This window comes from Bacteroides sp. AF34-31BH (genome assembly GCF_003602795.1).
Taxonomy (GTDB): domain Bacteria; phylum Bacteroidota; class Bacteroidia; order Bacteroidales; family Bacteroidaceae; genus Bacteroides; species Bacteroides uniformis.
The window spans coordinates 115,343-172,367 of sequence record NZ_QTLV01000010.1; the positions used below are offsets into that span (position 1 = coordinate 115,343).

General features: G+C 50.6%; 57 protein-coding genes and 2 pseudogenes (2 of these 59 cut by a window edge). 18 read left to right on the plus strand and 41 right to left on the minus strand.

The window, feature by feature from the left end; translation table 11 throughout:
• A protein-coding gene (locus DWZ67_RS14815) for a M23 family metallopeptidase (protein ID WP_005824061.1) crosses the window boundary here: on the minus strand, positions 1–459 show its beginning. Its footprint begins 510 nt before the window's first position; the window shows 459 of its 969 coding nt (coding positions 1–459); it begins with the start codon at positions 457–459; its stop codon lies beyond the left edge, outside the window.
• A gap of 171 nt (positions 460–630) precedes the next feature.
• Between DWZ67_RS14815 and alaS the strand changes: the two genes are divergently transcribed.
• Positions 631–3,249 carry an alanine--tRNA ligase gene (alaS, locus tag DWZ67_RS14820; RefSeq protein ID WP_120139197.1) on the plus strand — a complete coding sequence of 873 codons (2,619 nt, stop codon included), beginning with the start codon at positions 631–633 and terminating at the stop codon, positions 3,247–3,249.
• Between the two features lie 446 nt (positions 3,250–3,695).
• Here alaS and DWZ67_RS14825 read toward each other — a convergent pair whose 3' ends face one another.
• The gene (locus DWZ67_RS14825) at positions 3,696–3,857 is read right to left on the minus strand and encodes a hypothetical protein (RefSeq protein ID WP_165852478.1); all 162 of its coding nucleotides are present in this window, start codon (positions 3,855–3,857) and stop codon (positions 3,696–3,698) included.
• A 454-nt stretch (positions 3,858–4,311) separates the two neighbouring features.
• Between DWZ67_RS14825 and DWZ67_RS14835 the strand changes: the two genes are divergently transcribed.
• The 9 genes from DWZ67_RS14835 to DWZ67_RS14875 all read left to right on the plus strand — a co-directional run bounded on the left by DWZ67_RS14835 (position 4,312) and on the right by DWZ67_RS14875 (position 7,959).
• A complete protein-coding gene (locus tag DWZ67_RS14835) occupies positions 4,312–4,527 on the plus strand; it encodes a hypothetical protein (protein ID WP_120139199.1) in 216 nt (71 codons plus the stop codon).
• A gap of 12 nt (positions 4,528–4,539) precedes the next feature.
• Positions 4,540–4,761: a hypothetical protein gene (locus DWZ67_RS14840; protein WP_120139201.1), complete on the plus strand. Its 222-nt coding sequence runs from the start codon at positions 4,540–4,542 to the stop codon at positions 4,759–4,761.
• A gap of 12 nt (positions 4,762–4,773) precedes the next feature.
• Positions 4,774–5,202, plus strand: a complete 429-nt coding sequence (locus DWZ67_RS14845; RefSeq protein WP_120139203.1) for a PcfK-like family protein — start codon at positions 4,774–4,776, stop codon at positions 5,200–5,202.
• The gene (locus tag DWZ67_RS14850; protein WP_120139205.1) at positions 5,199–6,482 is read left to right on the plus strand and encodes a PcfJ domain-containing protein; all 1,284 of its coding nucleotides are present in this window, start codon (positions 5,199–5,201) and stop codon (positions 6,480–6,482) included. Before DWZ67_RS14845 ends, DWZ67_RS14850 begins: the two co-directional genes overlap by 4 nt.
• Positions 6,483–6,506: 24 nt before the next feature.
• Positions 6,507–6,764, plus strand: coding sequence for a hypothetical protein (locus DWZ67_RS14855; RefSeq protein WP_120139207.1), 258 nt, complete (start codon positions 6,507–6,509; stop codon positions 6,762–6,764).
• 18 nt (positions 6,765–6,782) lie between these two features.
• Positions 6,783–7,013, plus strand: coding sequence for a DUF3873 domain-containing protein (locus DWZ67_RS14860; RefSeq protein WP_023056920.1), 231 nt, complete (start codon positions 6,783–6,785; stop codon positions 7,011–7,013).
• Positions 6,953–7,258, plus strand: a complete 306-nt coding sequence (locus DWZ67_RS14865; protein WP_165852482.1) for a DUF6956 domain-containing protein — start codon at positions 6,953–6,955, stop codon at positions 7,256–7,258. Before DWZ67_RS14860 ends, DWZ67_RS14865 begins: the two co-directional genes overlap by 61 nt.
• Before the next feature lie 53 nt (positions 7,259–7,311).
• Positions 7,312–7,620, plus strand: a complete 309-nt coding sequence (locus DWZ67_RS14870) for a hypothetical protein (protein WP_008645427.1) — start codon at positions 7,312–7,314, stop codon at positions 7,618–7,620.
• A 117-nt stretch (positions 7,621–7,737) separates the two neighbouring features.
• Positions 7,738–7,959 (plus strand): hypothetical protein, encoded by a 222-nt coding sequence (locus DWZ67_RS14875; protein ID WP_120139211.1) that lies wholly within the window; start codon positions 7,738–7,740, stop codon positions 7,957–7,959.
• 43 nt (positions 7,960–8,002) lie between these two features.
• Here the strand turns inward: DWZ67_RS14875 and DWZ67_RS14880 are convergent, their stop codons facing one another.
• From DWZ67_RS14880 to DWZ67_RS14970, 19 genes are all read right to left on the minus strand, one after another.
• Complete coding sequence (locus DWZ67_RS14880; protein WP_120139213.1) at positions 8,003–8,986, minus strand: phage exclusion protein Lit family protein; 984 nt, start codon at positions 8,984–8,986, stop codon at positions 8,003–8,005.
• A gap of 91 nt (positions 8,987–9,077) precedes the next feature.
• Positions 9,078–9,605, minus strand: coding sequence for a glycoside hydrolase family protein (locus tag DWZ67_RS14885; protein ID WP_120139215.1), 528 nt, complete (start codon positions 9,603–9,605; stop codon positions 9,078–9,080).
• The gene (locus tag DWZ67_RS14890; RefSeq protein ID WP_120139217.1) at positions 9,602–10,108 is read right to left on the minus strand and encodes a DUF3872 domain-containing protein; all 507 of its coding nucleotides are present in this window, start codon (positions 10,106–10,108) and stop codon (positions 9,602–9,604) included. The genes DWZ67_RS14885 and DWZ67_RS14890 overlap by 4 nt, the downstream gene beginning before the upstream one ends.
• 18 nt (positions 10,109–10,126) lie before the next feature.
• Complete coding sequence (locus DWZ67_RS14895; RefSeq protein WP_120139219.1) at positions 10,127–11,005, minus strand: toprim domain-containing protein; 879 nt, start codon at positions 11,003–11,005, stop codon at positions 10,127–10,129.
• An 8-nt stretch (positions 11,006–11,013) separates the two neighbouring features.
• A complete protein-coding gene (locus tag DWZ67_RS14900) occupies positions 11,014–11,589 on the minus strand; it encodes a conjugal transfer protein TraO (protein WP_120139221.1) in 576 nt (191 codons plus the stop codon).
• Between the two features lie 2 nt (positions 11,590–11,591).
• A complete protein-coding gene (traN, locus tag DWZ67_RS14905; RefSeq protein WP_120139223.1) occupies positions 11,592–12,650 on the minus strand; it encodes a conjugative transposon protein TraN in 1,059 nt (352 codons plus the stop codon).
• A gap of 70 nt (positions 12,651–12,720) precedes the next feature.
• The gene (traM, locus tag DWZ67_RS14910) at positions 12,721–14,076 is read right to left on the minus strand and encodes a conjugative transposon protein TraM (protein ID WP_120139225.1); all 1,356 of its coding nucleotides are present in this window, start codon (positions 14,074–14,076) and stop codon (positions 12,721–12,723) included.
• Positions 14,057–14,365, minus strand: coding sequence for a TraL conjugative transposon family protein (locus DWZ67_RS14915; RefSeq protein ID WP_120139227.1), 309 nt, complete (start codon positions 14,363–14,365; stop codon positions 14,057–14,059). Before DWZ67_RS14915 ends, traM begins: the two co-directional genes overlap by 20 nt.
• Positions 14,366–14,370: 5 nt before the next feature.
• The gene (gene traK / locus DWZ67_RS14920; protein ID WP_004308925.1) at positions 14,371–14,994 is read right to left on the minus strand and encodes a conjugative transposon protein TraK; all 624 of its coding nucleotides are present in this window, start codon (positions 14,992–14,994) and stop codon (positions 14,371–14,373) included.
• Positions 14,995–15,199: 205 nt separating this feature from the next.
• The gene (gene traJ, locus DWZ67_RS14925; RefSeq protein ID WP_120139229.1) at positions 15,200–16,204 is read right to left on the minus strand and encodes a conjugative transposon protein TraJ; all 1,005 of its coding nucleotides are present in this window, start codon (positions 16,202–16,204) and stop codon (positions 15,200–15,202) included.
• A gap of 3 nt (positions 16,205–16,207) precedes the next feature.
• Positions 16,208–16,837 carry a DUF4141 domain-containing protein gene (locus tag DWZ67_RS14930; protein ID WP_120139231.1) on the minus strand — a complete coding sequence of 210 codons (630 nt, stop codon included), beginning with the start codon at positions 16,835–16,837 and terminating at the stop codon, positions 16,208–16,210.
• 26 nt (positions 16,838–16,863) lie between these two features.
• Positions 16,864–17,247, minus strand: a complete 384-nt coding sequence (locus DWZ67_RS14935) for a DUF3876 domain-containing protein (protein ID WP_187367636.1) — start codon at positions 17,245–17,247, stop codon at positions 16,864–16,866.
• 44 nt (positions 17,248–17,291) lie between these two features.
• Entirely contained in the window at positions 17,292–19,796 is a 2,505-nt protein-coding gene (locus DWZ67_RS14940; RefSeq protein WP_120139234.1) for a TraG family conjugative transposon ATPase, read from the minus strand.
• The gene (locus DWZ67_RS14945; RefSeq protein WP_084824243.1) at positions 19,793–20,125 is read right to left on the minus strand and encodes a DUF4133 domain-containing protein; all 333 of its coding nucleotides are present in this window, start codon (positions 20,123–20,125) and stop codon (positions 19,793–19,795) included. The genes DWZ67_RS14940 and DWZ67_RS14945 overlap by 4 nt, the downstream gene beginning before the upstream one ends.
• Before the next feature lie 10 nt (positions 20,126–20,135).
• Complete coding sequence (locus DWZ67_RS14950; protein ID WP_004311205.1) at positions 20,136–20,447, minus strand: DUF4134 domain-containing protein; 312 nt, start codon at positions 20,445–20,447, stop codon at positions 20,136–20,138.
• A 201-nt stretch (positions 20,448–20,648) separates the two neighbouring features.
• Entirely contained in the window at positions 20,649–21,389 is a 741-nt protein-coding gene (locus DWZ67_RS14955) for a hypothetical protein (RefSeq protein ID WP_005827331.1), read from the minus strand.
• Entirely contained in the window at positions 21,386–21,775 is a 390-nt protein-coding gene (locus DWZ67_RS14960; protein ID WP_287647342.1) for a DUF3408 domain-containing protein, read from the minus strand. Before DWZ67_RS14960 ends, DWZ67_RS14955 begins: the two co-directional genes overlap by 4 nt.
• Complete coding sequence (locus DWZ67_RS14965) at positions 21,772–22,221, minus strand: DUF3408 domain-containing protein (protein ID WP_004311202.1); 450 nt, start codon at positions 22,219–22,221, stop codon at positions 21,772–21,774. The genes DWZ67_RS14960 and DWZ67_RS14965 overlap by 4 nt, the downstream gene beginning before the upstream one ends.
• A 5-nt stretch (positions 22,222–22,226) precedes the next feature.
• Complete coding sequence (locus DWZ67_RS14970; protein WP_005867743.1) at positions 22,227–22,982, minus strand: ParA family protein; 756 nt, start codon at positions 22,980–22,982, stop codon at positions 22,227–22,229.
• Between the two features lie 232 nt (positions 22,983–23,214).
• Between DWZ67_RS14970 and DWZ67_RS20625 the strand changes: the two genes are divergently transcribed.
• Entirely contained in the window at positions 23,215–23,394 is a 180-nt protein-coding gene (locus DWZ67_RS20625; protein WP_074668551.1) for a hypothetical protein, read from the plus strand.
• Between the two features lie 118 nt (positions 23,395–23,512).
• Here DWZ67_RS20625 and DWZ67_RS20595 read toward each other — a convergent pair whose 3' ends face one another.
• A complete protein-coding gene (locus tag DWZ67_RS20595; RefSeq protein WP_259302448.1) occupies positions 23,513–23,644 on the minus strand; it encodes a hypothetical protein in 132 nt (43 codons plus the stop codon).
• A 20-nt stretch (positions 23,645–23,664) separates the two neighbouring features.
• On the opposite strand from DWZ67_RS20595, the gene mobA reads away from it, so the two are divergent.
• Genes mobA through mobC form a run of 3 tightly spaced genes read left to right on the plus strand, consistent with a single transcriptional unit; the run spans position 23,665 to position 27,368 of the window.
• Entirely contained in the window at positions 23,665–24,090 is a 426-nt protein-coding gene (mobA, locus tag DWZ67_RS14985) for a conjugal transfer protein MobA (RefSeq protein ID WP_073342401.1), read from the plus strand.
• A complete protein-coding gene (mobB, locus tag DWZ67_RS14990; protein ID WP_073342398.1) occupies positions 24,069–25,325 on the plus strand; it encodes a conjugal transfer protein MobB in 1,257 nt (418 codons plus the stop codon). The genes mobA and mobB overlap by 22 nt, the downstream gene beginning before the upstream one ends.
• Before the next feature lie 33 nt (positions 25,326–25,358).
• Positions 25,359–27,368, plus strand: coding sequence for a conjugal transfer protein MobC (mobC, locus tag DWZ67_RS14995; protein WP_073342395.1), 2,010 nt, complete (start codon positions 25,359–25,361; stop codon positions 27,366–27,368).
• Between the two features lie 60 nt (positions 27,369–27,428).
• Here mobC and DWZ67_RS15000 read toward each other — a convergent pair whose 3' ends face one another.
• The 15 genes and pseudogenes from DWZ67_RS15000 to DWZ67_RS15080 form a co-directional block, all read right to left on the minus strand.
• On the minus strand, positions 27,429–27,881 hold the full coding sequence (locus DWZ67_RS15000; RefSeq protein WP_073342393.1) for a hypothetical protein: 453 nt from the start codon (positions 27,879–27,881) through the stop codon (positions 27,429–27,431).
• A gap of 5 nt (positions 27,882–27,886) precedes the next feature.
• Positions 27,887–29,026, minus strand: a pseudogene (locus DWZ67_RS15005) (ATP-binding protein); the annotation flags it as partial.
• 39 nt (positions 29,027–29,065) lie between these two features.
• A complete protein-coding gene (erm, locus tag DWZ67_RS15010; protein ID WP_073342390.1) occupies positions 29,066–29,866 on the minus strand; it encodes a 23S ribosomal RNA methyltransferase Erm in 801 nt (266 codons plus the stop codon).
• A gap of 407 nt (positions 29,867–30,273) precedes the next feature.
• Positions 30,274–30,591, minus strand: a pseudogene (locus DWZ67_RS15015) (helix-turn-helix domain-containing protein); the annotation flags it as partial.
• 820 nt (positions 30,592–31,411) lie between these two features.
• Entirely contained in the window at positions 31,412–32,029 is a 618-nt protein-coding gene (locus DWZ67_RS15030; RefSeq protein ID WP_073342387.1) for an RteC domain-containing protein, read from the minus strand.
• A gap of 210 nt (positions 32,030–32,239) precedes the next feature.
• A complete protein-coding gene (locus DWZ67_RS15035; protein WP_073342384.1) occupies positions 32,240–32,653 on the minus strand; it encodes a dihydrofolate reductase family protein in 414 nt (137 codons plus the stop codon).
• Positions 32,654–32,934: 281 nt separating this feature from the next.
• Positions 32,935–34,257 (minus strand): sigma-54-dependent transcriptional regulator, encoded by a 1,323-nt coding sequence (locus DWZ67_RS15040; protein ID WP_073342381.1) that lies wholly within the window; start codon positions 34,255–34,257, stop codon positions 32,935–32,937.
• Complete coding sequence (locus tag DWZ67_RS15045) at positions 34,250–36,568, minus strand: ATP-binding protein (protein WP_073342377.1); 2,319 nt, start codon at positions 36,566–36,568, stop codon at positions 34,250–34,252. The genes DWZ67_RS15040 and DWZ67_RS15045 overlap by 8 nt, the downstream gene beginning before the upstream one ends.
• The gene (gene tet(Q), locus DWZ67_RS15050) at positions 36,568–38,493 is read right to left on the minus strand and encodes a tetracycline resistance ribosomal protection protein Tet(Q) (protein ID WP_073342757.1); all 1,926 of its coding nucleotides are present in this window, start codon (positions 38,491–38,493) and stop codon (positions 36,568–36,570) included. Before tet(Q) ends, DWZ67_RS15045 begins: the two co-directional genes overlap by 1 nt.
• Positions 38,494–39,152: 659 nt before the next feature.
• The gene (locus tag DWZ67_RS15055; RefSeq protein WP_073342373.1) at positions 39,153–44,975 is read right to left on the minus strand and encodes an N-6 DNA methylase; all 5,823 of its coding nucleotides are present in this window, start codon (positions 44,973–44,975) and stop codon (positions 39,153–39,155) included.
• On the minus strand, positions 44,965–45,417 hold the full coding sequence (locus DWZ67_RS15060; protein WP_073342369.1) for a DUF1896 domain-containing protein: 453 nt from the start codon (positions 45,415–45,417) through the stop codon (positions 44,965–44,967). Before DWZ67_RS15060 ends, DWZ67_RS15055 begins: the two co-directional genes overlap by 11 nt.
• A gap of 163 nt (positions 45,418–45,580) precedes the next feature.
• Positions 45,581–47,671 (minus strand): type IA DNA topoisomerase, encoded by a 2,091-nt coding sequence (locus DWZ67_RS15065; protein WP_073342366.1) that lies wholly within the window; start codon positions 47,669–47,671, stop codon positions 45,581–45,583.
• 59 nt (positions 47,672–47,730) lie between these two features.
• Positions 47,731–49,320, minus strand: a complete 1,590-nt coding sequence (locus tag DWZ67_RS15070; protein WP_073342363.1) for a DUF4099 domain-containing protein — start codon at positions 49,318–49,320, stop codon at positions 47,731–47,733.
• 19 nt (positions 49,321–49,339) lie between these two features.
• Positions 49,340–49,690, minus strand: coding sequence for a helix-turn-helix domain-containing protein (locus tag DWZ67_RS15075; protein ID WP_073342361.1), 351 nt, complete (start codon positions 49,688–49,690; stop codon positions 49,340–49,342).
• A gap of 3 nt (positions 49,691–49,693) precedes the next feature.
• Positions 49,694–50,050: a helix-turn-helix domain-containing protein gene (locus DWZ67_RS15080; protein WP_073342358.1), complete on the minus strand. Its 357-nt coding sequence runs from the start codon at positions 50,048–50,050 to the stop codon at positions 49,694–49,696.
• Between the two features lie 208 nt (positions 50,051–50,258).
• On the opposite strand from DWZ67_RS15080, the gene DWZ67_RS15085 reads away from it, so the two are divergent.
• Both DWZ67_RS15085 and DWZ67_RS15090 read left to right on the plus strand, forming a co-directional pair.
• Positions 50,259–50,552 carry a helix-turn-helix domain-containing protein gene (locus tag DWZ67_RS15085; RefSeq protein WP_032535412.1) on the plus strand — a complete coding sequence of 98 codons (294 nt, stop codon included), beginning with the start codon at positions 50,259–50,261 and terminating at the stop codon, positions 50,550–50,552.
• 40 nt (positions 50,553–50,592) lie between these two features.
• Positions 50,593–50,898 (plus strand): helix-turn-helix domain-containing protein, encoded by a 306-nt coding sequence (locus DWZ67_RS15090; protein WP_073342752.1) that lies wholly within the window; start codon positions 50,593–50,595, stop codon positions 50,896–50,898.
• A 76-nt stretch (positions 50,899–50,974) separates the two neighbouring features.
• Here the strand turns inward: DWZ67_RS15090 and DWZ67_RS15095 are convergent, their stop codons facing one another.
• The 4 genes from DWZ67_RS15095 to DWZ67_RS15115 form a co-directional block, all read right to left on the minus strand.
• A complete protein-coding gene (locus DWZ67_RS15095; protein ID WP_073342355.1) occupies positions 50,975–51,337 on the minus strand; it encodes a RhuM protein in 363 nt (120 codons plus the stop codon).
• Between the two features lie 13 nt (positions 51,338–51,350).
• Entirely contained in the window at positions 51,351–52,586 is a 1,236-nt protein-coding gene (locus tag DWZ67_RS15100) for a site-specific integrase (RefSeq protein ID WP_073342353.1), read from the minus strand.
• A gap of 732 nt (positions 52,587–53,318) precedes the next feature.
• Positions 53,319–54,146 (minus strand): hypothetical protein, encoded by an 828-nt coding sequence (locus DWZ67_RS15110; protein ID WP_016274140.1) that lies wholly within the window; start codon positions 54,144–54,146, stop codon positions 53,319–53,321.
• 78 nt (positions 54,147–54,224) lie between these two features.
• Positions 54,225–55,643, minus strand: coding sequence for an ATP-dependent RecD-like DNA helicase (locus DWZ67_RS15115; protein WP_120139235.1), 1,419 nt, complete (start codon positions 55,641–55,643; stop codon positions 54,225–54,227).
• A gap of 95 nt (positions 55,644–55,738) precedes the next feature.
• Between DWZ67_RS15115 and DWZ67_RS15120 the strand changes: the two genes are divergently transcribed.
• A complete protein-coding gene (locus DWZ67_RS15120; RefSeq protein ID WP_005824067.1) occupies positions 55,739–56,425 on the plus strand; it encodes a hypothetical protein in 687 nt (228 codons plus the stop codon).
• An 18-nt stretch (positions 56,426–56,443) separates the two neighbouring features.
• Positions 56,444–57,025, plus strand: the 5' portion of a protein-coding gene (locus tag DWZ67_RS15125) for a DUF3822 family protein (RefSeq protein WP_120130060.1). It continues 198 nt past the right edge of the window; the window shows 582 of its 780 coding nt (coding positions 1–582); it begins with the start codon at positions 56,444–56,446; its stop codon lies beyond the right edge, outside the window.

The window sequence follows — 57,025 nt, forward strand, 5'->3', positions numbered from 1 at the left end:
GTCAAAGGAGCGGGACTGGATATAGAGCTGCTTGCTAATCATGTCCATTTTCTGCGTAGTATTGATAACCAGGTCGGAGTTTGCCATATCCATCAGATGCTCATAGCGGTTGGTGCCGCCATATCCAGCCTGACGGATGGCAGAAGGAATAGGGTCGGCCATGAAAATCACCCGGTACAGATTGTCATCACGCTGCTGTATGTCTTGCAGCACTCCCATAGCCTCGTCCAGCCGGCGGGAGAGGACGTTGTACTGCGCCTGCAGTTTGCTGTTCTCCTTTCGCAACTCCTTCTCCGACGGAGAGCCGAAGATAAGCAGCAATACGATGAAACTGCCCGCACCCAGCCCCATACCGATGAACAAACGGCGGAGAATGCTCAGCGCCCGCTGCCTCACGGTAGGATAAATACGGTCGTACGTCTGCGTCTGGGGATTATAAATGTAGTAAACTTTGCGCATCTTAGGAAATATTTCGCTTGTCAATGCGACAAAAGTAATAAAAACAAGCTATCTTTGCACAGTTTTTTCAAGAATATTAAGACTAAGTAGCAAGTAGTTAGTAGTAAGAAACGGGCAAAAAACGACAAGAGAAGGTAAATCAAATTAGAATCAGATAAATCAATAGAGAGTATGTTGACTGCAAACGAAATCAGAGACTCTTTCAAGAGTTTCTTCGAAAGTAAAGGTCACCAGATAGTGCCTTCGGCCCCGATGGTGATTAAGGATGACCCCACGTTGATGTTCACCAATGCGGGAATGAACCAGTTTAAAGATATCATTTTGGGCAACCACCCAGCGAAATACAAAAGAGTTGCTGACTCGCAGAAATGCCTTCGCGTAAGCGGAAAGCACAACGACCTGGAGGAAGTGGGTCACGATACCTACCACCACACCATGTTCGAGATGCTGGGCAACTGGTCGTTTGGCGACTACTTCAAGAAGGAAGCCATCTCCTGGGCATGGGAGTATCTGGTGGATGTATTGAAACTCGACCCCAAAGACCTCTACGCCACCGTATTCGAAGGTAGCGCCGAAGAAGGACTGGAACGCGACAACGAAGCCGCTTCTTACTGGGAGCAGTTCTTGCCGAAAGACCACATTCTGAATGGCAACAAACACGATAACTTCTGGGAAATGGGTGATACGGGACCGTGCGGTCCGTGTTCGGAAATCCATGTGGACTCCCGTTCGGAAGAAGAGAAGGCCAAAGTACCCGGCAGCCAGCTGGTGAACAAAGACCACCCGCAGGTGATTGAAATCTGGAACCTCGTGTTCATGCAGTTCAACCGCAAGGCGGACGGCAGCCTGGAAGGACTTCCCGCCAAGGTCATCGACACCGGCATGGGCTTCGAGCGACTGGTGCGCACACTGCAAGGAAAGACCTCCAACTACGACACCGACGTATTCCAACCGATACTGAAAGCCATCGGAGACATGGCAGGCAAGAAGTATGGCGAAGATGAGAAGTCGGACATCGCCATGCGTGTAATTGCCGACCACATCCGCACCATCGCCTTCTCCATCACCGACGGACAGCTTCCGAGCAATGCCAAGGCAGGTTACGTCATCCGTCGTATCCTCCGCCGTGCCGTGCGCTACGGTTACACGTTCCTCGGACAGAAGCAGGCATTCATGTACAAGCTCCTCCCCGTACTCATCGAGAACATGGGCGCCGCTTATCCCGAACTGGATGCACAGAAGGAACTGATCGCCAAAGTTATCAAGGAAGAAGAAGACTCCTTCCTCCGCACCCTGGAAACGGGTATCCGCCTGCTGGAAAAGACCATGGCAGACGCCAAATCCACCGGCAAGAACGAAATCAGCGGAAAGGATGCCTTTACCTTATATGATACCTTCGGTTTCCCGCTCGACTTGACGGAACTGATTCTCCGCGAAAACGGCATGACTGCCGACATCAAGGAGTTTGACGCCGAAATGCAGCAGCAGAAACAGCGTGCCCGCAATGCCGCCGCCATAGAGACCGGTGACTGGATTACGCTAAAGGAGGGTACTACCGAATTCGTAGGATATGACTATACGGAATACGAAACATCCATTCTGCGCTACCGCCAAGTGAAGCAGAAGAACCAAACCTTGTATCAGATTGTACTGGACAAGACTCCGTTCTATGCCGAAAGCGGCGGTCAGGTAGGTGACACCGGTGTATTGGTGAACGAGTTTGAAACCATCGAAGTGGTAGACACCAAGAAGGAGAACAACCTGCCTATCCACATCACCAAGAAGCTGCCCGAACACATGGAAGCTCCGATGATGGCATGCGTGGATACCGACAAGCGTGCCGCTTGTGCCGCCAACCACTCTGCCACCCACTTGCTGGATGCCGCGCTGCGCGAAGTATTGGGCGAGCACGTAGAGCAGAAGGGTTCTTTGGTTACGCCCGACTCCCTGCGTTTCGACTTCTCACACTTCCAGAAGGTGACGGACGAGGAAATCCGCCAGGTGGAACACATCGTTAATGCAAAGATTCGCGCCAACATACCTTTGAAGGAATACCGCAACATTCCTATCGAAGAAGCCAAGGAACTGGGCGCCATCGCTCTGTTCGGCGAGAAGTACGGCGACCATGTACGCGTTATCCAGTTCGGTTCTTCCGTAGAGTTCTGTGGAGGTACGCACGTGGCCGCTACCGGAAACATCGGTATGGTGAAGATTATCTCCGAAAGTTCCGTGGCTGCCGGTGTGCGCCGTATCGAAGCCTACACGGGTGCACGCGTGGAGGAACTGATGAACACCATCGAAGACACGCTGCGCGACTTGAAGGCACTCTTCAACAACGCACCCGACCTTGCCGGAACCATCCGTAAGTATATTGACGAAAACACCGGACTGAAGAAGCAGGTAGAGGACTTCATGAAAGAGAAAGAAGCACAGCTGAAGGAAAGACTGCTGAAGAACGTGCAGGAAGTCAATGGCGTCAAAGTCATCAAGTTCTGTGCTCCCCTGCCGGCAGAAACAGTGAAGAACATCGCCTTCCAGCTGCGTGGCCAGATTACGGAAAACCTGTTCTTCGTGGCAGGAACTGAAGCCGAAGGCAAGCCTATGCTGACCGTCATGCTGAGCGACAACCTCGTGGCAGGCGGACTGAAAGCCGGAAACCTGGTGAAAGAGGCCGCCAAGCTTATCCAAGGCGGTGGCGGTGGCCAGCCCCACTTTGCAACTGCCGGCGGCAAGAATGCTGACGGACTGAACGCTGCCATTGACAAAGTTTTGGAGTTGGCTGGACTGTAATCGAAAATAATCGGCGAAACACTTGACATCGCCTCTGCGATGTTGTATATTTGTCCATAGAAGTTACGAAAAGAGTGTAATTTATTGGAAATGAGCTTAGGTTAATTGCTCATAATAGTAATAGGTTACGATTTAGTTAGTTATCTGCTGCATTATTCTTCTGCGCGTTGCGTAACCTTCAAAGAACTCTTCGTATGCAAAAGTAACAATAAAACGGGAGATTTTGAAATGAATCTCCCTGATTTTTTCTTTATCATATACGTTTTTCCGTAAAAGCGATTTTATCCGTCGGCACACCATCGTCCAAAAGAATGTTGAACGAACGTGTGCCGACTACCGCATAAGCTGAGAAAAGGGCTTTGCCTCACGCCTAAACAACAGTTTAGACTGATGAGGCAAGGCCCATTTCTTTTATGCTTATGCCAAAGAGGAGCTTTTACGGTTTTTCAGATGATTTTTCTTTTTCGCTGTTCCTTTGAGCCGGAAGCGGAAAGCCGTGTATGACCGCTTGTCCATAAATGGAACAAGCCGTCACCCACAGCAGGCAAACCGGGAAGAATGATTTTATCTGCCCGCCCCGACACGTCTGACCGGACAGATAGAACCATACTTCCTTGCAGGTGGTTTGCCCGGTTTCACGCTACCGGCTATGTCCTTTTTTGGGGGGAGACCTCCTTTTTTCACGGATTTCTCTTTTGAAGTTTTCTGTCTAATCTGCCTCTACTTCCGTTTACCTCCATTTTCGCGCCTTTCAGTGGGTCGCATCAGGCAGTCATTTCCGTTCTGGGCGCAAAGGTAACTCCGGGATTTGACGGGAAAGCAAGGTCAAGCCTCCTGTTTTCGGGAAAAATCTCCAGCCCTGTGGGTAGTATTTTTCCCGAAAAACCTTGCATTCCCTAATCCCTACCTTTTTAAGCACCCGAAACGAAAACGACCGATGCGACAGAAAGACGCATTAAAAAAAATGTCGGATAAACGAGAGGCAGATAAGATAGTTTGAAACTCAACTCCCTCAGCTCTTGAATCCGCATTAAAAAACAAAAAATCAAAAACAGCAAAGATATGACAGCAACGGCAGATTTCAGACAAATGGCGCAATACATTGGACTTGCGATGTGCAGCTTAATCATGCGCACCGCCTTTTGGGTGTTCGGCATCATTTGGGGCATCGTCAGAGAGATAGTAAACGGAGTGTTCCGAGTGGCGATAGGTGTAATAGTGGCTATCCTTTCCACAATCGTCTTTTTCGGCTTCATCCTTTGGTTATTCACCCTTTAATCCTTAATCGACATGGCAAAGAGAAGAAGCAAGACAGTAGAGCAACAATGCAGATACTATGAGGTGGACAACATATTCGAGTACATGGTGGAAACATACATCAACGGCAATATATCCATGTTCCGTGAACTCTACCACGAACTGAACAAGGACGCACGGAAGGACTTTACAGACTTCCTTTTGAGCGAGGTTGAGCCGACATATTGGAGAGAGATACTGAAACAGACAATCTAAAGCGACAGCGATATGAAAACGACAGACCATTTCAAGAGAACGATACAGATGTATTTGGAGCAACGTGCAGCGGAAGATGCGCTCTTTGCGAAGAACTACCGCAACCCTGCCAAGAACATAGACGATTGTGTGACCTACATTCTGAACTATGTGCAGAAAAGCGGTTGCAACGGCTTCACGGACGGGGAGATATACGGACAAGCCGTACACTACTATGACGAGAACGAGATAGAGGTGGGCAAGCCTATCCAATGCCACATAGCCGTGAACCATGTGGTGGAACTCACCGCAGAGGAAAAGGCGGAAGCACGTCAGAAGGCTATCCGACAATACCAAGACGAGGAAGTCCGCAAGTTGCAGAACCGCAACAAGCCGAGAACCGCCACCAAAGTGACCATCCAAGAAATACAACAACCCTCATTATTTGATTTAGGCTTATGAAACCGAGAACACGCATACAGCAGGGAGTCGCACATCTGAGCAAGCGACTACCGAGATTGACTGCCACACAGAAGGCATACGCTTTCCGTCATTGCTTCAAGCATTATGCAATCAAGAGAGCGGACGGCACGAACATCTGTACCGAGTGCGGACATTCGTGGAAGAGCGACCACGACCTTGCAGACACCCTTTGCGGATGCACCTGCCCACATTGCGGTATGCAGTTGGAAGCGTTGCGCACCCGAAAGAGTGTTTTCAGCGAGAATGAATACTTCTCCATTGTCACCACCAGCAAGCAGTATCAAGTGATACGCTTCTTCTTCGTCAAGTCCCGATACAAGGCAGGGCAAGCAGCCGAGTATTCCATTTATGAAGTGGTGCAGAGGTGGATTTCGCCCAAAGGCACAACCACCACCGTTGCCCGACTTCGTGGTATGTCAATGTTGTATTACGACCAATGGGCGGAATACAGCGACATGGAGGTGCGCAAGAACAACGGACTTCACGCATACGATATAGCACCTATGTGTACCTATCCCCGACAGCGTTTCATCCCCGAACTGAAACGCAACGGCTTCAACGGGGACTATCATAACATCCTGCCGTATGACCTTTTCACGGCAATCCTTTCCGACAGCCGAGCAGAAACGCTCTTGAAGGCAGGGCAATACGCCATGTTGCGTCATTATATCCGCAGTTCCTTTGACATGGAGCTGTATTGGGCATCCGTCAAGATTTGCATCCGCAACGGCTACACCATTTCGGACGGCTCAATGTGGCGTGACACCATAGACCTGCTCCGTCATTTCGGCAAGGATACGAACAGCCCGAAGTACGTCTGCCCTACTGACCTCAAAGCGGAACACGACAAGTTGGTGGCAAAACGCAACCTGCAAAGGGAGCGTGAGCGGACGGAACAGCAACGGCGAAAGGCGATTGAGGACGAGAAGAACTATCTAAAAGCCAAAGGCATCTTCTTCGGACTTGTGTTCTCCGACAGCCTTATCTGCATCAAGGTCATAGAGAGCGTGGAAGAAATGGAAGAGGAAGGGCGGATAATGCACCATTGTGTGGGCGGTTATCACAACAAGGCAAACTCCCTTATCCTATCCGCTACCATTGACGGCAAACGGATTGAAACGATAGAAGTGTCACTGAAAACGCTGAAAGTGGTACAAAGCAGAGGGGTATGCAATTCCAATACCGAGTACCACGACCGCATCATCCGGCTTGTGGAGGACAATACCGAACTTATCCGTCAGCGGATGAACGCAGCATAATATCAACCTATAATAAAGAATAATATGGAAGTAAGATTTGAAAGCATGGTTTGCTTGTGGGACGATAAAATCCCCACGATGTTCCTTGAGTTTATGAACCTCCTCACTTTTTGTCAGAGTGAGGAGCAGTTAAGGGCAAGCGTAAAGGACTTTGCCGAGAAGCACGAACTTGACAAGTTCTTCCTTTACGGCTTCGGCTCACACCATTTCTACCTGCACCAACGCTATACGAGTAACCCCGAAATGGTGATGCAGAACAGAGTTTTGTCAGTACATTTCTAACCATCAAAAGCAACGATTATGGCAACACGAATGACCATCAACGGAGTAAGCACCTGCACGAAAGCAGGGACAGAGAAATACGAGAAGTTCCAAACGGGTATCGGCAGACGCAAGCGGACACTTGTGCAATACGACTACCGCCACACGGACGGGGAATTATTCTCTTGTGTGAAACCCACGTTGGACGAGTGCCGAACCGCACGGGACAAGTGGCTGACGGCAAAAAGAGGAAAGGAGGACAAGCGATGAACGAATCAGGTTACCAAACGCTGATAGTCAAGTTCAGCAAGCCCATCACGGAATTGGACGGCATCTTTGACGATGCCGAAGCGTGGGGAGTTGAAACCCTTAAAGGATGGGTAGAGGACTATGAGAGCAGTCGGTTTACCGCTATTGACACCCACACGGCAGTCATAACGAGCGAGTACAATATGGAGTGTGTGAAAACATGGTTGGAAAGGAACACCTCCATAGCCGAGAAAACAGAATTTTGAACATTCGGGCGGTGTCCGCACCGCCCGAACATAACACCCAAAGAAGAATGAATATGATAGCAAAGACAATTTTGGAGCAGATAGGTGGCAGACGCTTTGCCGCCATGACGGGAAGCAAAGACTTCATAGACATGGGCAACGGCTTACGCATGAGCCTTGCGAGGAACAAAACGAGTGCCAACCGCCTTGACATCATCTATGATGCAGGGGCAGACCTCTACAATATGCGCTTCTACCGCAGGACGTTCAGCAAAAAGACATTCGAGTGCAAGACGAAAGACATCGAAACGCACGAGGGGATATATTGCGATATGCTGGAGGAAATGTTCACGATGGTGACGGGGCTTTACACCCGTTTTTGAGAGGTGGGCGGCGAAAGCCGCCTACTTTCTTTCAGTGAGCATGATGGCGGACAAAGAAAGTAGCAAAGAAACCTTTGTCCCAATCTTCGATAGTATTCACAAAAACAAGTTTTAATCATGGAAACAATCAGACAAAACGGAAAAATCATCTTGCACAGCAATGACGAAACAAGCATAAAGATGATTTTCAAAAACCTCACGGGCAGAAATTTTCAAGGTCAGGAATATGTGGAGTATATCCGGCATATCGCAATCGGGGACAAGGGATTTTCTCCCGGCATTATCGAGCATTGCAAGGATGATGAGGTAATCGGTAAAGGAACAATCCCGAATGTATGAAAGTGGAAACTCCGATGAAGTTGCGGTTTCATCGGAGTTTTAGCTATATATCCCAATCCGGTTTTACAATTTTTGGATAACGTTGTTGTCTAACAGTCTTCAACTTTGCCATATAAAATAAATAAATCTCCTTATATGAGCCAAATCCGGGCTGTTGCATATCCTCTTTGATGGATAAACCACCAAATACAAGTAACCATAATTTTACAGCAACTCCTAAGTATCCCCAAAGTGGATCCATTTCATGTAAATCCAGTTTAGCGACTAAATTTTCTATTCGGACATCCATATCTGGATGAGTTCCACCACCAGAAATAGAATCTTCACCCATCAATAAAAGGGCTGCTAATACAGTTGCAACTCCCGCCTTATATGTATTTCCCCACGCAGAATCATATTCAGTTTGAATAAAACTAATTGCTGTATCATCAGCGTCAATTTCATCATCTACAGTATGGGAAAGTGTCTGCTGTATTTGTGTATGACCTAAATAATTATGTGAAAATTCGTGGGCATATATAAATGCTATTGCAGCGCAATATACGCCATTCGCATGATTTATAATATTTTCAAATTGTTGGGGATTACAGATATTGGGAGTAACCCAATACACATCCCTATTGAAGTTATGCAATAATTGACGTCCCCTAAAAAAGCAATCATTGGCATACTCTACATCAACCATATTGGGTTTATATCTATTTTTGTTTATGCCAACTGCGTTCATCATTGGAATATGTATGACATTCTCAAAATAAGCAGTAAGATAGATACAAACCGACCATAAATATTGGCAAAAGTTTTCGTTGATATATATATGGTTTAATCCATCACTATCTTTTTTAATTTCCGCAACGTCACTAATAGCTTTTCCTTCTCTTATAAAAGTAAATCGGCGGGAAAAGTTATTGATATTGCAATCATCTTTTATAGCATCTAATAACTCAAAAACTTTTTCAATACATTGAATAGCATCATCAGATAACTGTTCAACAGGTAAAAAATAGATTTCTTTCGGTTCTTTCATTTTACGGAATTTAGTATGCAAAGGTAATGTGTTTATTTGGACTGGATGCAAAAATTCCTTGCGATATTGTTTGTCGCAAGGAATTTCAGTATTATGGAATATACAGCAGCGCAAACTCAGCCTTTCTCCGTTTAAGCAGCATGGCGTGCCGTTTTCCCTTGTAGTTGCAGAAAGCGATATACTCCCGATAAATATTTCTGTCGCCCGCCTCCAACTTTCGGATCAGCGTGCTTTTGGGTATCTTCCCGCTTCCCAACAGACGGTACGGACCGACATTGTAGGCAAGCGTGGCAAGCAGGAGTGAATCCTTCCCGAACTGCCGAAACATCGCGCAGAACTTCCGCAGGTCTTTACGAAGAAGCGCGTCCGCCTGCCGCTTCGTCATGGTACGTGCCGAATACCTTTCGCCCGGTTGCAACCGATGTCCATACCCTACATACGGGTGATGTTTTTCCGAGTGCCAGCCTTCAAAATACTTCGTGCATCGCACAGCCCTCTCAAATGGCGGCAACCGATAGATAGCAGCCTGCCCGTCCGTTCCCTCATGGCGGCTGTCCCGTGCGGACACGGAACAGACCGCCAGAAGCGAACAGAGGATAGCCATGAATACACGCATCATCGTGTAAGGGGCTTGAAGTTGCCGATGGGGACAACAGAGATAGTCCCGTCATCCTTCACGTTTCGGTTGTTGAAGTCAAATTCCAACTCGTAGGAGTTGCTGAAATTGTCCTCCACCACCACGATGAAGTTGTGCGCCTCGTCACCTTGCGCCGTGTAGTACAGCCGGAACTTCTCGTTTTCGAGCAGGTAGCGGTCGTTGGGCAGGAACGTGATGCCGTTGTCCATTTTCAACGTGCCTTCTCCCTCGAACTGGAAATATCGGATGGTATAGAGGGTGTTGGCGTAATCGCCCGTCTTTTTCAACTCACAGCGGATTTCAACCGTCTGTCCCTTCGTAACCTTGTTAGGCACGGGCATGGTTTCCACCGTGAAGGGATAGGATTGCTGGATGTCCATGTCATCGTCACACGACACGAGCGTGAGTGATACAGCGGCGAACAGGCAGAGTGCCAACGCCTTGAAGATTGATGTTCTCTTGTTCTTGTTGTTCAGTATGTTCATTGTCTTTTGATTTTTAAGTTATTGTTCTTTTTTCGTTGCCAGTTGCAGATACTCGTTCAAGTCCTTGCAACCGTCATAGAGGGCGGAACGGTCGCAGACACGTCCGCCATAACGTTCTTTCAGCGTTTCTAATGTCCGCCCTCCGGCTGCGTCATGGTCGAGATAACAGTCTATGCACCCGTAGCCGTCCAGATACCTCATTGCCTTTTCCACGTTGGCAACAGAGTTCAATACGAGGCAGTCACCCTTTTCCAATCCGAGCGTGGCAGCAGAAAGAAAGTCCATGAAGCCTTCAAAAACGCTGCACACGTCAGCCGGAGAGCCTTCCGCCTTGACCAGCGACACATCTTTCGGAGGCACGCATCCTTTGAAGAAACGGCTGCGGATTTCATATCCGCCTGCCACGTTCGGAAAACCGACTGCAAAATATCGTTTGCCACGCACTCCGTAATTCAGTCGGCAGCAGTAGCGTGATGCGACAACGTAAGGAATGCCCCGTTCCGCCAGATAGTCTGTCAGTGGAGAACGAAGCAGTGGGACGGCTTCCACTCCTTCAAAGGCAGGTTCGGATGGTTTAGGCAGGAAAGTCGGTTTACTCACTTCGGGAACAGGCATAGGCATATTGGCGGTTTCCGCTATGAACTTCACTTGTTCCATGAAGTCGTTGCTTCCGATAAACTCTCCGGCAAGCGTAAAGATGTCGCCACCTTTGCCCAGACCGAAGTCGTACCAGAGCTGTTTCGCCACGTTCACACGGAAAGAGGGCGTGCGCTCATTGCGATATGGCGCACGATACCACAATTCGTTGCCGCTTCTTCGGACAGGCTCATGTCCCAGCCGTGCGAGGAAGTCCACAAGGGGTATCTGCCGCATGGCGTCGATTTCCGTCCGTTCCATGCGGTGCGTTAGTTAATGATGAACTTGATGCCCACGCCCCACTGCGTATGAAACTTCCTCGTGTCGCCACCCCACAGGCAACGCTCCCGGAGGTTGGCGAGCAGGGCGATACGGTCTGCCACGTAAAACTCCACATCGAGCGTCAGCGCACCGCCGTAGATGAAGGCGTCCCGGTCATGGAGCGTGGAGCCGTCATGCAACACCTTTTCGCCCCAGTTCACCGATTCATATCCGGCAAGAGCCGAAGCACCTGCATAGACAAACACGATTTTACGGGCATCGGAGAGTATTTTGAAGTAGTAGCCGCCCTCCGCCGTGAACTGTGCCACGGGTATCTTTCCATCCTTGTAAGGGTTGTTCTTCAACAGGTATTCGCCGCCGAACACCCATTTGTTCCCCTTTTTCGTGTAGGTGGAGAGAGCCGCCCCGAAACTGTACCCGCCGTCGTTGCCGCCGGGATTGAAGCAGTCCGCCATGTTCGCCCTAATCTCGATGCCCTGCATCTTCGGCAGGCATCGCTGGGCGTGCGCCTGCCCCGTAAACAGGGCAAGCGACGCGATGATTATTGCGATGTACTTTCTCATGGTCAGCGCACTTGAAGTTCGTTGATGGTATTGGCACGTACCAAGTCCTCGTTCTCAATCACGAAAGACTGGTGACGACCCCCGTTCTTCTCGTTGAGTTCCACCACGAGGCATTTATCGTCGGGGATAGTGAACTTCGCCATCGTGAATACTGTGCGCTCGCTCTTCTTGCCTGGCACGAGTGTGGCGTAATTCTGCGCACGGAGCGGCAGGATGATCTGCTCCTGTACGGCGGTACGCTTCGCTACCTTCTTGTCCACGATTTTCCATGTGATGTAGTCCACGTCGAAAGGCACGTTGCTTTGGTTCTTTATCTCCGTGTGGAAATAGAGCAAACCATTATGCGTGTAGATACCTTTCAGCAGATACTGGATGCCGAATCGCTTGCAGCCGATGTGCTTCACCTCGCGCTTGTTCTGCTTGTGGATGGACTTCATGATAAGGCGTACCAGCATCGGGCTTTCGCTGCCCAGTTCCTTCAGATAGATTTCCTGCGCATTATTCGGGCGGTTCACCTTCTCGCCGTCATGGATGAAGTCGCACATCTCCACATTGAGCAGCAACGGTTCGGAGGCATATTTCACGTTGAAGGTATAGAAACTCCCGTCCTCCGTTATCACGGACATATTGGTTTCGTTCGGGAAGTTCCTCACGGTCGCCTTCACGCGGATGACGTTCTCCGCTCCATCGGCTTTGCCCGCAATCAGGTCGGGCGAACCTAAATCGACGTAACGAACCTCCGAGGGAAAAATGACGTGGACGGTCTTGTCGTAGGTCACTTCCAAGCCGTGCGGAGGGACCATGCGGTCAAAGGTCAGCTTCTTTGTCAGCCCGTGATACAGGTCGCCGTCCGCCTCCTTCTGCGGATAGACCTCCTTTGTCAAGGTCGGTTGTTGGCTTTGCCTTCCTCCTCCTTGCGAGGCATAGTCAAGCGAGCTTGCCTCTGCTCTCGCTTCGTTCGTCGGTTCACTTCCGTTGTCCGCTCCAACGGTTACGTTCTCCTGCGCGTTGGCAGTTACGATGCCCATAGCGAGGGCAAACATGATGATTACTTTTTTCATTCTACTTTGGATTTTAGTGGTAAATAAAATTTGGTTGTTGTTTCTGTGAGTCGTTGATTGTTATTGTTTTTCAATCTCTATCCTGATAAAGCATGACCTTATATCCGGCTTTCAGATGCACCTTGACGGTACGCATCTTCTTGGCGATATACTGGCTCGTGCCTTGTATCAGCCCCTTGCCCAAATCGGAGGCGAGCTGCGCCCCGGCGTTGGTGGATATATTGATGCTGCTGCCCAGCGAGCCGCCCATGTTGGCGGCAACCTCCCTGACGGCATTCATCTCCATCGAGTTGGGAATGAAGATGCCGCGTTGTCCATCCGTGTCATACACCGCCAGTTCCACCGGTATGATCGTACCTGCGTACTCCAGCGAAGTAATTTCAATATCGAGCCGTTCGCCCTGAATCTTTGCCATGCCTACCACCACCGCATTACGGGGGATAATTTTGTCCGCCACCGCCATTGGCTCCAGCAGCCGGAGTTTGACAGCTTGCCCGTCCGTCACACTCTGCGCCCCATAGATGCATGCCGAAATGGTATTTTTGTCTGATACGGTCGTGACCCCCACCGCCGTATTGAAACTGCGGTTACGCTCCTGCGAGAAGGAGGCGACAAACTCGGCGTTGCTCATCGGCTGTGAGAGCGAGGATACAACCTGATGCGTCACCTGCCTGACAGGTGCAGCGGTGTTCTTTCCGGCTTTCTGCACAGGGTAAGGCTCTGCCGCCTGTCCAACAGGTGGCTGTGTGCCGTTCTGCCCGCCCATGTACTTCGCCGCCAGCTCGTAGGACTTCTCCATGAGTGCCACTTGGTCATCCATAGCGGACGCCTTGCCCTTCTCGCTTTCCAATTCCGATTCCAGCGAGGCGATGCGCTCCAACAGTTCGTCCATTTCCGCGTTGTCGTTCTTCGGCTGCTCGTAGAAGTTGCCGAGCGTGGCATTGAGGTCGCGGTAGGCGGCTGCGGAGGATTGGATGGTTTTCGGAGCGGATGATGTTGCTGTTGCATCTTCCGCATTTCCGGGATTGGCAAGGTCGAAGTCCCTGCCGCCGTCCGCTTCCGCCACCTCGCGGTCGAACATATCGCCCAGCTCCTGCATGGCGCGGCTGCGGTTTTCCTGCCGTTCCTCCATCGCCCCCTGTTCGTAGGCTTTCGCCTTGTCGCCGATGATCTGGCGGTTCGCCTTGTCGGCATCGGGCATTTCGATGTTGTAACCACCCGTTCCCGGTTGCTGCTCCTTGTCGGAAGACGGGGCGAATATCAGCCACATCACCCCGATAAATACCAGCACCATAGCGGGCAGTACTATCATTTTCTGACGTTTCAGCCTTTGGGCTTCGGTCAGCGGCTTGCGCTCCTTCTTCGGTTTCCCGTTGTCGGGAGCCGCCGTGTTCTCGTTTTTAGGTTCATTCTTCGTCTGCTCCATATAAATAAGGTATTACATTATGATTGTTTTCCGGCTTTACGGATAGTTCCACCTGTCCGGCATGGTCTGTTACTATCCGGCTGCCGTCATTCCTGCCGATGTCATAGACGGCTTTGCCGAAGGTGTAGAGGGCAAGCATCGCGAAGGCGGCGAGCATCGCCAGCACGATGCGTTTGCGTGTCTTCGGGGGCAAACCGTCCAGATAGCCTTTGAGCCTTGCCACCAGCATTTTCTTTTTGTCGTGGAGCTTCCAGTACGCATGCCAAAATGATTTCCTGATTTTCTTCATGTCCGTTACCTTTTGATGGTTTGTAAATCCTTGTTCTCGATGATGGTGAATCCCTCGATGGTGAAACCGTTGGGATTGTCGTCCGAACGGGACGAGTTCAAGAGGCGGCACGTGGTCACGAGGCTGCGCTCGGTGACGTTGCTTTGCCGGATGATTTTCTGCGTGGCGTAGGTCACGGCACGGTAGGGATAGCCGTTGAAGTCGCACACCACGCTGTCCACTTTCAGCACTTGATTGATGTTCCCGGCGATGATGCGGTTGTAGTACCCCTTCTCGGCGAAGTCCGAATAGTAGTTGTACACGCTTTTGTCCGCTAATAGCAGGGCACGTTTCACGTTATGCTCTATCGCGCTCTTTTCGGGTGAGAGTGTGAAGAAAAGCTCGTGGAAGCGGCGCACGTGTTCCCTTGCCTCCGCCGGACGGTTCTGCGACAAGTCCTGTGAGAGAGCCAGCATCAGCGACTTGCCGTTGTCCAGCACGTAAATCTTTTCCCGTTGCCGCTCCGCAAAGCGGTAGGAACTCCACACGCTCCATACCGTTATCACGGCGCACAGCGAGAGGAAGACGATACCGAACAGGCGTATCTGCCTGAACGATGATTCGATGTTTTTGAGTGACTTAAATTCCATTGTTTGATTTTATTTTTCGGTTCTTAATCGTTTTGTCAATCGGATTAGTATGCGACCACTTGCTACATACGTATGTAATGGATTGCTGCATACGTATGTGATGAGCTGCTACATACGTATGTAATAGGCTACTGCATACGTATGTCGTGATGGGTTACATACGTATGTTGCTTTCAGGCGAATACCAATCTCGTAATCCATACCTTTATTTCAGCAGTTTCCCGGCACGTCCGACCATGTTGCCTGCGGCTGCACCCGCCACGCTGCCCGCCATGCTTCCGGCTCGTCCTGCCGTCTGGTTCACGTTGCGGCCGTAGCTTCCTATGCCGCCGGCTTGGATAATCCAGCCTGCCACCGTTGGGATGGTGAAGTAGCCGATGATGCCGATTATCATGAAGACGATGTACACCCCGTCGCTCGAATCCAGCGAGAAGTTCGGGTCAGCCTGCATCCGTTCGATGTCGCTTTGCAGCATCAGTACCTGTATCTTCGCCAGTATGGTGCTGAACATATCCGACACGGGCAGCCACAGATAAACCTGTATGTAACGGCATATCCATTGCGTGAGCGTGCTTTGGAAGCCGTCCCACACCGATATGGCGAAGGCTATCGGACCGAGTATCGCCAGCACCACGAGGAAGAACGTACGGATGGTATCTATCACGAGGGCGGCGGCTTGGAACATCAGTTCCAGTATCTCGCGGAAGAAGTCGCGGATGCCCTTCTTCATGTTGTACATCCCGCGCTCGATGTACATCCCCGCCATCGTCACCATGTCGCCGGGCGACCAGCCCAGTTCCTCCAGTTGCTTGTCAAACTCCTCGTTCGACACGAGGTAGGCGGTTTCGGGGTTGCGCATCATCGCCTCGTATTCCAGTTTGTCCTTCTGCTCACGGTATCGGTTCATGTCCAGCGTTTCCGCCTCCAGCATCTTTGCCGTACCCTGCACGACGGGCGACATGATGCTGTTTATCGTACCCAGTACCACCGTCGGAAAGAACATGATGCACAAGCCTATCGCAAACGGGCGGAGCATGGGGAACACGTCTATCGGTTCGGCTCTCGCCAGCGACTGCCACACCCGGTAGGCGACGTAGAACAGCGCACCCAGCCCGGCGATGCCTTTCGCCACGCCCGCCATGTCCCCGCATAGCGGCATCATCTGCTCGTAGAGCGAGCGCAGAATCTGGTGAAGGTTGTCAAAATTCATAGGCTACCAGTATCTTTCGTTCATGTTCCCGTACAGCCCCATGATGCGGTCGAGGTCGTTCTTCTTCTTTGCACGCAGGTAGCTCACGCTGATGTTCTTGTTGGTGTAGTAGCTCACGAGGTTGCGGTAACGCTTCATCTTGGAGTAGCAGCGTTCCACCACATCCATGCGCTCCTTGTCCGTCATGGAGAGCGTGGTGATGTTCACCACGTTCTTCAGTTCCGTCAGCACATCATTGGATTCCTCCAACAGCTTGGTGTAGCCGAAGGCGATGGCTCCCAGTTCCTCCACCGTGAAGTTGTCGTCACGCATCATCTTCTGGAAGCTGGTCACATAGGTGTCGGTAATGTCGCCCACCATCAGGATGGTCTGCTGCACCTTCCGGGCGTCCTTGACCAGATTGTTCACGGATTTGAGTGCATCGTAATACTTCTTGCCCTGCTCGTAAATCTTTACCGTCTCTTGAAAATTTTTTATCATATTCTGGGCGGTCGTGGAAGTGTGTACCACGTTCTTGGAGGTATTCACGATGCTCTGCGCGATGTTGGACGGGTCTATCACCGCCCACTGTGCGCTTGCCCTGCCCGCGAGGAACAGGCACAGGCAGATAATAAGTGTTATTCTTGTTCTCATGTTACTTTGGATTTTAGTGGTTATCGTTATTGTTCGCTTATCGGATGGTCTGGTTTCGGGTTCACGCGCACATAGTCCCCGTTCGGCGAGAAGGTCAGGATGTCCGTCGCCTCGTTGTAGGACACGTCGATACGGAATCCGGTGTTTATGAACAGGTTGCCGTTCTCCTCCTGCAAGAGATAGGTTTCCGGTTTCAGCTTACGGCGCAGACCGCTCCGCTTGAATACCGTCACCTTATAGGCTTCGCCCTCCTTGTAGATAAGCACGTCGGGCTTGCCCTCTACGCTTTCCCAGTTCCCGCAAAGCAGGTCACGGCGGTTGTCCGCTACATCGCAGGATTGCAGCACCATGACCGCCAGCCCGATTAAACACTTGCTGACTTGCAGCATTTTCGTTCTTGATATACTCATACGCATTTTCTTTTTTAGTTGATGAATCTGTTTTTACTTATTGCCTATTCCTTGTTTCTCCGTCTTTCGGCAAGCTGCCGGATGGCGGCTTCGATGTCACCGCCCAGCTGTTCCGCCAGACGGTACACCTCTACTTTTTCCGTTTCTTCGGTGGTGTACGCCAGATACTCTTCAGCACTAACTTCGGTGGCATAGACCGCCGACTGCGTGCCGCCCAGTCCGATCCAGACTTCCTTGTAGAGCCTTGACGGGTTGTTCGCCATGTTGATGGAGAGTATCTGCGACTTCTCCTTCTCCGTCAGCCCCAACAGGGACTGTATGGCATCAAACTTGTTCATGTACTTCCGCTGGTCGAGGAGTATCTTGCAGTCGGAATTGTTGATGATGCTCTCCTTGACCACGGGCGAGGAGATGATGTCGTCCACCTCCTGCGTCACCACGATTGCCTCCCCGTAATACTTGCGCACGGTCTTGTACATATAGCGCAGGTACTCAGCCATGTTCGCCGAAGATAGAGCCTTCCAAGCCTCTTCCACTATCAGCTGTTTCCTTACGCCTTTCAGACGGTGCATCTTGTTGATGAAGGCTTCCATGATGATGATGGTCACGACCGGGAAAAGTTCGCGATTTTCTTTTATACTGTCAATCTCGAAGACGATGAACCGCTTGCCGAGCAGGTCTATGTTCTCCGTGGAGTTGAGCAGGAAGTCGTAGCGTCCGCCCCGGTAATACTGCCGCATGGTGGTGAGCATATTGTCGATGTTGAAATCGGACTTCTCCACCTTTATCTCACGTTCCGCCAGTTCGCGGCGGTAGTCGTCACGCATATACTCGTAGAAGGTGTTGAACGAGGGGACGATGCTCCGGTCGGCCCTGATACGCTCGATATAGGCGTTCACCGCACTGCCCAGTTCGCCGCTTTCCGTCTTCGTCACTTTGTCGTCCTCCGACTTCCAGAGCGTCAGCAGCAATGTCTTGATGCTGTCCTTCTTCTCCACGTCGAACACGTAATCATCGGTGTAGAACGGGTTGAATGAAATCGGTTTCTCCTCCGTGTAGGTGAAGTACACGCCGTCCGCCCCGTTTGTCTTGCGCCGGATCATCTCGCACAAGCCCTGATAGGAGTTTCCCGTGTCCACCAATACCACGTGCGTACCCTGTTCGTAGTATTGCCTCACGAGGTGGTTCATGAAAAACGACTTGCCACTGCCCGAAGGACCCAACACGAACTTGTTGCGGTTGGTGGTGATGCCCCGCTTCATCGGCAGGTCGCTGATGTCGAGGTGCAACGGTTTTCCCGTGAGCCTGTCCACCATCTTGATGCCGAAGGGCGAGAGCGAATTGCGGTAGTTGGTTTCCTCCGTGAAGAGGCACACCGCCTGCTCGATGAAGGTGTGGAAACTCTCTTCCGCCGGGAAGTCCGCCGCGTTGCCGGGCATTGCCGCCCAGTAGAGTGTCGGGCAGTCGACGGTGTTGTGGCGGGGTACGCACTCCATGCTGGCGAGCTGGCTGCCTACATCGTTCTTGATATGCTTCAGCTCCTCCGCGTCATCGCTCCATGCCATGACGTTGAAATGCGCCCGTACCGAGGTCAGCCCGTAGGAATGGGCTTCGTTCAGGTACTGGTCTATCCACTCGCGGTTGATGCTGTTGCTCCTTGAATAGCGGGATAGCGACTGCATATTCCTCGCAGACTTCTCGAATTTTTGAAGGTTCTCTTCACTGTTGTCGATAATCACATACTGGTTGTAGATGTGGTTGCAGGAGAGCAGCAGCCCCACGGGGGAGGCGAAGGATAGGCGGCAGTCGCTTCGATCCGTAGAGAGTTTCTCGTAGCGGATGTCAGTCGCCACCTTTCCGGGCATATCCTCAGCATCGGAGAGGGTGTGCAGGCACAGGCGGTTGTCGCCGATGCGCATTTCTTTTGCCGAGAGGTCGATGTCCTGTAAGGTCGTGTCGCCTTCGGGCATGAGCGAGAAGTAACGCTCTATCAGTCCGGCGGACTTCTCCGTCCCGACAAGCTCGTCGGAGGAGAGGCGGCGCAGCCTGACAAAGCCGCTGTCGTTCATGATGCGCTCGAACTGTTCGGCAGCTTCCATGAACTTCCCGGCGGTTTCCTTGTCCAGCTCCTTCGGGATGATATGCCCACGGCACAGCGTGCTGAAGTTGCTCTGCATCCGGTTACGCTCCTTCGTCGTCTTGGTCAGGTAGAGATAGCAGGAATGTTTCAGGTACGGACGCTCGTTGAAGTGGCGTTCAAAGGAGCGGCTCAGAAAACTCATGTCGTCCTTCTGTAATTCCGGCTTGTAGCGTTCCTTGATGAACCAGTCCTGCTTATGTACGACGCAGAAGTCCGGCAGCACCTTGATTGCCTTGCACCAGCAGCCGTGTATCGCCTCATACTCCGCGCCCGTCACGGTGTAAAGCTCCGGCAGTTCCACCTCAAAAGCCACCGTGATGTCGGCGTCTTTGGAAATGATGCAGCCATGCTCCACCGCCAGCAGGGGGAACTTGTTTTCCAGTGTTGTCATTTTGGATGTATTTCTCATGTCGTTTCTTCCTTTCGTTGCCGTTTGAATAATCGGGTGATCCGCCGCCGGTTGATAAGGTATCGGGGATGGCTCCTTACCGCTCCCAACTTCATCAGCCCGTGTTCGCCGTACCGGGCGTTCAGCGCGAAGGTCTGCCATACGAGGACGGAAGACGATGCCGCGCCGAAGCCGATACATATCCACTGGTCGATGCCGACCATGTAGAGGATGACGAACAGGACGAAGAGAGCCAGCAGACCTCCGCAGAATATGAAGAGGTACTGAGCCTTCAAACCCTTGAACTCGACCGGACGACCGATACCCTTGTTTATCGGGTATTCAGCCATACATTGTTTATTAAAGGAAGAATGAGCGCAGGATAGTGGCGGCGACAATCAAGAAGATACAAGCCCCGAACCACGAGGCGGCGGTCTTCGAGGTGTCCGGGTCTCCGGACGAGAATTTTCCGTACACTTTCACGCCACCGATAAGCCCGACTACCGCGCCGATGGCGTAGATTAATTTCGTGCCGGGGTCGAAATACGAACTCACCATAGAGGTGGCTTCGTTGATGCCAGCCAGACCGTTTCCCTGTGCGAAAGCGGAGGCGGTTGCGGCAATCATAAGTGCCGCAGCGATGATTAACTTTTGTCTGATGTTCTTGTTCATAAACTGTTCTTTTTTGTGCCGTCCAAAGGGTGGATAGTCCTTTTTCGGGCGGTTGATACTTGATTACTTTACTTTGGTTTTAGTGGTTGCCCGTTTGTTTCTACGGACTTGGGGCTGTCCGTTGCGGGTTCGCTGTACCTTGTACCGCCGTGCGCGTGGGTGTCGTCATTTTACGTTTTCATTTCCATTCTTTTTTAGTTGTTATACATAGTTTCGGAAGTCGAACTCCTCGATGTTGTCGGGAATCACGAACACCTTTTCCTTTTGTTGTGTCACGGTCATGTTCACCGTGTCCACGAAAACTGCCATCGCCTTTGCAAGCCTCTCGCTCATTGCTTCATCGGTCAGGCGTTCCGTTATTCTTGTGAAAAGCTCTGTCCCGTCCAGTTCCGTCATGACCTTTCCGGCGTGTCGCATTTCCTCATCGGATGGTGATTCCTTCCGTATGGTGTGTACTGCCATGTCAATATCCTCGAAGCTACTTCCCGAAGCCTGCTTTTTGTCTGGTTCTTCATCCTCCGGTTCATCTTCTCCGTACTCCAGTTCCGAGGGCGGGATGCTCGTGAAGGTTTCATCGAGTTTGTCCTCCGGTACTTGTGTCGGGCGTGAGACGGTTTCCGTGTTTCCGTCGTCAAAAGTAGCCTCTTCCTCCGACAGCTCAATGCCTTTTTCCGAAGTGGCGGCTTCTTGCGTCGGTATGGCAGCGGTTGTCCGGGTCGATGCCATCTTGAAACGGCTCTTGCCAATGATGTCCGAGGTGTCTGCGTGAGGTATTTCCTTATCCTTTCCTTGCTCTGCCACCGTACTGTCCAATGACCGCCACAGCCCGGCAATATGTCTGAAGAAACGGATGAGCTTCGTGTCCATGATGCGGTCATAGAACAGCAGAAACAGAAACCACACGTTGCAAGCAACCGATACGATTAAAAACGCCTTTGTCATAATCTTACTTTTTGGGCGTTTTCAATCTGTTCCATGTACTGCTGCCCGTATTGTCGGAAATGGTCGCGGAGGATGTTATCCACAAACTTGCCGATGCTCAAACCGTTTCCCATCCGACTGGTAACGATAGCGACTTTCTCATGAATTTCTCGGCTGATGTATATACATTGCCGCGTTTTGATTTCCGATGCTTGCAGGAAAGTCGAGAGCGGTTTGTCTCTGCCTTTATCCTTGCGGAAGTCAACGTCGGTATTTTCCTGCCCGTAGTCGGTTACACACTTTGCTGCACGGACAGCGGTTCTTTCACTCTTTCCTGTTTGCAGATACTCAGCCTGACGGTTCTTATTTGTTCTTTTCATACTTCTTTGTTGTTTTTGAGTGTTTATAAATTATAGGATTCCATGTGCCGTTTGAACGATTCGGCTATCTCGTCTTGGAACAGCGTGAAATGGTGTGTCAGCACGTTGTCAAGAAATGCCGCGATAGTCACTTCGTTGCCTCCGATTACATGAAGCATCTTCTGTATGCGGTCGTGGTACTCCTTGCGGATATAGACCTGCTTGCCGAGCCTTGCCGTGATATTGGAACCGCATATGAATACTGTGTCATAATCCAATTTTTCCGGCTTGCTGTTCCTGCGCCTGCGTTCCGGCTCCTCTTTGGAGTGCGAGGCGGGTGGAGAAACGGCTTCTTGTATCGCTTCTTTCGGAGGTGGGACAGGAGCGTTCCCGTCCGTGCTTCTCGCTTCCGGCGGAATGCTTGTATCGTCCAGTCGAAATGAGTTGATTACGGCTTCGCTGTCGATGTCCTCGATTCTTGTTTTCTTTGCCATGCCGTTCAGTTTTTGATGATGCCGAGAATCTCATCGACGAGTTTGTCGAGGTTGCTGCCGCGTACCAGTATTTTGTCCGCCGGAAACGCCGTGGAGCGGAATACCGCCTTGCGTTCTGCCGCCGTCTCCTTGCGGAAACGCTTGCTGTCCGGCAGATGTGTTTCCAGAATGGGCAGGGCGAACTCGGCACAGACCTTGTCGTATGCCTTGTAAAGCTCCGTCTTTTCGCGCCCGTCCACCATGTTCCACACGAGGTAAATCCCTTTGATGCCGGACTTACCCGTGCTTATCATCTGTTCGTTGATAACGGTGGCGAACTTGATGGAACTCTCCATCACCACACGGTCGGCGATGATGGGCGTGAAGATGTAGTCCATTTTGGAAATGGTCTGCACCACATCGGCATTGTTGATGGTTCCCGGCAGGTCGAAGAACACGAAATCAAGGTCGGGCTGCGCTGCCACCAGATTTTCGGCGGTCTTTACCGCATCTTCCGCACGGCTGCATCTGATGGTGTACGGGTTCTTCTTCAGCCGTTTGAGCTGCTCATACGCCATCACCTTGTAATGCCCGTCCTCCATGACGGCTTTCATGTCGCGCTTGCGCATATCATGGATACTGTACTGCGGAAAATCGCAGTCCACCACGGCTACGTTGTAGCCTTTCACATAGTGCAGGTAGCTTGCTACAAGCACCGTCAGGGTTGTCTTACCCGCTCCACCTTTCTGCGTGGAGATTGCCACATAAGTTGCTTCTTTCATTTGTCTGATAATTTATTTGGTTATACATCTGTCCGGTGGCGGTAGCGTATTGCCATTAGTACGTACGCACGCGCTCCCATTCATTTATTTATTCACTCCTTAATCCGGCTGTGCCTGCGGGTATTCATCGGTTTGTCCAACCGTCCATGCTTTTATCCGTCCGCACGGACGTGTGCTTGGAAAACTATCTGAATACATACACCTGTTTTCAACCGTTTGGATTGATGCCCGGATTGCTGTCCGAACATCTGGCGGAAGGAGTGTATTTTCAGTCCCACATCCGAATCACACTGCAAATAAACAAGGATATTTTGGAACTTGTATCACTTCTCCGGCAAGTGGCAGCACGTTGCGCCGGTTGGCACTGATTGTCCGGGTCAAGCCTCTGTCGGACATCGCCTTAAGGGCGTAACTTTGCACCCGAACGGCAGGGTACGCCGCAGGTGGCGCAGCCCGGAGTTTGAAAGGAATCATCCCCAATCCGTCCCCGACGGATTTTTATGTTCACCTGAACATAGCAAGATGTCTTTTCAGCCGCTCAAAACGTTTTGAGCAGCCACGAAAAGCACTTGCCCTTGCAGGGGGCGGGCTTCCTCTCCGAAGTCGGGAAGCCTTTCAAACCTGCGGTGTCTGTACCCCAAGCGGCGGCTTATGCCGTCCATCCGCTAAATCCAAAGTTTATATGAAAGAGAAAAGAAACAAGACCGGGAGAAATCCCAAACTTGATCCGGCGGTGTTCCGTTACACCGTCCGTTTCAACGAGGAGGAACACAACCGTTTCCTCGCCATGTTCGAGAAGTCGGGCGTTTACGCCAAGTCGGTTTTCATCAAGGCGCACTTCTTCGGGCAGCCGTTCAGGGTGCTGAAAGTGGACAGGACGCTGGTGGATTATTACACCAGACTGTCCGATTTCCATGTGCAGTTCCGCGCGGTAGGCACGAACTACAACCAAGTCGTGAAGGAACTCAGGCTGCATTTTTCCGAGAAAAAGGCGATGGCGTTGCTCTACAAGCTGGAGCAGCAGACCGTCGAACTCGTGAAACTGAGCCGTCAGATTGTGGAATTGTCGAGAGAAATGGAGGCGAAATGGTCGCAAAAATCAGTGTAGGAAAGTCGCTGTACGGCGCGCTTGCCTACAACGGGGAAAAGATCAACGAGGCGAAAGGGCGGCTGCTCACCACCAACCGCATCTACAATGACGGCACGGGGACGGTGGACATACGCAAGGCGATGGAGGGCTTTCTCGCCTGTATGCCGGAGCATACGAGGGTGGAGAAACCGGTACTCCATATCTCGCTCAACCCGCATCCCGACGACGTGCTGACCGATACGGAATTGCAGGACATCGCACGCGAGTATCTGGAGAAACTCGGCTACGGGAACCAGCCGTACCTTGTTGTCAAGCACGAGGACATAGACCGCCACCACCTGCACATCGTGACAATCAATGTGGACGAGAAAGGCAGGCGGCTCAATCAGGATTTCCTTTTCCGCCGCAGTGACCGCATCCGCAGGGAACTGGAACGGAAGTACGGGCTGCACCCGGCGGAGCGTAAGAACCTACGGCTGGAAAATCCGCTGCGCAAGGTGGACGCTTCGGCGGGCGACGTGAAAAGGCAGGTCGGGAATACCCTCAAAGCGTTGAACGGACAGTACCGTTTCCAGACGATGGGCGAATACCGCGCCCTCCTTTCCTTATATAATATGACGGTGGAGGAAGCGCAGGGCAACGTGCGCGGACGGGAGTATCACGGGCTGGTCTATTCCGTCACCGATGATGCCGGAAACAAGACGGGCAACCCGTTCAAATCCTCGCTTTTTGGGAAGTCCGCAGGCTATGATGCCGTGCAGAAGAAATTTGCCCGTTCCAAGCAGGAGATTAAGGACCGGAAACTCGCTGACATGACGAAACGCATCGTCCTTTCCGTGCTTGAAGGCACGTATGACAAGGAGAAGTTCGTTTCGCGGCTCAAGGAGAAGGGTATCGACACCGTGCTGCGCTACACGGAGGAAGGACGCATCTACGGAGCCACGTTCATCGACCACCGCACGGGCTGCGTGCTGAACGGCTCGCGCATGGGCAAGGAACTTTCCGCCAACGCCTTGCAGGAACACTTCACGCTGCCTTACGCCGGACAGCCGCCTATTCCGCTTTCCGTTCCGGTGGAAACAGGAGAGGATATGCGCGGACAGACCGCATCCGACCACGAGTACACGGCGGGCGGTATCGGTCTGCTCACTCCCGAAGGTCCGGCTGTGGATGCCGAGGAGGAAGCCTTTATCCGGGCGATGCTGCGCAAGAGGAAAAAGAAGAAGCGCAAGGGCAAGGGCTTGGGAATGTAACCGGAAGTATCAACAATCAAAATTTTTCAATCTATGTCACAACAAGAAGACGATTTGAGGGCATTGGCGAAAATCATGGATTTTCTGCGTGCCGTGAGTATTATTTTAGTGGTCATGAACGTGTACTGGTTCTGCTATGAAGCCATACGGCTCTGGAGCGTGGACATCGGCGTGGTGGACAGAATCCTGATGAATTTCAACCACACGGCGGGGCTGTTCCGTTCCATCCTCTACACGAAACTGTTCGCCGTCCTCCTCCTTGCCCTGTCCTGTCTGGGGACGAAGGGTGTCAAGGGAGAGAAAATCACTTGGGGAAGGATCTGGACGGCACTTGCCACAGGGTTCGTGCTGTTCTTCCTCAACTGGTGGATACTGGCATTGCCGCTGCCGGTTGAAGCGGTGACGGGGCTTTACGCGCTGACCGTAGGCACAGGCTATGTATGCCTGCTGATGGGCGGTCTGTGGATGAGCCGCCTGTTGAAACACAACCTCATGGATGACGTGTTCAACAACGAGAACGAGAGCTTCATGCAGGAAACACGGCTTATCGAAAGCGAGTATTCGGTAAACCTGCCCACACGCTTTTATTACAGGAAACGTTGGAACAACGGCTGGATCAATGTCGTGAATCCGTTCCGTGCCTCCATCGTTTTGGGTACGCCGGGCAGCGGAAAGTCATACGCGGTGGTAAACAGTTTCATCAAACAACAGATTGAGAAGGGCTTCTCGATGTATGTCTATGATTTCAAATTCAGTGACTTGTCCACGATAGCCTATAATCATCTGCTCAACCACCCGGAGGGATACAAGGTGAAGCCGAAGTTCTACGTGATAAACTTCGACGACCCGCGACGCAGCCACCGTTGCAACCCCATTCACCCGGATTTCATGGAGGATATTACGGACGCTTACGAGAGCGCGTACACCATCATGCTCAACTTAAACAAGAGTTGGGTGCAGAAACAGGGCGACTTTTTTGTGGAATCGCCCATCATCCTTTTCGCGGCTATCATCTGGTATCTCAAAATTTTTCAGAACGGCAAGTATTGCACGTTCCCCCATGCCATCGAGTTCCTGAACCGCCGTTACGAGGATATTTTTCCGATACTGACCTCTTACCCGGAACTGGAGAACTATCTTTCTCCTTTTATGGATGCATGGCTCGGAGGGGCTGCCGAGCAGTTGATGGGGCAGATTGCATCGGCGAAAATTCCGCTGTCGAGGATGATTTCCCCGCAGCTCTATTGGGTGATGTCGGACAGCGAGTTCACGCTGGACATCAACAATCCCGAAGAGCCGAAAATCCTCTGTGTGGGCAACAATCCGGACCGTCAGAACATTTACGGGGCGGCTCTCGGTCTGTATAATTCCCGTATCGTGAAGCTCATCAACAAGAAAGGGATGTTGAAGTCGTCGGTCATCATCGACGAGCTTCCGACGATATACTTCAAGGGGTTGGACAACCTTATCGCCACCGCGCGAAGCAACAAGGTTGCCGTGTGTCTGGGTTTTCAGGATTTCAGCCAGTTGGTGCGCGACTATGGCGATAAAGAAGCCAAAGTCGTGATGAATACAGTCGGCAATATCTTCTCCGGTCAGGTGGTGGGCGAAACCGCCAAGACGCTATCCGAACGGTTCGGAAAGGTGTTGCAGAAACGGCAGTCCATTTCCATCAACCGGCAGGATGTTTCCACCTCCATCAACACGCAGATGGACGCGCTTATCCCGCCGAGCAAGATTTCCGGGCTTACGCAGGGCATGTTTGTCGGTTCGGTATCAGACAATTTCAACGAGCGTATAGAGCAGAAGATTTTCCACTGTGAGATTGTCGTGGATGCCGAGAAGGTCAAGCGCGAGGAGAAAGCCTACAAGCCGATACCTGTCATTACCGACTTCACGGATGAGGACGGCAACGACTGTATGAAGGAAACAGTGCAGGCGAATTACAGGCGTATCAAGGAGGAGGTGAAACAGATTGTTCAGGAGGAGTTGGAACGCATCGCTAATGACGAAAATCTGAAACATCTGTTGCAGCAGAAATAGCCGGCAGGCGGCAACGAAAACGGGCGGGACAAGTTTGATACCTTGTTCCGCCCGTTATCTTTACCTGAAGTTTTCCGGATTTTCCTCTTTCAGCAATTTGTTTATGGTCGTTATCGTATGCGTCTGAAAGTAGGTCTTCAGTTCTGCGTCATCTTTCAGGAGTATGCCGCATTCCTCATCATAAGTTCCGATGATATATTTTTTAAGTTCGGAGAAACTTTCCGCAAACGGTATCTGCCTGTTTTCCTGCCAGTATTCGGTTACGGATTCAGTGATAAACGCCTTTAACACGGCTTTTCCCTCTTTGTCCAGTTTCTTGAAGCGTGTCGTTTCACGGCTCACGGGTAACGGCTCCGGCAGAATATCCTCCGGATTCTTGCCGCTGCGCATGGCGGACATGCAACTCTTGCAGATATGTTGTGCGTGACCTTTGCCGCTGAACTTCTCGTTCGCCTTGTAGTCACCGCAGATACGGCAATAGTGTCCCTGCTGTTTCTTCTTCTTTTTCGCCATGCCTATTACTGTTTCAACAATTCCAAGCCTTTCTCTGTAAGGCGGTATTTCTGTCGTGGGTGTTTAGGCTTTTCCGGGTAAATCGGCTCCACCAAATCCAGCCTTATTGCAGGATATAGGTAGAGTTCCAAGAAATTGCTTTTGTCTTTCAATCCGATTATACCCATAATCTCTTTTGTCGAGAGCGTCTGTTTCTCGATTGCGGACAACACTTTTCCCACTTGTGGGGTGGTTGCGGGGTAACTGTCGGGCGACTGTGGGGTGACTGTCGGGTTGTACCCCACAGCTTTCCGGACATAGCGGAAAATAACCCATACGCTGTTTCCGTCCGTATGGAATTCCGGATCAGGAATGCCTACACGCTGGCACTCGCTTATAATAAGCCCGATGCCCCTTCCCCAGCTTTCCAAGACCTCGCTTTTATACAATACATTCGCTATGATCAGGTTTTGCGGTTCTGAATTATGACCGCTTAACAGCTTTTCCATTGTCATGTCAGGTGGAAATGTTCCGCTGTTCTCTATTTCCACACGGTCGTCATAGATGGCTATCCCAACCGAGCTTCCGGGACGGTGGTACGAGCGGTGGCACAAGGCGTTTGTGCAGCACTCCCTCAAAGCCTTGTAAGGTATTTCCAGTTCCTCCTCACGGTATAGCCCCTCTATCTTTCCGGAAAGGGAGAGATGCTTGAAAAAAAACGCCATTGCCGCATCCAGCAGTGCGTAGATATTCCCGGTGACACGTTGATTGTCTATAAACTCGTCTTTCGTCGTGCCTTTGAAACGCGCCAGACGGAGCAGGCATTGGGGATAATAATAAAAATCACGACCGAGCAGCACTGCTGAAGCATTGTTAAGTTTCCCGTCATGCAACAGACTGAATTTTTCGAGAATGGTCGGCAGGTCTTCCCTTATGGTTGCTTCAGGTAAACGACCGCTTCTGATTCCCCCGCGTACAGCACTAATGACGGCATGTTCGTCAAGGTCAGATATTTTAAGGTCAGGATTTGTTATTGCTTCCCAAGCGTATTTCCCGCCCCGCTGTATCAGATATTGGTTATACATCTCCTGCGGCATGGTGGATGTCGCGCTTTCCACTCGCTGGTAAGCCCGTCCTTTGTAAGAGAACGGACGCATATATCTTTGTTATGCACAAGCATGCAACCGCCCCGGGTCAACAAACAATTATGTGGGATGATACTTTTCTGGAACTTTATCCAACATTTCCATAAAACAACATTTCCACTGATTTGCAGACAGACTTACAATTTGACAATTAAGATTTATTCCGTACTTTTCACTAATTCCTCTGACTTGATTTTTTCTGAATAGTGTCTTCAAGACTGTTCTGACTGGCAAATCGGGTTTATGTAACAAGCAAGTGATAAATTTCAGATATTTTCCTTTCAATTCATAACCTATATGCATTTTTCTTCTTTCAATCCTTAAAAGTGCTGACTTGACTTTTGGTGGTGGCAAAAAACTTTCTTGAGATATTTCATACATAAGTTTTAAATCAAAAAAAGTATGATAAAATACAATATATGGGTTGAATACTTTTTCTGAAAATAACTTTTCGGCAGGTTCAAGTTGCATTATCAACGAACCACCCATAAAATGCTCAACACAATCAAACATCAAGGATTTTAAAATATCAGAAGTTATTCTGAAAGGTATGTTAGACACAACTTTAAAATTTCTTTTTGGTATAGTGTAACCCCTAAAATCACAATCAATAATCTTGACATTGTAATTGTTGGCAAACTTATTTTTTAAAATGCACAATAGAGATTTATCATTTTCTATTGCAATCACGTTTATACATTGACGAACTAAATGAACAGTTATAAAGCCTTTTCCTGCCCCAATGTCGAGAACAGTATCGGTTTCATTTATTTTAGCAATTTTAATTGCATCAGCAATCAGCACTTTATCAATAGTAAAATGTTGCCCCGTGAATCTAACGGGCAGTTTATTTTTTATCATTACTTATTTCTTGAAAATGAATACTTGGGTTCAAATCACAAGGAAGTGATAAGACAGTATTCAATCCACAGAAATAAAGTTTTGATACAAATCTTTATAACATAGATAAATAACCTATGACTGTATTGCTATAAAAGATAACAACACACCATTCGATAATATTAATGGATGGACTGTCTATCACTTAGATAGTAGCCTAAGGTCTGAAGTAGAATGCAAATGAAACAGAATACATAAGTATTAATTATTAAATTTGTGCAAAGATAATAAAAAAAATGCCTGTGCATAACATGCGGTCATAAAACATTTGGGGTGAAGTGGTTATTCGAGCATACTGCCACGCATCAACTTTCGGTGTCGGTTGATAGGAACACAGCCCGCTCTCCCAAACGTTTCATACCGCAAAACCGTTCTTCCGCAGACAGTGCGATGACGCTTTTGCCGGTGTCTGGTATTTCAGTATAAGAAACTTCAACTGTGGCAAAAGGCTCGATACGCCAGACTGCGTCCGCTATATCCCGCTTGGTTTTGTCGCTCACGTCCTGTCCGATGATTTTTCCCTTGTCGGTGACACCGAACAATACCGTGCCGCCTTCTCCGTTAAGGAAAGCACAAAGCGTTTCCATGCCGCGCTCCAACTGTCCGGTGGTTTCCTTGAACTCCACCCGTCCGCATTCTTTTTCGGCTATCAGCCGTTTTACTATGTCGAGGTTGTCTATGCTCATATACAATTCTGTAATGTGGGTACAAAGATAGTGCTTTTCGCTGGTTTTCGGGCGAATAGATAACGAAATGTATCTGCACGGCAGGTACAAAACCTAATTGGGTAGGAGGTAAATGTTATTCATAAAAGGCATTTACCTCCTACTTTCACATTTACCGACCTCCCACACCACCGTACGTGCCGTTCGGCATACGGCGGTTTCGTGCTTTTACACCTCACGGCGTGTGACAAGTTGTTTTCAGCCATCCCTTCGAGATACGTCACTTCTATTCTATTGTCGGATTCCGTCCTATCGTGTGAATAGAGAGTTCCTTTTCGGACATCTGACTACAAAAGACTCTCAAGGTAGCAGTCATTTACTATTGTACTGCACGATTCAGTCCTTCCCTTTAGGCAACCCGTGCCTTGGGTACTATGACCTCTGCTGACTTCTCACGACAAGCTTTACTCCGTCATGGTACATCGAATACATCATCTTCACCATGCGTCCGCAAGACCTCCTCGGATAAGGGCATTGTCTTTCCATCTTATACCTACTTCATTTACACCAACCGTTCCGAATAGCTATGGGACTTTGATTTGTTTGGCAATCTTATCCACGGTCATATGCCTTATATGAAGTTTCTGTTCGTTAGGTCAGATGTTTGTCTTGGGCTTCCTTCAGATTCCACCTTGCGATGGACACCCTTGCCTTTGACTATGCAATTCCCGCTATTAGGGCTTGCTCGGGACTTTCACCCGTTAGACAATGCTCATGCCGAGCGTACCAAAAAATCAGAGAGTGGCATAACGTCACCCCCTGATTCATCATTGGTACAGGATTATTTTCTCAAACGTTCCATTTCCTCGTCGCGGAGCATCCTCTCGTTCAGTTTCTCCTGCATCCTGTCAAGGAAATAGGTGCGGCTTTCGTTCTTCCGGCGTTTGATGTCGATATAGAAGCGGTAGCAGTCCTTTGATTCGACCCCGAAAATCTTGTAGAGGAGCGGGGCGAGCTGTTTAAGCGGCATGTTGCCGTTGTTGATGCAGCCCATCTCGTTGATGCCGTAGATAAGTTCCACGAGGTCGATGGCGTTGCCCGTCCATTGCAGGGGTGGAGCGGGACTTTCGGTTGTGTTGTCGGAGGATGTACGGATGGGGATTAGTGGTGGCACTTGGGGAGCGGCAAGGAACTTCTGCATCTTCCTAACGAAAGAGAGTGCCTTGCTGATGTAGGCTGCAACCTCCCTCTTTTCTTCGGGAAGATTGCGCACGGGATGGTGCTGCAACTCGATTTCAATGTAAGCCAGCGCGATGATGGTGCGGTTGGTGTCCACATTGCCGTTGCATAGTTCGATCACTTGCGTGGCGAAAGCCGTGTATGCCGTTTCCATATTGCAGTCCCCGGCTTCGTTTATACGACGGAAGAACTCGGTTTCCGTCAATAAGAAATAATTCATGTCCTGTCAATTTTGAAATTTTACACTCTGTTTTTCGGTATGCGCACATGAATATGATTGGCAAAAAGCGTGTCCATAAAATAAAAAATCCGGCACGCTCTCTGCAAGGTGCTGGATTTCAGAGTGATAATTTCGCGATTTATTTATCTGAAAGGAATTGTATTCAGCTTAAAGTGTTCATTTGCTGAACATTCGTCCATTTTATGGACATCAAACGCACGCTTTATAGATATGGCGGACCACTCCGTTGCGGTACACCTTCTGTGAGGTCAGCGTCCATTGTTCCTGCGGCAAGGCGGATTGGAAGAAACGCTTTCCCGTTCCGGCAATGAAAGGAATCGTGTAAAGTATGATTTCATCCACCACACGCATACGCAGCAGCCCGTTGATGTAGTCCGCTTTTTCAGGAGTGACTTCCGCCAGATAGCAGATGTCTGTTGTGGATTTCCGCCATTCGTCAAGCATGGAGATGGAATAATCCGGTGTGATATGATAAAGGGCGTTTTCCCTTATCTCATTGATACCGCAATCTTCAAGGCGCAGTTCCTTATACGCTTTGCAACATAACTCGGAGCTTTGACAACCGTCCATCGTGAGGACGGCAAGAATCTGTACTTTACCCATTATCGTTTCCTTTCGTTGGGCAAGGGCAAAAAAGTAGCGTGCAAATCACACTACTTTCAAGCGACGGCTCTGGTAAAGCCTTTTACGGAGAGTACGTGAATGCACGCTATGCGTAGGCATAGCATAAGCATCACGCAATCGTCTCCGTAGTGTCAATTTACCAGATTTTCGCTCGAAACGCCTTGCGGTCTTATGTTATATATAGGCGGCAAAAGGCTCTGCCAATCGCCGTTACCTTCTAATATGTCATGCAAAGATAGCCATTTTCAGCGAATTGCGGGCTATGATTGCTCAAATTTATACTTCAATCCATATTCTTCCAGCTTGTTATAGAGTGTTGTTCTGCCTATTCCAAGCAGTTCGGCGGCGACCTTCCGGTTCCCGTCAGCCTGCTTCAAAGCGCGTATAATCCGCTCTTTATCTTCCTCGTCGTTGCGTAGGGAGAAGCCGGTAACAGAGGTTGTTTCGGTTATCCCAAGCTCCAGATACTCTTTTGTGACAAGTCCCGTCTGAGCCTGCAACACCGCACCCATGATTTTCTGCCGAAGCTCGCGCACGTTGCCCGGCCATGAATTGGTCAGCAACGCTTTCCGTGCTTCGGAGCTGAATCCGCTAACCTTGCACTCCAATTCATTGTTGGCAATCTCGCGGAAGAACTCCGCCAGCGGCATGATGTCCTCCTGACAGTCACGCAATGGCGGTACGGTTATCTCGAAGTCGTGCAGACGGTACAGTAAGTCCTGACGGAAACGCTTTTCATTGACCGCCTTTTCCAGATTCTCGTTGGTGGCTGCGATGATACGGACGTTGAAACTTCTATCCGTTTTATCACCAACGGGACGGTATCGCCGCTCTTGTATGGCACGCAGAAGCATCTGCTGGGTTTCCAGTGCAAGGTTGCCCACCTCGTCCAAAAACAGCGTGCCGCCTTCGGCTTCATGGAAATATCCTTTCTTGGCACTGTCCGCACCGGTGAATGCGCCTTTGACGTGTCCGAAAAATGCCGATGGAGCAAGCTCTTTGTTTAACGATCCGCAGTCCACAGGCACAAACGGTTTGCCAGAACGCTTGCTTTTGTCATGCAGATGGTGGGCGATATGCTCCTTGCCCGTGCCGTTCTCACCGAATATCAGTACGCTCATGTCAGTTGGTGCTACCAGCCTTATCCGGTGCATGATTTTCCGGAAGGCTGAACCGTCACGAGCAAACACGGGCATACGGCTCCGTCCGACATTGCGTTCTTTCAATATGGTGCGGAGTAATGGGACAAGTTTGTCCTCCACAAGCTGTTTGGGTATATAATCCAGCGAGCCGAGTTTCATACTTTCCACAGCCGTATGCACTTCGGCATAGTCGGTCATAATGATGAACGGCTGCGTCATGCCTTCCTTGCGCATCCAACGAAGCAGGTCGATACCGTTGCCGTCAGGTAAGCGAAGGTCTGAAACCACTATGTCACCGTCAGCGGCTTGTTGCAGATGTTTCTTCGCTGTCAAGAGGTGGAAAGCCTGCACTGTACGGAATTTCTCACGTGCCAGCAGGTTGCAGACAAATTCGCAATACACGATATTATCTTCCACCACGATGATTTTTGTTTTAACCATTGTTGTATTTTCTCCTTTCTTCTTTTGCCTGTTGGATTATCTCCGAACCCTTATCCAATACGGCAGTCACGGCTTTGTTCAATGCTTCATAGTCGGGAGCGGCACTTCCATGAAGCTGTTTATAAAGTTCCCTTAACGGCTGGTCGGCACGGAGTATCTCCCACGAGCTGCGCAGGTGGTGTGTAAGGGCGTCCAGCTCCTGAAGGTCTTTCCGTTGTTTCGCCTCCCGAACCGCCTGCATTTCCTTCTCGGTTTCCGTAATCAGTTTCTCCAGCATGACGGATTCATTGCCGTAGGATAGCAGGGATGTGAAATCCGGCTTTTCATTTTGTGCCGCATTCATGGCACATTTATTTGAAATCTCCATCAGTTCAGATATGGAGAACGGCTTGAACAGGCATTCTGTGAATCCATGTTCTATAAGTTCCTCTTTGCCGCAACTGCCCGAAGCTGTTATCACGACTACCGGGATATCCCTTGAATTGCCAACGTTGGAAGTGCGCAACAGTTCCAGCAACTCGAAACCGTTTATATCCGGCATATTCAGATCCGTCAGCAGCAGACTATATTCGTTCCGACGTATCATTTCCATCAGCTCCGCAGCATCGGTGCAGGTATAGCAGTGTATTCCCTCCTGTGCATACATTTCTTTCAGCATCAGAAGCAGCACTTCGTCATTGTCGATGGCAATAACATTATGGAATGTACGGATATGATGAATCTGTGTTCTATTTATCTGTTCCGGCAGTTCCTCAGCTGTCTGCATGGGTATTTCCACTGTGAAACGGCTACCTTTACCTTTTTCGCTCTCCAGCCGTACTGTACCGCCGAGCATTGCCACGATACGCTGCACGATGGACAATCCCAGTCCGAAGCCGTCTTTTGTGGCGGCGTTTGACAGACGTTCAAACGCACCGAATATACGTTGTTGCTCCTCTTCGGTCATGCCCGTTCCTGTATCTTTGACGATTAGCTTCAGCAAACCGTTATCATACCCCATTGTCAGAGAAACGCCACCGTTCTCAGTGAACTTGATGGCATTTGACAGCAGGTTATTTCCAATTTGTAGAATACGTTCCTTATCGGTCAAGACAACAGCATCCGTGTGATTCGTCACAGTAAGAGCAAGTCCCTTGTTTATGGCAATTGGCATAAACTCTGATTCGAGCGTATGCGCTATTGATGAAATCCTACACGTGTAGAAATTAGGCTGTTCCTTGCCGTTGTCCAGCCGGAAGAAACTCAGAAGAGTATTAAGCATTTCACGCATACGGTCGGAGGATTGCTGAATATTTCGGATATACATCCCGGTTTTATCCGTATCGAAGTTTTTTGGTATCAGTCCGGCATAGCCCGTTATTGTAGTCAGCGGTGTGCGTAATTCATGGGTAATGGTATGTACGGCTTTCTTGCGAGAGGCTATCAGTGCCTCGTTTCGCTTTGCCATTTGTTGCAGTCGCTCGATTAAATCTGCGGTTTCCTGTTTATATCGCTTGATGCGGTTGGCATTTCGGTGTATGATGATATATGATATGACCAGTAGCAGTATAACGAACCCTGTCAAGCCCCCAATCTGAATGAACGACCGTTCCCGCATGGCTGTTATCTCGGCTTCCCGCTTTTGTAGGTCAGTTTGTACTTTCCCGTCTATTTGAACAACCAGTCCTTGCAGTTGCCTGTTAAGTTCCGCATTTCGTGCGGCAAGGCTATCGGCATGAACCGATAAGCGACGGCTTTGCGCCTGTTGTTCGGTTCTCATATTCCGGTTAAAGGAACGGTACATCGTGGTAGTCACAGTTGGTTTCGCTTCTTCCTTTTTGCCGAAGATGCCCAAGAATCCTTTTCGTTTAGGTTTCTTGGGTTGTTCTTGCACACTTTTCTGCGCGATTACGGGTACTTGACGGGTTATCTTATCGTTGATGGCTTGTTGCTGTTCAAGTATCTGCACGATTTGGCACATCTGCCGTTCCTTATCTTCGAGAAGATGGCGTACGCTGTCTATACGCTCTGCCGGATAGGTAGCTTTGAAACGGCAGAGCATACTGTCCATTGCCATACGCTGTGCATGGTAATGTTCGATATCTTTATCGTTCCATTCCAGTATTGTTTCACCAAATAGAGAGAATTTTATCATTTGAATATTGATATTGTTTATCTCTTTTCGGAACTCGTCTATTTTTTTATTGTCAAGTTCTAATGCTTCTATCTCCTGCCATTCATAGAAGCTATTATATGCTATACATCCGATAAGAACGGAGATAAGTATATACCCCAACCGTATTGTCTTATAGAAATTCCTGGATCGTTCCATTATTTTGATGATACTGATTTTTCAAACATGAATAAAAGTTTATCCTTTTCTTCCATACGGGTATTATCAGAATAACCACCTTTTGTTATTTGATACCCACACGGCTTAACCATAAAAGTGCCTAAGCCTTTAGTGTATGAACTTACTTCTGAGGCATAGTCTTTACTTGTATTTAATGGAACTTTCCCTTCAATAAGACACCACTCATTATTACAACTGATACCTTTAATCTCAGACATCATTTTTTGCAAATCTGTAATAGCTTTGGAACTTGCCGCTTGGGGTATCTGCAACTCAAAATAGAGCATCGGTTCGAGAATGTCCACACCTGACTGTTGCAAGGCCAGCCTGAAGACATAAGGGGTCAGCTGTCTGAAATCAGCAGGTGTACTTACCGGGCTATAATACTCGGCTTGAGTAAAAGTTACTTTCAGATCAGTCACTTCCCATCCATGTAAACCAGATTGGCAAGACATACGAATCCCTTCAAAAACGGCATTTTGAAAAGAATGGTTCAGATAACCATAGGAGATGTCACTTTCGATTTGCAACCCTGTCCCTAACGGCAAGGGTTCAAGCGTCAGCCCTATTGTGGCCCAGTAAGGGTTGGGTGGCACTTCGATCTGAATAATCTTATTGACCTTTTTTACAGGTCGTTCTTTGTAGATAGTCTTGATCTCATCAAAATGGACCTTTACGGAAAATCGTTCTTCCAGCAATGTCTGTATGATTTCCTTTTGTGTCAAACCATATAACGAGATTTCCAATTCATCACTATATGAGTTTATGGAAAAGGACAAAGACGGGTCTTCAATCCACAATGTATTCAGAGCGGATATCACCTTGCTTCTCTCTTCGGACCTGTCTGGCCGGACGGAGGATTTGAGAGCGGGATGCTGATGAGATAACCCTTGAATCAAACAAGGTTTAGTACCTAAATAATCTCCGATTCGAAAATCTTCCATATCTTCTACAATCGCGATATCATTGGCCCCCACTTCATCAACATTTATCTCTCTGCCCTGATAAATAGTCTTTAGATTTTTAATCTTGATGAATTTTTCCGAATCGTTGATTCTTACAATGTCTCGAAGTCTCAGACTTCCGTCAATTATTTTTAGAAAACTTCTTTTATGTCCTTTGGGGTCATGCTCTATCTTATAGAGATAAGCTGAAAGTCTGTTTGAGACTGATTCTGGAGGAAGTATAAAAGAAGAGATGGCGTCCAACAACTCATTGATACCGATATTGAACATTGCTGATCCATGTAGTACCGGATAGACTTTGGCTTTTGCCACAAGATCGATTATCGTATTCCAATAATCAGCCGGTGAAATTTCGCTATCCGCCAAATATCGTTCTAATATATTGTCGTCATGGTTGCATACAAATTCTTTGTATTCTTCCTTTATATATGTTTGGGAGCAAATCGGATAAACCAATCCATCGACAACAGTTTGCATAAACAGGACATCTTGAGACAGATTTGTTTTTATATCCAGATACAAACGCTCTAAATTCACACCGTCACGGTCAATTTTATTGATAAATATAATTGTCGGGATTTGCAGTTTTTGTAAAGTATTGAACAGCAACTTTGTTTGCGCTTGTATGCCTTCCTTTGCGGATAAGATGAGGACTGCTCCATCAAGCATTTTGAATGTCCGCTCCACTTCCGCAATAAAATCCATGTGTCCCGGAGTGTCAATGATATTGCATTTCACTCCATTCCAGATAATAGATGTCGTAGAAGCCCGAACAGTAATTCCTCTACGTTTCTCTATATCCATAGAGTCTGTTATGGTGTCACCATTATCCACACGGCCGCACTTTTCCGTTGCTCCACTGGCAAACAGCAGATTCTCGGTTACGGAAGTTTTTCCTGCATCAATGTGAGCAAGAATTCCTAAATTTATAATATTCATTTGGATTAAGCAATAATATACTACAATAGATGCATTGTCGAAACGCACCTTTTAATACCTCCTCGTAGCATGTGAGAACTACAGGATTACTAACTCGTATTAATATGTATATTATTACTGCCGCATAACGATTACAAAATTACACAAAAAAATATATCTAACAAAAGTGGGAGGATTTTTTAACTTTTTACCATAGACATTTTATTAGGGAAGCGTAGGTTCAACTGGTAAGTACAAATAAGTAGAAATGTTTGAACAACAACGTTTTAGGAAGTTGAAAAAAATCAAGTTTCTCTCTCGGTATAACGTTTATTTTGGCCAATATCTTCTTTAGTTTGGCATTTGAGTATTTCCCATTCGTGTTCTATTTAGCTCCTTATTATGAGTATGTAGCAAGTTGCTTATCAAATTCAGCCTCTTTGAGGGTCAAATATGGTTTTGCAAATGGTGACTGACAAGACATAAACAAGGTCAGCAGGATTTTTTACATAAATGGACATGAATGTATATAACCTAAAATAAGAATAAATTTTAATAAGGGCTGCCCAAAAAGAAAAAAAATGCAGTTGCCATCCTACAGATACTTGCAGAAAGGATAAAATTTACTTTTAGACCTTTTGGGATAGCCCTTATTAATACTTCAGATAAAATTCCTAAGGTTATATTTTCAATCCTTTGGACCGGGTTTCCTCCTTGGCATACAGCCCCGGATGCCCAGTTATGGTGTGATTGGCGATAATACTTTCCGATGGATTGCGTATTTGCGGTGATGTATCTTCGGGATATTGCCTGATACCGTTTCGCACACCTTTCGCTTCCGGTTTGACCTGTTGCCCTTCATGCTCCTTTTCGGTGATTTCGGGTGTAGGCGGCGCAAGTTCCAGCTGTATCTTGCGGTCAAGGGCGGCAAGTTCGGACTTCAACTGTTTCAGTTCTTCCTCCTTCTTCCACACCTTGCCTGCTATCTCCTGCAACTGCGGTATCTCACGTTCCAAGACCTCATTCTTCGCTTTATACTGGTCGATGATGGAGGGGATTCTCTCAATCGCGTTGAGGAAGTTGCGGGCGGCGGCCAACGGGTCAGCCAGCGCCAGATGCCCGTTGTTGTAGGTGTACTTGTAGTTCCCCTCGACCACGAAGCGGTTGTCGGTAAACTCCAATCCCTCTTTGAGTATCCTTTCGCTGACCACCTTTATCGGGAAACCGTAAAACTCTCCAACCTGCGTGTACAACCCTCCGGTCGTGGCATTCTTGGCTATCTCCTGCAAACGCTTTCCGATGACTTTCTCATCGGCGGAATCCACTCCGTCCACCTTTATTATATTAAGGTGATTGCCCTCCTTGTCGGTCTGCACCACAGAGAGGAAGCGGTTCCAGTCCTCCGTCATGGCATCTATGAAAGCTGTGTTGTTGCCCAGCTCGCGGGTCTTCGATTCCAGCTTGAACTCCGAATCACGCTTGCCCTTGTTGAACGACTTGCGTTCCCCTTCGAGCGAGGCGATACGTTTTTCCAGTTTCGCCTTGTCCAAAAGGTCGGTATTGCCGGATAGTAACGCCATGTACTCCGAAAAGTTCATGCCCGATTTCTCGTCCATAGCACCCTCGTCGATGGTACGCGCGCCCATCGCCCCGCTTTTGAGCTGCGAGATGAACGTCTGCTTGCAGTGCAGCAGGTTGAACTTGTAGCTGTCCAGTGACTTTTCCACCGCATAGATGATGACATCCACGTTGTTCCCGGCAAAATGCTTGGCAATCTCGTTGCCTGCTCTAACTCCCCGTCCGTCACGCTGTTGCAGGTCGGACGGTCGCCAAGGCGTATCCAAATGATGGATGGCGACACACCTTTTTTGTGCGTTCACACCCGTTCCGAGCATGGAGGTGGAGCCGAACAGCACACGCACCGTCCCGGCGTTCATGGCATCTATCACCGCCTTCCGAGCCTTGTCGGTCTTGCACTCCTGAATGAAGCGCACCTCGCTTGGCGGTATGCCGTAGTCCTCCGTCAGTTTGCGCTTGATTTCCGAATAGACGTTCCACCCATCGCCCGGCTGGTAAGTCCCCAAGTCAGAGAAAACGAACTGCGTGCCTTTCTGCGCGTCGTATTTTTGATAATACTCCGCGATTATTTTGGCACAGTGGCTCGCCTTGTTGTCGGGGTGGTCTTCGTAATGCGGGTCTATCATGCGCATGTCGAGTGCCATCTTCCGGGCATAGTCCGTGGCGATAAGCATCTTCGCCTTTTCCTCCGTTTCCGAAAGCGGCAGTCTGCCCAACAGGGTGGCGTCGCCCGTCTTGGCGAATTGCATCAGCTTCTGTATGAAGTCCTCCTGCTCCGGCGTGGGCGGTATGTGGTGCAGTATCTCGTTTTTGTTGGGACGGTCCACGCCCACATCCTCCGCCGTGCGGTAGTCCGTGATTTCATTATAGAAGGCGGCAAGCTCCGGCACTTTGATGAAGTAGCGGAAACGCTCCTTCTGCACCACGTTGTTCGTCACGTTGAACTCAAAATCCGTTGTCTTCTTGGCAAATATCGCCGACCACGCATCAAAACATCGAATGTCCTGCCGTTCCAGCTCCTTCGGGCGCAGGTACTTGAACAGCAGGTACAGCTCAGTCAGCGAGTTGCTGATAGTCGTGCCGGAGAGGAAGGTCGCCCCCAAGTCCTTGCCCGTGCGCTCCTGTATGGTGCGGATAGCAAAGAGCATGTTCAGTGCCTTCTGGCTTCCCTCGCTGTTCCCCAATCCCGCCACACGGTCGTGGCGCGTGTTGAAAGTCAGATTCTTGAACTGGTGCGATTCATCAATGAAAATGTGGTCGATGCCCATCTGCTTGAAGTCCACCACGTCGTCCGTGCGTGACTTTATGGCGTGTTCCACCTTCTCCAATTTCGCTTCAAGGTTATGCTTGCGCTTCTCCAGACCTTTCAGCATCGCCCGCGATACGTTCTTTCCCTGCTGGCGCAGCACTTCGAGGTTTTCCTCCACCGTGTCAAGCTCCGCTTGCAGGATGCGCTGCTGCAACTCCGGCGACTGCGGTATCTTGCCGAACTGGTCGTGCGACATAATGACACAATCGTAGTCGTTGTTCTTGATGTTGTTGAAGAAACGCACGCGGTTGGCGGTCGAAAAGTCTTTCTCCGAAGCGTACAGAATCCTCGCGTTGGGATATGCCGCTTGATAGGTGGCGGCAATCTCCGCAACATTGGCTTTCAGCCCGATAATCATCGGCTTGTGCGCCAAGTTCAGACGCTTCATTTCATGCGCGGCGATGCACATTATCAGCGTCTTGCCGGTTCCAACCTCGTGGTCACAAATTCCGCCGCCGTTCTGTTTCAGCATCCAGACGCAATCCATCTGCGAGGGATAGACGCTCCTGATGCCCCGGCTTGCCAGCCCTTTCAGATTGAGGTCGGGAAAAGTCTGATGCGAGCCGTCATACTTCGGGCGCACGAAACAGTTGAACTTGCGGTTATACATCGTCGTCAGCCGCTCCTTGAACTGTGGCGACTGCTCTTCGAGCCATTCGGAGAAGCCGTTTCGTATCTCGTCAATCTTGGCGTTGGCGAGCTGTATTCCCTCGCTGTCGCGCACCTTGATGTCGTTGCCATGCTCGTCCCTGCCGATGGACTTCATCATGTCGGGACAGGTGTTGTGCAGGGCGTGTTTCAGAAGGTGCATGCCGTCATAGTTCCGGTAATAGCCCTTCACTAAAAACTCGTCCGTGATTTTCATGGTGCGGTAGCCGCACGCCACCGAAAACTCGTCCATGCTTGCGGAGTAGGCGATTTTCACGTCCGTGTCGAAAAGGTGGCTCATATAAGCAGCGTACACGCCCGTCGGAATCCAGCGTTCCCCGAAGTTGAAGTCAAGGTCCTCAAAGGAGATGCGTTGCGGCTCGGCTTCTTTCAGAGCCTCCAACGCCTGCTTCACTTCCGGCATACGTCCGTTTTCAGGGTTGTCGCCCATCCATGCCTTGATGCGCTCCGCCTTCTCTATCACGTTCCCGGCGATGAACCTGTCCTTTATCTCGTAACCGGTTACGAGCGGGTTGTAGAAGATGCGTCCTTTGAGGGCGTCAAGCAATCCCTCCTCCGTGCTGTCGGTTATCTCCCGCATATAATCAAGATTGACCGTGCCGAACTTGTTGAGCGATGCGGATAACGCCTCTTCGGGAGAGCTGACGTTGGCATGGCTCTCCACCGAGAAAGAAACGGGACGCTCGAAAATATCCGCCTTGACGAACCTGCCGTCCTCCGCCCGTTCCAGCGAAAGGATGTCGCGTCCTCCTGCATCCATCATCACCAGTTTCACGTTCTGCTTGGCGTTGAGGTTGCCGTAGCGCATGACAAACTCATCGTAGCAGGTGTTCAACGCTCCGCGTTGCGCAGACCCTTCATCGTGGTACTCCGCCTCGTAGCGGTAAAGCCGCTCGTATGAATCACGGAGTGACACATACAACATCGCTTTCTCCTTCTGGTAGCCGGTCAGGTCAAGCGGTTGGAATGTCGCGCCGTAAAGCGTGAGGTCTTTCAAATAGCCGAGATTGCGTGACGCATCCAGTACCATAGAGCCGTCACGGTAGTGCGGCTCCAGCAGACCGTTGAACGGACGGGGAGAAAGGTAGAGAGGTTCCTCCTTCGGTTTTTCCGCTTCCATTTCGGGGAAAAGGGAGGTTGCAGCCGTTTCCGTTGCGGGAGCGGCAGGATTGGCGGCAATTTCCGGCTGTGTTTTGGGTCGCCGTGTTTCCTGCTCCGGTGCGGCTTTCACGCCCGTGACATGCTGCCGTTTCTCCTGATGCTGTGCCGCCAGCCTGCGAAGCTCCTTGCGTCGCTCCGGCGTGAGGTCCATCATCATTTCATAGAAGCCGTTGATGGGCGGGTTGGTATCCCAATCCAAAGTGGCGTAAATATCATCCGGATCGGCTTTGGCTGCGACACTCACCGACTTTGTTTCATGGCTGTCCCTGTTCTCCGTCAGCAGTGCGGCAGACGGCGGCGGTGCGGTCGTAACCTTCGGCGTAACCTGCGCCTGCGGTTTGGGGGACATACGCCTTGCCGTGCTTTCCTTTCTCGCTGTCTTTTTCTTCTTGGCGGGTGCTTCCTGCTTGCGGACTTCCTCGGTCATGCCCCAAAGGTCGAGCAGGGAGAGCTGCACGCCTGCTGAATAATCGGGGCGGCGCGGCTCTATCTCCGGCTTTTCTTCCTCCGGCTGCGGTGTTACCGCTTCGGGCTTCACTGCCATTTCTGTAAGAGGCTGTATTTCAGGAGTGACAACCGGTGTGAAAATGGGTTCCGTCACTGTGTTTTTTACCTGTGCCGGATGCAGGTTGTGCATTTCATATAGTTCTATGTCTAACTGGGGTAACTCAATATTCAGATGTTCCCGCAAGTCATCCGCCATTTGTCCGATGCCGCCCCGGTGTATAAGTTGATAGGCAGGTTTGCCATAAGGGTCTGTGCCTCTGATTAAATCTGTATTGGAAAGAGAACTGATGCTCCATACATACCCGTTTACAGAAGTGCCGATAGGGGTCTGTTCGGTCTGCATGAAAAGTTTCTCGTTATAATACAGCTCCCCATTCTTGCCGCTGTTCTTTTGAAGGATAATAAGGTCGCTGCCCACTTCCGTACCCGCGTTGTCCGTGAAAAGGTTGTTCGGCAGGCGTGCGACACCCACCAGATTGGCATTACGCATCATATACTCGCGTATGGGTGCGTTGGACGGTGCGTCCAGCACCCCCTGCGAGGTGATGAACGCCACGATGCCGCCCTCACGCACCGCGTCAAGGCTTTTCAGGAAGAAATAGTTGTGTATTGCCTTCGGTGCGGAACGCCTTGCGGGGTCTTGGCTTCCCGTAAACTCCGGGTCGAACACAGCCACGTCACCGAACGGGATGTTCGATATTGCCAGATCGAAATAGTCCGTGAAGGGCTTCTCTATCTTCTCGAATCCCTGCACCCTTACCTTTTGGTCGGGATGCAGGTGTCCCAATATCTTGCCCGTCATCAGGTCTTTCTCGAAAGCCATGATGTCCGCGTCCGGCTTGTTTTCCAGCACGGCATCCACGAATGCGCCCACACCCGCCGACGGCTCCAGCACACGGTCGGGACGTATGCCGTGTTCATGCAGTACATCCGCGATAGTGCCGGTTATCTCCGGCGGGGTGTAGAAAGCGGTCAGCACGGACTGCTTCATGGCATCCACGTACCGCTTGTACTCCGTTTCGTCCTTGCTGTGTTCACGCACCAGCCTGTACAGCTCCACCGTCGGGGCGAACAGTTCGAGGTCAGATTTCGCCCAATGCACGGCATCCGTCAGTTCCTTTGCCGGGTTCAGTATGCACTTCAACCCGCCGAAACCGCAATACTTCCGAAGTATGGCTTGTTCCTCGGCGGTTGCCGTCCTCCGTTCCCTCTCAAGGATGAATGCCGTCCGTATCGCCTCGATGTTGTCCCGCAGCCGTTGTTTGCGGTTAAACGCCATACTCGTCGATATAAAGGACGACGGCTCCCGTCAGCTCCGTATAGAGCAGGTCGTATTCGGGCGACAGGGCGAAGTTGTCGTCCGAAAGGTCATAGACGGAGAATACATTACCGACAGGCGGCAGCAGTTTTCGGATGAAGGCTTCGCGTTTCTTTTCCGGCACTTCACCGGCAAACTCGTTTTCCACGACTTCGCGGAGGATGGCGTACTTGGAATAGCGAAGCCCCCGCAGGAGCGTGTCCATCGCCAACTCCTGCGCCCCTTCGGGCGGATAGCCTTCGAGCCGCGAACGCTCATACGTTTCGGCGGCACGGTCGGCACGCTCCCGGATGAAGGCATCGTCGGAAGCCTGTTCAAACTTGTTTGTGCGGAGGTAGTCCAGCAGGTACAGACCGTAATAGGAAAAGTCGGTCTGACCCTCGTTTTTCTTCTTGTTGTTCATTACTTTGGAATTTAGTGGATTGGTAATGACGGGGATAATCGTCTGGAAAGGAGAAAGAAAAGGCACTCGGTATCCCTCCGAGTGCCACCACTAAATCCAAAGTATGAGTGTAATCCGATATCGAAGAACAATTCATTACTCTGAACCAGTGGCAAAGTTAATACTATTTCTTCCGTCCTGAAAATTTCCTGCTCGTTTTCCTTTCGGGGAACACGAAAGTCGTGTTATAGTCCCCGTCAAAGGCGACTATGGCGTCGAAGCTCTTGCCCTGCTTGCTCTTGAAGCCTTTGAGCAGCTTCGTATGCCCGTCGGTGAGCAGTTCTTTGATCTCGTCGTCGGAAAGGGTGCGGTTCGCTTTTAGGCGGAACACGGGCAGCCCACACTCCGCGTTGTCGCAGCGTACCACCTTGCCGTAGAACTGCATGTTGCCCGTCCCACACTTGGGACACTTGCAGCCGGAATCCCTGCGGGAGAACAGTTTGTCGCACGAGAGCAGTTCGGAGGTGATTTCGCGTGTGTACGCCTCTATCTCCCTGCGGAAGGTGTCGGCTGGCAGCTCCCCGCGCTCGATGCGTGCCAGATTCTTCTCCCATTCGCCCGTCATGGCTACGTCGGCGATGCGCATCGTCTTCACGACCGAGTAGAGGGCAAGCCCTTTTTCAGTCGGCACAAGCGACTTCTTGCAGCGTTCCATGTATCCGCGCTTGAAGAGCGTTTCGATAATCGCCGCACGGGTGGCGGGCGTGCCGATGCCGCAGTCCTTCAACGCCTGACGGAGTGCGTCGTCCTCTATGTCCTTGCCCGCCGTTTCCATAGCGGACAACAATGTCGCTTCGGTATGCAGCGGCTTGGGTTTGGTCTTGCCTTCCGTGATGGAGCAGCCTTTCAGCGTCAGCGTGTCGCCTTCCTCCCAACCGGGGATGGCGGTTTCCTCCTTGTCCTCCTCGCCATAGACGGCACGCCATCCGGCTTGCCTGATGACGCTACCTTTCACCGTGAACTCCACTCCGGCACACTCTGCCGTGACGGTGGCGGTATCCTTGACGCATTTCTCGGAAAACGCCTCGATCATGCGTCCGGCAACCATCTGATAGACGGTGCTGTCCTCTTTGGAGAGGAACAGCGGCTTCTCGCCCGTGACGAGCAGGGCGTGGTGGTCTGTCACCTTGCTACCGTCCACGCTTCTGCGTGTCGGTACGGCTTTCGGCTGCACCTTGCCTTTCCATTCGGGCAAAGCCCCGATGAAGGCGAGCAGCTTGGGGATTTCGGCGAACACGTCTTCGGGAATGTAGCGGCTTCCGGTTCTCGGATAGGTGATGAGCTTCTTCTCGTAGAGCTTCTGCGCGATTTCAAGCGTCTGTTCCGCCGTGAAGCCGTGCTTGGCGTTGGCTTCCTTCTGGAGCGTGGTCAAGTCGTACAGGAGCGGTGTTTCCTCCGTCTTCTCCTTGCGTTCGGCTTTCGTGACAGTGGCTGTGCCTGCCGACTTCACCTTATTATACAGTTCCGTCGCGGGCTCTTTCTCTTTCCATTTTTCGGAAGATGAAAACTTCACCGTTCCTTCATCGCAGCCGTCCGTCGCGATATGGAGCTGCCAGAAGGCTTCGGGGCTAAAGCGGCGGTTCTCCCAATAGCGTGCGCACACCATCGCCAATGTAGGTGTCTGCACCCGTCCGACGGAATATGTGCCGTGTCCGGCGGCGATGGAAAGTGCCTGCGTGCCGTTGATGCCCACAAGCCAGTCTGATTCGCTCCTTGCTTTGGCGGCAAGATAGAGGTTGTCGTATTTGCCGCCCGCTTCGAGGTTGCGCAGTCCCTCGCGGATAGCCTTATCTGTAAGCGAGCTTATCCAGAGGCGGACGAACGGGGTGGTGCATCCGGTATAATGGTAGAGGTAGCGGAAGATAAGCTCACCCTCGCGTCCTGCATCGGTCGCCACGATAATCTGTTCGCTTTCCTTGAATAGTCGGGCTACGGTCTTGATCTGCGTCACCACGCCGCTGTCGGGCTTGTAGCCCTTCTCCGTCTTTACCTGACGGGGGACGAGCGTGAAGGTGTCGGGGATGACGGGCAGGTTGTCACGGACGAAGCCGCGTATGCCGTAGCCGTCGGGCATGGCAAGCTGCACGAGGTGTCCGAACGCCCATGTCACGGCGTAGCCGCCTCCCTCGAAATATCCTTCCTCTCTCTTTGTCGCGCCCACGATGCGGGCGATCTCACGTGCCACAGACGGCTTTTCTGCAATGATTGTCTTCATATTTTTCTGTCGTTTTGAATTTTACAAATGTTACTTCGGATTTAGTGGCGGACACTGGATTACATCTTCATGCCCTTGCCCGTTTTCTTCTGCGGCTTCTCCTGCTGCTGTTGCTGTGCGGTGTCCTTCGGGGCGGTCTGTCCCTTTCGCAACGGCTCCTTCAGGTTCTTGGTAGCCTCGTTGGTCTTGCCCTCGCTGTTCACCGCCACCTGCGTGCGGCTCTCGTTGGAAGACGCGACCTTCTGCGCGTTGTCTGGATTGGTGTCGTAGCGGTACGGGCGTCCCTTTTCCGGGTTGAACTTGATGTACATCGTGGCGTGGAAGCCCTGCTTGTCGGTCACGTTCTCCAGTTTCACGGCTTTGCCCGCCACGTAGTCGGCTTTCTGCTGTTCGGTGAAGTCCACGCCGCTCCATTTGCTGATGGGGCGGATGCTGCCGTCGGCGTTCGTCCACGTGTTGCGGCGTTGCTCCTTGTTCGTGCCCCCGGCATTCTCCGTACCCTGCGCCTGTCCTTGTGCGGGGTTGTTCTTCGTTTCCTGCGTTTGGGCGGTACGGGGCGACCTGCCGGTTCCCGGCACGAACTCCACGCCGCGCTGTTCCACATTCACTTGCAGGGTGGTGACGAACTTCCTGCCGTCCTTGCGCTCGATGAGCTTGTCGCGCACGGGTAGCCCGGCACGCAGCATGCCCTGCTCCTGCTTGGTGATTTCCGTCTTGCCGATGCGCTCCGGTATGCGCACCTTGCTGGCCGGGACATCCGTGATTTCGTTCGTCTTGCGGTCGATGCTGACGAACGAGGGGATGATCTCGCCCGTTTCCCTGTCCACGAGGTCCACGACCCTGCCGAGGTTGCCCGTTTCGCGCAGGTTCTTACGGTCTTCGTCGGAGAACTTGTGTTCCTTGTACTCGTCGAGCTTCTGCTCCTTGCGGATGAAGTGCGGCACAAGGCTGACATTGCCCTCGCCGTCCTTCTTGAAGGAGAGGCGGGCGTCCAGCTCGAAAGCCTCTCCGCCGAAATTGGGCGACACCCTCACCAAGTCGGACTTGCCGTAGTTGAGCATCCTGTCAAGGTCGCCCGACTTTTCAAGGTCGTCGCGCTTCACGCCCCATTTCTCCTCCAACTCCTGCCAGTTGATCTTGCTCTCGTCGATGGGCCGGTAGCCCCGGTTGCCCTGCGTCTGCTGCGGGCTTTCCTGATTCTGTTCGTTTTTCTGTTCCAGTTCTTCCTGTTTTTTAGGTTCGTCATCTTGTTTCTGTTCCGGTTGTTCCTGCTTTTCGGCGGACTGCTCCTCCTGTACTTTCTTTTCGTAGCCGGAGGTGTCCACCTTGTGGGGCGCAAGCAGTTCCTTGTTGCCGTCGGGGTCTTTCAGCAAGTCCTTGATAACCTCCAGCAGTTTGTCGGCTTGATCCGCCGCGACACGGTAGAAACCGAAGCGGCTGGGTTCCTTGCACTGCCGGAAGAAGTTCTTGAAGAAGTTGTCCAGCACGTCGCCGTGCCGGTCGAATTGCAGGAAACTCTGCGAGTTCTCCGCTTTCGCGGGGATGCGCTTGGGGAAGCCGTCGGCGTTCAGCCCGGCTACCACGCTGATTTCGCCCGTCTTCTCGTCACGGACAACCAGCACGTCCTTTTCGTCTTTTTTCTTTGCCATCTGAAAAATGTTTTAATGGTTATTTTTGAAAGAAATTATGGATACGAGCCTTGTAGAAGGCTATGTCTTCCTTGCGGAAATCCTTTACATGTTCGGAGAGGAACGTCAGCACGTCCGCCTCGCTGTAATAGGTCTTTTTGCCGAGCGTCTTGTAGGGCAATGCGCCGATGCTGCGGTAGCGTTGCAGGGTGCGCTTGCTGATCTGGAGCAGCATGCACAGGTCTTGGTTGTCGAAAAGCCTGATCCCTTCCATCGGGTTCGGGGCTTTGCCGGACGGCTGCATGGATAGCAGCATCTCGTCCTGACGGTCGAGCCGTTCCATCACCTTCTGCATCCAGTTCTCGAAATTGTTGCGGGTAAGCAGTTCCATGTCCTACGTCCTCCTTCCTTTGGGTCTGCCGCCCGTGCGCAGCGTGTGGTTGCGTTTCATCTGTTCCGGTGTCGCGGCATCTCCCGTGACGGTGCTGTCTTCGAGCAGGCGGTCGATTTCCGACTGCCGATAGCGGCACTTGCCGCGCAGCACGACATAGGCGATGCGCTGTTCGCTGCGCATGCGCTGGAGGGTGCGGCAACTCACGTTCAGCAGGTGCGCCGCCTCGCGGGTGGTGAGCAGCCTGTCGGGAGCTTCTTCCTTTCTCCCGCCGGAAACGGCACGCACGTGTGCCGCTATCTCGGCTATCTGTTCCGTCAATGCGGTGAAGGCGGAACTTTCCATCGTTATCACTTTCATATTCAGTCCTTTCTTTTGGTTTCTGCGGCAAAATTCGGCAATAAACCAAAGGGGCTTTAACAGCTCACTACGTGGCTCACGTAAGATTTTTACGGATAATGGCTCCGTAAACCGGACAGACGGCGCAACAAGCTGCCTTTTAGCGGGAAACGGCACGTGTGCAAGGCGGCTTCGTTACCTTTGCGGCAAACTCTGAAATGTTTTGCTTATGGAAATAGTATCTATCGAGAAAAAGACCTTCGAGATGATGGTGGCGTCCTTCAACGCCCTCGCGGAGAAGGTAGCCGCCCTGAGGCGCAGGAGCGACGGCGGGCGGATGGAAAGGTGGCTCACGGGCGAGGAGGTCTGTGGGCAGTTGAGGATCAGCCCGCGCACGTTGCAGACCTTGCGTGACAGGCGGCTTATCGGCTACTCGCAGATTAACCGCAGGTTCTATTACAAGCCGGAGGAGGTCAAAAGGCTCATTCCGCTTGTCGGCACGCTCTATCCCGGCGGAAAATGATTTGATTTTTTATTATTCACAACCCACTGAATCCGAAATGATGATGAACGAGAACAATGAAGTGTTTACGATGGAGGACGAGCCGCTTGCCTCCGTCGTGCAGAACATGCGCAAAGGCTCGAAATGGCTTTCCGCCTTTCTGGAAAGTTACCGTCCGCCGCTGGATGGGGAGCGTTACCTGACGGACAGGGAGGTGGCGGAACTGCTCCGTGTCAGCCGCCGCACCTTGCAGGAGTACCGCAACAACAGGGTGCTGCCCTTTATCCTTTTGGGAGGAAAGGTGCTTTACCCCGAATCGGGGTTGCGTGAGCTGCTGGAGGCGAACTACAGCAAGCCGATGGAATAAGGCGGCTGCATGAAAAAAGGGAACGGGCAACTCCATACGGGCTGTCCGTTTCCTTTATAATTATATGTATGTGTGTTTAGCAATACCCGGCTTTTCCGTTCTGTATGAACATCACGTATGCCTGCCGCTTTTCCTTCGTGAGTGCCTTGCCTACCAGCCACGTGCGGAACACGTGCGCATGGTAGGTGTTCAGCCGGAAGGCGACGGGGATGATGATTTCAAGCGAGTAAACATCCGCGTGCAGCCCGTTTTCAAGCCGCATGTAGCGGCACACCTCGTAGTCGTTCAGCACGTCCGGCTTGCGGACGGCTCTGATGGCGGCGTTCACTGCCGGGACGCCCGTGTGGAACAGCCCGGCGATTTCTGTGGCGGTCATCCATACCCCGTTACCGGTTACGCTGACCCTGTTGTCCTCTATGATGATGGTTCCTCGTGTCATGGCTTCTCTGTTTTTAGATGGTGCAACCTGCAAATTCCTCGATGCCGTTCAACCTTGCGGCAAGGTTCTCCATGTCTTGGTTGAGCTTCTCTTTGGTGATTTTTGCGTATATCTGCGTCGTTTTTATGCTCTTGTGTCCCAGCATGGAACTCACCGTTTCAATGGGTACGCCGTTGGAGAGGAACACCGTCGTAGCTGCCGTGTGGCGGCTCTGATGCCACGTGATATGCTTGGTGATGCCGCAACGCTTGGCAACGGAACGGATTCCGGCAAGGCACGTGTTGTAGTGGGGAACGGGGAAAATCCTGCCGTTCCCGCACAGTCCCCGGTATTTGTCGATGATGCGCTTTGCGATGTCGAGCAGGCGGATATTGGACACCACGCCCGTCTTCTGGCGGTTGATGTTTATCCACTCGTGTTCGTCGAAGTAGGTATGGATGTTCTCTTCCGTCAGGTTGCGCATGTCGGCGAACGACAAGCCCGTGAAGGCGCAGAACAGGTAGAGGTCGCGGTAAAGCTCCTGCTTGGCGTTTTTCAGCCTGCCCTCCATCAGCAGCCGGATTTCCTCTTTCGTCAGGAAACTGCGTGTGGTTTCCTCCTTCTTGATTTCGTACTCCCGGAACGGGTCGCGTGTGAGCCACTCGTTGTTGATGGCGATGAACACCATCGTCCGCAAGGGGCAGACATACAGCCACACGGTATTGGTGCAGCAGTGCTTGTCCGTGCGCAGGAACATCTCAAAGTCGGAGATGAAGGCGGGCGTAAGCTCTTTCAGTGCAATATCCTTCACGCGGTAGCGGATGGTGAGGAACTCTTGCAGGTGCTTGTAAACGGTCCTGTACTTCAAGAGCGTGCCTTTGGCTTTCATGCCGGCCTCCACCTGTTTCTCGTAGTCCTCGTTGTGCTGGCGGAACACCTGCATCAGCGTGTGGTAGCGGTGTTCCAGTCCGAGAAAGGCGTTCTTGACCTTCTCCGCCGTGACAAAGTTGTCACGCTCCATGATTTCCTGATAGTGTTTGTTGATACGCACACGCATCTTGTCGAGCATGCGGTTCGTTTCGAGTGCCGCCGAGCTTCTGCCCGTGACACGTCCCCCTTTGGTGTCCCACAGCTTGGGATCGACGGTCAGCTTGCAGCTGAACTGCGTCTGGCTGCCGTCCACCGTGATGCGTCCCATGACGGGTACTGTCCCGTCCTTTTTCACTACCTGACGCTTGAGGTAGTAGATTACTGAAAATGTACTCTTCATCGTCCTTAATTTTTTTAGGTTCAAAATTAGTTGGTGAAGAGTCCGGTGTCGGTACGCAAAACGGGGAGGAACGGCGCAATCTTTTTCCGTAACCGGATTTGTTGCGTGGGTTGTCAGTAACTCACTAATCCTTAACGTCTTGTTTCGCCATCCGTGTCCGTTTGTCGCCCTTTTGGGTATGGTTACGGACAAGTAACGTAGCGGCGTCCTGATTTGGCTTCAGCGGTGATTGCGATGGCTTCACGAATAATCGGAAGTACAACTGAAACCCCTGTAACTCAATTCTATCACTATATCTTTCCGCATTTCACTTTTTTGTAGTAACTTTGTAATGTCATTTTTTAGATATTTCAAATTTAAACTACCGGAAAAGGAGAAGCATTGCTTCTCCTTTTCTTTTTACCCTCCACGGCATTCCATTTGAAATGCCACATGCCGGCTCCCCAAACTCCACACCTTACCATCCTAAATGCCACACCTTAGCAAGTGAAATGGCTGGCATTTACCCTCCAAAGCCCTGGGGTTTCCGTGAAAAGCCCTAAGGTTTGGGACAGTGAAGTGGAGGGAACGGATGATTAGTCCAGAACAAACAGACAATGCATTCGAAGCAAACGAATGATGCATACAGAACAAACAGATGATGCGCAACAGAAACAAAAACGGGAAGCCTAAGCCTCCCGTCCGTTAATCTTTCGTAAATCTGCTCTTGACAAGATTTACACTAAAACGCCATCACTCCATCCGAACCGTAAACTTCTCGCGGTAAATAACCAGTACCCCCTCGGGCAACAAACCGGAAGAGCAGAAAGGCGTCACATTTTCTGCAAGTACACATTTAACCACACTGCTACCTTCATTCCCCGTGACAGTCCGTGTAAAGAGCCTCTGCTCTCCATTACAGGTAAACTGCCACAATGCGTATGTATCTCCGTCCTCATCTTCCACCGGAACCGTGTCATAACGTCCCACAAGAGGCTTGTCCTCTTTCCCCGTCCGGTAGATTTCCAATACACCTTTCTCCAAAAAATTGGAGCATTCCTTATCCGGCACCAATACATAATATCCGGTATTCTCCAACCAGGGACGGTTGGAAAGCTCCTCAGACACCTCGCCCAGCAGTTCCGTAGGCGCACCGTCGCTGATTCCATACTCAAAGCCCATCTTTGTCATTGTATATTGCCGGCGGCTTCTCACCGTAATGCGCAGCTGGGTGCTCTCACCGGAACCATCCATCACCTTCACAATCGTCTCCCCCTCTGCCAACGGATGAATCTTGATACGCTGATAACCGTTGACATCATCGGTAAAAGTCACGGAAGCCACCGACTCATGTTCATTGATTACACGATAGGAACCGTCGCCGCCGTCGATACCCAGCACCGTTTCCCCTTCTGTTTCCGAAAGATAGAATGAAAGGAAAGACACCAGATTGTCACATGTCCCAATCTGATAAATAGGCTCCACGCCTTCGAAAAGTACCATGCTCCGGTAATCGTCCTCGCAACCGGAAGTGGCGAACAGCAGCGCTATCAAGGCAAAGAGAGAGTATAGCTTCTTCATAATATTGTTCAGTTATCGTTGTTCTACCTACAAAAATACACAAAATACCGGAATACTGCATCGTTATCCCTCTCTTTTTCAAACTATTTGTTCTTTCGGATAGTTCACCAGGTAGAGCGTTCCCGTGGCACGGGTAAAGGCCGTGTAGAGCCAACGGAAGTAATCGGGCGTCAAATACTCGTCCGTCATATAGCCCTGGTCGAGGAATACATTCTTCCATTGCCCGCCCTGCGCCTTGTGGCAAGTCACGGCATAGGCATACTTCACTTGCAAGGCGTTGTAGTACGGGTCTGCCTTCATCTTCTTCATCCGCTCGCGCTTCACGGTGATGTCGGCATAATCTTCGAGGACGGAGTAGAAAAGCCGGTCGTTCTCTGCCTTGGGCAGCGCAGGCGAGTCGGTATGCAGCGTATCGAGCAGCATGTTCACTTCCAGTTCAAAGTCGTTATAGTCGGGAAAGACCAGCGTCACGTCTGCAAAGCGGAAGCCATACAGCTCTCGCGTACGGCGCACGCGGCGCACCACGGCAGTCTCACCGTTGGCAATGAAATCCATCTCTTTCTCCTTTTCCGTCCAGAAGTAGTTATTTTTCGCCACCATCAACAAATCACCGGTGTTTAATTCATCCTCACGCCAGAGAATCTGCGCACGGATGCCTTTGTTGTAGATGTTCGCCCTCTTGTTGGAGCGGCACACCACGATAGTTTCATCCAGCCCGTCATGGTCGTAGCAAGAGCTCAGCGTTTCTATCAGCTCATTTCCGGGCAGAACTTTAATGTCGGCAAACCCCGAAACCTTTATCTTCGGCAGGCTGTAGCAATCGTCTTCCGCTATCAACTGCCTCAGGCGGGTGGCATTCCACAAAATGCCCGACTGTTGCTCCTGACGCACCACCTGCGTCAAGTCCACCTCCACCACTTCCAGCCCGTAGCCTTTCAAGGCATCGGCAAAGAGGGCAGGACTCTGCTCCTCCCCCACTGGCGGCAGCTGTGCCGTATCGCCCATCAGCAGCAAACGGCATCCCTGGCCGGAATAGACAAACTGCACCAGGTCGTCCAGCAACCTGCCCGTGCCAAACATGGAACCGGACAGTCCCTCATTGGAAATCATCGAGGCCTCATCCACTATATAGAGAGTGTGAGTTGTCAAATTATCGTTCACAGAAAAATTGCTCAGCTCGTTGGAGAAAGATTGCTGTCTATAGATTTTTTTATGAATTGTAAACGCCGGATGCCCCGCATACGATGAAAAAACTTTTGCCGCCCGCCCGGTCGGTGCCAGCAATACCGACTTCTGTTGCAGCTTATCCAACGTCCGCACCAAGGCACCGACCAACGATGTTTTACCCGTCCCCGCATAACCACGAAGCATAAAAACCACCTCGCTACGAGGTGATAGAAGGAACTCCGATAAAGATTTTACAGCAATTTCTTGCTCAGGAGTTGGTTGGTAAGGAAAATTTTCCTTAATTTGCCTTTCTAAATAGTTATTTATCATTTTTGTAACAGAAAAAAGTAAAGGGAACTATCGTTTTTAAATTAATTTCTTTTATTTTTGCGGTGCGAATATAACAACTAAAAAACATATTTATCATGAAAACAGTATTTAATGTCATTTTAGGCTTATGTGCTTTGGTGCTAATTTATATTTGTTACACCAGCATTATGGGTCCTATCAACTTTGAAAAAGCAAAGAAGCACAGAGACGCAGCCGTCATTGCACGTCTGATTGACATCCGTAAAGCACAATTGGAATATCGTACTTTACATGACCAGCAATATACTGCAAGCTTCGACTCTCTGATTGACTTTGTTAAAAACCAGAAACTTCCGTTCATCTTCAAGCAAGGAGAACTGAACGATAAGCAGCTGGAAGACGGTCTGACTGAAAAGAAAGCCATCAACATCATCAATAAGGCAAAGAAGACAGGTAACTATGCTGACGTCAAGAAATGGGGATTGGAAAACTTCAAGCGTGACACTATGTGGGTAGCCGTATTGGATACTATCTTCCCGAAAGGCTTCAACCCCGATTCTATGAGATATGTTCCCTTCGGAAACGGTGCACAGTTCGAAATGGCCATCAAGAACGATACAGCTAAATCCGGTGCTCCTTTCTGTCTGCTCGAAGTGAAGACTCCGTACGAAGTTTATTTGAACGGTCTGGATGCACAAGAAATTGCCAACATCAAGGACGTACAAACCAAACTTGGCAAGTACTGCGGTCTGATGATTGGTAGCTTGGAAACAGCTAACAACAACGCCGGTAACTGGGAATAATCTCACCCCGACAAACGTATGATAGAAACGACTGATTTTAATAAATCGGAACAGTATACATTATCCATCCGTCTCAGTACGGATGGATTTTCTTTTTCTGTGTTCAACCCTTTGGGCGACGGCGAGTTCTCTTACTACGACCGTGCAGTGGACGAGTCCTTCTCCCTCACAGCCAATCTGAAACAGACCTTCCGCGAACTGGCATGGCTGGAACGCCCCTTCCGCCGTGTCAATGTGCTCATGGCAGACAAACGCTTCACGTTCATTCCCCTGGAGTTCTTCGAGGACGAACAAACGGAAATCATTTTCTATCACAACCATCCTAAACGGGAAAACGAAACCGTACAATACAACATACTGCATAAGAACAGCACTGTCGTACTGTTCGGCATGGATAAGAGTGCCTGCTCCTTCCTTCGCGAACAGTATCCCGATGTCAAGTTCTATTCCCAAGCCAGCCCCTTCATTGAGTTCTTCTCCTCAAAGAGCCGCTTGGGCAACAACCGGAAGATGTATGCACACTTGCGAAAAGATGCCGTAGACGTATACGGCTACGAGCGCGGACGCCTCCTTCTTGCCAATTCCTTTGAATGCAGAAGC

Excerpts from the sequence above, each read along its gene's own strand:
- alaS (WP_120139197.1), top strand. The coding sequence starts at position 631 with ATGTTGACTGCAAACGAAATCAGAGACTCTTTCAAGAGTTTCTTCGAA.
- DWZ67_RS14825 (WP_165852478.1), bottom strand. The coding sequence starts at position 3,857 with ATGGTTCTATCTGTCCGGTCAGACGTGTCGGGGCGGGCAGATAAAATC.
- DWZ67_RS14835 (WP_120139199.1), top strand. The coding sequence starts at position 4,312 with ATGACAGCAACGGCAGATTTCAGACAAATGGCGCAATACATTGGACTT.
- DWZ67_RS14840 (WP_120139201.1), top strand. The coding sequence starts at position 4,540 with ATGGCAAAGAGAAGAAGCAAGACAGTAGAGCAACAATGCAGATACTAT.
- DWZ67_RS14845 (WP_120139203.1), top strand. The coding sequence starts at position 4,774 with ATGAAAACGACAGACCATTTCAAGAGAACGATACAGATGTATTTGGAG.
- DWZ67_RS14850 (WP_120139205.1), top strand. The coding sequence starts at position 5,199 with ATGAAACCGAGAACACGCATACAGCAGGGAGTCGCACATCTGAGCAAG.
- DWZ67_RS14855 (WP_120139207.1), top strand. The coding sequence starts at position 6,507 with ATGGAAGTAAGATTTGAAAGCATGGTTTGCTTGTGGGACGATAAAATC.
- DWZ67_RS14860 (WP_023056920.1), top strand. The coding sequence starts at position 6,783 with ATGGCAACACGAATGACCATCAACGGAGTAAGCACCTGCACGAAAGCA.
- DWZ67_RS14870 (WP_008645427.1), top strand. The coding sequence starts at position 7,312 with ATGATAGCAAAGACAATTTTGGAGCAGATAGGTGGCAGACGCTTTGCC.
- DWZ67_RS14875 (WP_120139211.1), top strand. The coding sequence starts at position 7,738 with ATGGAAACAATCAGACAAAACGGAAAAATCATCTTGCACAGCAATGAC.
- DWZ67_RS14880 (WP_120139213.1), bottom strand. The coding sequence starts at position 8,986 with ATGAAAGAACCGAAAGAAATCTATTTTTTACCTGTTGAACAGTTATCT.
- DWZ67_RS14885 (WP_120139215.1), bottom strand. The coding sequence starts at position 9,605 with ATGATGCGTGTATTCATGGCTATCCTCTGTTCGCTTCTGGCGGTCTGT.
- DWZ67_RS14890 (WP_120139217.1), bottom strand. The coding sequence starts at position 10,108 with ATGAACATACTGAACAACAAGAACAAGAGAACATCAATCTTCAAGGCG.
- DWZ67_RS14895 (WP_120139219.1), bottom strand. The coding sequence starts at position 11,005 with ATGGAACGGACGGAAATCGACGCCATGCGGCAGATACCCCTTGTGGAC.
- DWZ67_RS14900 (WP_120139221.1), bottom strand. The coding sequence starts at position 11,589 with ATGAGAAAGTACATCGCAATAATCATCGCGTCGCTTGCCCTGTTTACG.
- traN (WP_120139223.1), bottom strand. The coding sequence starts at position 12,650 with ATGAAAAAAGTAATCATCATGTTTGCCCTCGCTATGGGCATCGTAACT.
- traM (WP_120139225.1), bottom strand. The coding sequence starts at position 14,076 with ATGGAGCAGACGAAGAATGAACCTAAAAACGAGAACACGGCGGCTCCC.
- DWZ67_RS14915 (WP_120139227.1), bottom strand. The coding sequence starts at position 14,365 with ATGAAGAAAATCAGGAAATCATTTTGGCATGCGTACTGGAAGCTCCAC.
- traK (WP_004308925.1), bottom strand. The coding sequence starts at position 14,994 with ATGGAATTTAAGTCACTCAAAAACATCGAATCATCGTTCAGGCAGATA.
- traJ (WP_120139229.1), bottom strand. The coding sequence starts at position 16,204 with ATGAATTTTGACAACCTTCACCAGATTCTGCGCTCGCTCTACGAGCAG.
- DWZ67_RS14930 (WP_120139231.1), bottom strand. The coding sequence starts at position 16,837 with ATGAGAACAAGAATAACACTTATTATCTGCCTGTGCCTGTTCCTCGCG.
- DWZ67_RS14935 (WP_187367636.1), bottom strand. The coding sequence starts at position 17,247 with ATGAGTATATCAAGAACGAAAATGCTGCAAGTCAGCAAGTGTTTAATC.
- DWZ67_RS14940 (WP_120139234.1), bottom strand. The coding sequence starts at position 19,796 with ATGAGAAATACATCCAAAATGACAACACTGGAAAACAAGTTCCCCCTG.
- DWZ67_RS14945 (WP_084824243.1), bottom strand. The coding sequence starts at position 20,125 with ATGGCTGAATACCCGATAAACAAGGGTATCGGTCGTCCGGTCGAGTTC.
- DWZ67_RS14950 (WP_004311205.1), bottom strand. The coding sequence starts at position 20,447 with ATGAACAAGAACATCAGACAAAAGTTAATCATCGCTGCGGCACTTATG.
- DWZ67_RS14955 (WP_005827331.1), bottom strand. The coding sequence starts at position 21,389 with ATGACAAAGGCGTTTTTAATCGTATCGGTTGCTTGCAACGTGTGGTTT.
- DWZ67_RS14965 (WP_004311202.1), bottom strand. The coding sequence starts at position 22,221 with ATGGCAAAGAAAACAAGAATCGAGGACATCGACAGCGAAGCCGTAATC.
- DWZ67_RS14970 (WP_005867743.1), bottom strand. The coding sequence starts at position 22,982 with ATGAAAGAAGCAACTTATGTGGCAATCTCCACGCAGAAAGGTGGAGCG.
- DWZ67_RS20595 (WP_259302448.1), bottom strand. The coding sequence starts at position 23,644 with ATGGACGGCATAAGCCGCCGCTTGGGGTACAGACACCGCAGGTTTGAA.
- mobA (WP_073342401.1), top strand. The coding sequence starts at position 23,665 with ATGAAAGAGAAAAGAAACAAGACCGGGAGAAATCCCAAACTTGATCCG.
- mobB (WP_073342398.1), top strand. The coding sequence starts at position 24,069 with ATGGTCGCAAAAATCAGTGTAGGAAAGTCGCTGTACGGCGCGCTTGCC.
- mobC (WP_073342395.1), top strand. The coding sequence starts at position 25,359 with ATGTCACAACAAGAAGACGATTTGAGGGCATTGGCGAAAATCATGGAT.
- DWZ67_RS15000 (WP_073342393.1), bottom strand. The coding sequence starts at position 27,881 with ATGGCGAAAAAGAAGAAGAAACAGCAGGGACACTATTGCCGTATCTGC.
- erm (WP_073342390.1), bottom strand. The coding sequence starts at position 29,866 with ATGATAAAAAATAAACTGCCCGTTAGATTCACGGGGCAACATTTTACT.
- DWZ67_RS15030 (WP_073342387.1), bottom strand. The coding sequence starts at position 32,029 with ATGAATTATTTCTTATTGACGGAAACCGAGTTCTTCCGTCGTATAAAC.
- DWZ67_RS15035 (WP_073342384.1), bottom strand. The coding sequence starts at position 32,653 with ATGGGTAAAGTACAGATTCTTGCCGTCCTCACGATGGACGGTTGTCAA.
- DWZ67_RS15040 (WP_073342381.1), bottom strand. The coding sequence starts at position 34,257 with ATGGTTAAAACAAAAATCATCGTGGTGGAAGATAATATCGTGTATTGC.
- DWZ67_RS15045 (WP_073342377.1), bottom strand. The coding sequence starts at position 36,568 with ATGGAACGATCCAGGAATTTCTATAAGACAATACGGTTGGGGTATATA.
- DWZ67_RS15055 (WP_073342373.1), bottom strand. The coding sequence starts at position 44,975 with ATGGCGTTTAACCGCAAACAACGGCTGCGGGACAACATCGAGGCGATA.
- DWZ67_RS15060 (WP_073342369.1), bottom strand. The coding sequence starts at position 45,417 with ATGAACAACAAGAAGAAAAACGAGGGTCAGACCGACTTTTCCTATTAC.
- DWZ67_RS15065 (WP_073342366.1), bottom strand. The coding sequence starts at position 47,671 with ATGAAGACAATCATTGCAGAAAAGCCGTCTGTGGCACGTGAGATCGCC.
- DWZ67_RS15070 (WP_073342363.1), bottom strand. The coding sequence starts at position 49,320 with ATGGCAAAGAAAAAAGACGAAAAGGACGTGCTGGTTGTCCGTGACGAG.
- DWZ67_RS15075 (WP_073342361.1), bottom strand. The coding sequence starts at position 49,690 with ATGGAACTGCTTACCCGCAACAATTTCGAGAACTGGATGCAGAAGGTG.
- DWZ67_RS15080 (WP_073342358.1), bottom strand. The coding sequence starts at position 50,050 with ATGAAAGTGATAACGATGGAAAGTTCCGCCTTCACCGCATTGACGGAA.
- DWZ67_RS15085 (WP_032535412.1), top strand. The coding sequence starts at position 50,259 with ATGGAAATAGTATCTATCGAGAAAAAGACCTTCGAGATGATGGTGGCG.
- DWZ67_RS15090 (WP_073342752.1), top strand. The coding sequence starts at position 50,593 with ATGATGAACGAGAACAATGAAGTGTTTACGATGGAGGACGAGCCGCTT.
- DWZ67_RS15095 (WP_073342355.1), bottom strand. The coding sequence starts at position 51,337 with ATGACACGAGGAACCATCATCATAGAGGACAACAGGGTCAGCGTAACC.
- DWZ67_RS15100 (WP_073342353.1), bottom strand. The coding sequence starts at position 52,586 with ATGAAGAGTACATTTTCAGTAATCTACTACCTCAAGCGTCAGGTAGTG.
- DWZ67_RS15110 (WP_016274140.1), bottom strand. The coding sequence starts at position 54,146 with ATGAAGAAGCTATACTCTCTCTTTGCCTTGATAGCGCTGCTGTTCGCC.
- DWZ67_RS15115 (WP_120139235.1), bottom strand. The coding sequence starts at position 55,643 with ATGATAAATAACTATTTAGAAAGGCAAATTAAGGAAAATTTTCCTTAC.
- DWZ67_RS15120 (WP_005824067.1), top strand. The coding sequence starts at position 55,739 with ATGAAAACAGTATTTAATGTCATTTTAGGCTTATGTGCTTTGGTGCTA.